The following is a 44,677-nucleotide window of genomic DNA, read 5'->3' on the forward strand; positions in this document are numbered from 1 at the left end:
CCTTGATGATGTCACCAAAGCAGCACAAGCATCCAACGCTAATGCACCAGGGGGATTTTTAATTACTCCTGACCAAGAAACATTGGTGCGAGGGGTAGGGCGGATTGAATCTATCGAACAACTTAAGAAATCAGTAATTAAAGCCAAAAATGGCACCCCTATACTGTTGGAACAAGTGGCGGATGTACAAATCGGTGCAGCACTCAAACGCGGCGATGGCAGTTTTGCGGGTAAAAAAGCGGTAATTTTGACAGTCAACAAACAGCCAACAGCAGATACGCCAAAAGTAACGAAGGCGGCTGAAAAAGCAATGGAGGAAATTCAAGCAGGTCTGCCCAAAGATGTCAAAATTACAACTACTTTCCGTCAGGAAGATTTTATCGAAGCCTCGCTTAAGAATGTTGAAGAAGCTTTGCGTGATGGCACGATCATCGTTTGTGTCATCTTGATTTTATTTTTGATGAACTGGCGCACGGTGATTATTAGTTTGAGCGCAATTCCTGTGTCTTTGTTGTTAGGAATGATGATCCTGAATTGGACAGGACAAGGCATCAATACAATGACTTTGGGCGGATTGGTTGTGGCGATTGGTTCGGTGGTGGATGACGCAATTGTCGATATGGAGAATGTCTACCGCCGTTTGCGAGAAAACCAGATAGCAGGCAATCCTGTACCACCACTGCAAGTTGTTTTTAATGGCTCAGTGGAGGTGCGGGTAAGCGTACTGTTCTCGACAATCATTATTGCAGTCGTCTTTGCACCAATTTTTGCTCTTTCCGGTGTAGAAGGTCGGATTTTTACACCGATGGCTGTAGCTTATTTGCTGTCAATTGGCGCTTCTACCTTAGTAGCACTGACATTGACTCCAGCACTGTGCGCCCTTTTGCTAGTAAATCGGCGTTTACCAAGTACAGAAACTTGGGTTGAACGATTTTCCCATCGTTTGTATCGTCCACTTTTGAAATTTTCTATTCGTCGCCCCAAGATTATTTTGACAGGTGCGATCGCTGCCTTTGTGGCTTCAACGATGATTCTACTCTCGTTAGGGCAAGTTTTTTTACCAGAATTCCAAGACCGCTCTTTAGTAATCGCCGCAGTTTTAATGCCTGGTCAATCTCTGGATGCGACTAATCAAGTAGGGTTAGCGATCGAAGAAGCCCTGAAAAAAAATCCTGGGGTTGAAACGGCTCAATTGCGCTCTGGACGGGCTGTGGGGGATACTGAGGTGGCTGGTGTAAACGGAGCGGAAATAGATGTCCAACTCAGCGAGGAGGGGGCAAAAGACCGAGAAGAAACAATTGAAACGATTCGTAAAGAGTTTGAAAAAATTCCCGGAGTCGTTCCCAATATCGGCGGGTTCATTTCGCACCGGATGGATGAGGTACTCTCAGGTGTACGAAGTGCGATCGCTGTGAAAATTTTTGGCCCCGATTTAGAACAACTCCGCACCCTTGGTCAACAAGTACAATCAGCTATGGGCAGTGTTTCGGGTCTAGTAGATTTGCAACTAGAACCGCAAGTACCAATTAAACAGGTACAAATTCAATTCGACCGCAATGCAGCAGCCCGCTATGGTATAACTATTGGCGAATTGTCAGAGATAGTAGAAACTGCACTCAATGGGCGAGTCGTTTCCCAAGTATTGGAGCAACAACAAACCTTTGATATGGTGGTTTGGTTGCAAGAAAAATACCGTAACAATATTGAAATTATCGGTAATTTGCTCGTTGATACACCCAATGGACAGAAAATTCCTTTAGCTCAAGTCGCAAAAATTGACTACGGTACAGGCCCCAATACTATTAACCGCGAGAATGTCTCCCGTTATATTGTTATCTCCAGCAATGTAGCTGGACGCGATTTAGGTTCTGTGATTAAAGATATCCGAGACAAAGTTAAGCAAGAGGTACAATTACCTCCCGGATATTACATTGAATACGGCGGTCAATTTGAAGCACAAGAAGGAGCGACAAAAACTTTACTTTCGGCTGGTGGATTAGCTTTTGTTGCGATCGCAGTTTTGATTTACTTTGCTGTCAAGTCGATTCCTGCCACCATCATGATCTTGATAAACTTGCCCTTAGCCTTAGTGGGTGGAGTCATTTCCATAGCCTTGACTGGTGGTATTCTCTCTGTAGCTTCAATGGTAGGATTTATTACCTTATTCGGCGTTGCTACACGTAATGGACTATTACTGGTTGAGAACTACAATTCTAGGATGGCAGAAGGACAGCCTCTGCGGCAGGCTTTGATGGAAGGGTCGGTAGAAAGGCTGGCTGCTATCTTAATGACGGCATTGTCATCAGCTTTGGGTATGGCACCCTTGGTAATTGGTAGTGGAGCTGGAAAAGAAATCCTCCAGCCATTAGCTGTTGTAGTGTTAGGTGGATTGTTTACCTCAACCGCTTTAACCTTGTTAGTGCTTCCGGCTTTGTATATACAGTTTGGTAGATTTGTGGTGCCAAGAAAGGCTGAACCAATTATTCAGCCAGAAATTGCACGAGAAGCCAGAGCCTAATAATACAGCTTGGCGGAATTTGCAATGGGCTACGCCTCACTACGCTAACGGAATTAGGAATTCCTAATTCTTAAAGGTTTCATTGATTTGAAATAGGTGGTTTACTTACAACGTGCTGTATTAGTTTTTAATTTACAAAACATCAAGGAGTTTGAATTAATGAAATTTCTGAAAACCAGTTTAGTAATTGTTAGCAGTGTAGGATTAATTTTTTTGGGTGCTTGTAATGGTGGGAATCAAGCTGCTAACTCGGAAAGTGCTACCAAAACAGCAACTACAAAAACAGCTGCCAAAACTGAACCCGTTGCTAAAACTGGGGAAGCGCATAATGAAAACGACGGTCATGCTCATGATGAAAAAGGCGATCAATCTAATAATGGAGAGCATAAGGGTCAAGTTATAGAGTCGGGCAAATATCATTTAGAGTTCAAACCAGATATAGAAAAAGATTCTACTCATTTAGATATAAGCGTACACGGCGAGCAGGACAAAGCAATTACTGATGCCAAGCTCACGGCTCAAGTTCAGCTACCAGATGGCAGTAACAAAACCCTACAAGTTCCTTATAATACCGAGGAAAAGCAATATTCAGCAAAACTGCTTGCGGCTGCAACGGGAGAGTATAAAGTTGTTATTCAAACTGATGTGAAAGGTGAAAAATTTAATGGTCGCTTTACCTTTAAGCGATAATCCGAGCAATTCAATAATTAGCGATAATAGCGATACCAGTATAGGAAAAGCAATATGACAATATGGAAAGAATTAACAATTTATGTTAGCGAGTTAGATTGTTGGGAACATCAACCCCTTCATCAAGTTCTGCTCGGAATCGCTCGCAAACAAGGATTAACAGGGGTAACGGTAGTGCGGGCAATTTCTGGATATGGTAAACATGGGGTTTTTCGGACTCTAAATAAGCTAGATCCGTCTACTGAGTCCTCTGCACTACCACTTCTTGTTACAGTTATTGATAGTGAAACTGCAATAACCGAATTTTTTTCCTTGGTCAAAGATATGCTTAAAGATAAGTTTGTCACTTGTCAAAGCATAGAAGTTCTTTCGCCATTGGTAACGCTTTAAGGATAGCATTAATGTCTCATAATCACAGTCACGGACACAGCCACGAACCGACTAATTACAACCGTGCCTTCATTATTAGCGTTGCTCTCAACACTGGATTTGTTGTCATTGAAGTAGTTTATGGGTTAGCTGCCAATTCCCTTGCCCTACTTGCCGATGCTGGTCACAATTTGAGTGATGTTCTAGGTTTGTTACTTGCCTGGGGAGCAAGCTTCCTCGGTCGTCGCCAACCAACACCACGCCGCACTTACGGGTTACGTCGCTCCTCTATTTTGGCAGCTCTATTAAACGCTATCCTCGTACTTGTAGCTTCTGGCGCAGTTGCCTGGGAAGCCATACAGCGTTTTGCTCAAGCTAGTCCAGTATCAGGTAGTACAATTATCGGCGTGGCTGCGGTAGGTATTGCCATCAATATGGGAAGTGCCTTAATGTTCTTATCTGGTCGTGAAAGAGACTTGAATATTAGAGGAGCCTTTATCCATTTAGTTGCTGACGCGGCGGTGTCTTTGGGTGCAGTCCTGGCTGGTATTGCAATTGTTACCACTGGTTGGCTATGGTTTGACCCAGTTGTAAGTTTGATGATCGTTGTCGTGATTATTGTGAGTACTTGGCAATTGTTCCAAGAATCTTTGAACTTAGTCACAGATGCAGTACCAGCAGGTATTGAACCACTTGCAGTCCGTACATTCTTAGCTGAACTTCCCGGTGTATCTAGTGTTCATGACTTGCACATTTGGGCAATGAGTACCACAGAAACAGCTCTCACTGCTCACTTAATTATGCCTACTAGAAATCCTAATGATGCTTTTTTAGTTCAGGTAAATCAACAACTTCACGACCATTTTGGTATCGAACACACTACAATTCAGATAGAAACAGGCGATCCAAGTTTTCCATGTCCTCTTGCTCAAGAAAACGTGGTTTAAATCAATTGAGTTGAGTATATGGATAGAGAATTTGGTGGCGATCGCATTTAGAGCAATTACTGTGACCGAATACCTAATCATCTTAGCTTTGTGAGAATAAATCCCCAAACTAATAGTTATTTAAGTAAATTTGCTGACTTTAATATATACCAAAATCACTAAACTTAGAAAAAAATCTATAAAATACTGATTTTTCATCTTAATTTCATCCTATTTTTGTAAAGTAGAATTTAGAGATTTAAAGTTTAAATCTTATAGCTCTTTAAAACACCACAGTTGTCTCACTAAATTATGGGTGCAACTAAAATTTAGATGCTTATAAATTAAGATGAAATCAAAGTCATCATCTCAAAAGATGAGCTTTATTCCTCGCTCTATCCTGCGGACGATAGGAAAATTTCAACAGACGTTAGATCCAAATGCTGAAGCAAAGGTTATTGAAGAGTTTCGCGCTTCTCGACTTCAAACAATTTCCTCTGTCCGTTTTTTGTTAATTTTGATTATAGTTCCATTACTTATAAATCAGCTTTCTCGAAACTTTGTAATCACTCCCCTCGTTGAGAAGTTCTGGAATTCACAAGAGTTAAATATTTTCTTAAATTCTTCTCAAGAAGAAAAAGCTTTAGTTGAACTTAAAAAATTCGAGCAACGTGTTTATTTTAAAGCTCGATTAGGTAAAATCACCACATTCTCTGACGAGGTTGTTCAAAATCAGCTTAAGAAAAAAGCTATTGCTTTAGTAGAAGAAAATAAAATTGAAAGTATTAATGCAGTAACAAATGTCTTGACAGATATACTTACAGCTATCACATTAATAATCTTAATCTTAACAGGTAAGCAGCAGCTATCCATTCTTATGTCTTTTGCTGGCGATATAACTTATAGTCTAAGCGACTCTGCTAAGGCTTTTTTAATTATTCTATCTACAGATATATTTGTCGGTTTTCACTCTCCTTATGGTTGGCAAATAATTATAGAAAGTACTTTCAAGCATTATGGTTTACCAGAAAACAAAAGCCTTACTTCTTTATTTATTGCTACTGTTCCAGTAATCATGGATACAGTTTTCAAATATTGGATATTTCGCTACCTCAATCGCAGTTCTCCTTCAGCCGTGGCTACTTACCGTAACATGAATGAATAATTTTTATTAAAGATATTTTCACATCAACAAACAATACTAAACTTATGCCGATTTGTAACATGACAACAACAACGTCAAATATTAAATTTAGCACAGATATAGTTCGTAATTATCTGCAAGATATTGTTCGTGTACCATTGTTAACTCATGAGGAAGAAATTGTATATAGCAAACAGGTACAGCAGATGATTACGTTACACAAAAAAAATGAAACTTTGAAGAAATACCTCAATCACGAACCATCTCAAAAACAATTAGCTCAATATGTACAACTTAGTGAAATGGAAGTGAAGGAAATTTTTCAGAAAGGTACACAGGCAAAGCAAAAGATGATAGCAGCAAATCTTCGTTTAGTGGTTTCTATTGCCAAAAAATATCAAGGACGAAATTTGGAGTTTATGGATTTAATTCAGGAAGGTTCACTAGGTTTAGAGCGTGGTGTAGAGAAATTTGACCCCACTCGTGGCTATAAGTTTTCTACCTATGCTTATTGGTGGATTAGCCAGGGAATGACACGAGCAATATCTCAGCAATCACGAACTATTAGACTGCCAATTCATCTTACTGAAAAGTTGAACAAACTAAAAAAAGTGCAAAGGGAATTATCTCAAAAACTAAAGCGCAGTCCTAGTATGTCTGAAATTGCAGAAAAGATGAAATTAAATCCTGCTCAAATCCGCGAACTGCTGATGATATCTCGTCAACCTGTTTCATTAGATAAACAAGTGGGCGATAACGAAGATACAGAATTGCAAGAACTTTTAACAGAAGTTCCAGAAGCCTCGCCTGAAATCCAAGTAACTCAAAATTTAATGCGTCAAGATATCTATCTCTCACTGAAAGAATTAACTCCACAGCAGCAACAAGTCCTAATTTTGCATTATGGCTTGGAAGATAATTGCGAACTCACCTTGACGCAGGTAGCTCAACATCTCAACATTAGTGAAAGCAGAGTTCGTTACTTAGAAAAACAAGCACTGAGTTACCTCCGTCGTTGCCAAACAAATCTACGAGAGTATATTTTAACTTAAATGTATGACAAAACATCAGTATGAACATCTTGCTTCTTCAACTGTTTGTCAACATCGTTAGAAGCTGAAACAAAGTTAGAGAGAGTTTTGAGACTATAAAAAAGTATACATTTCCGAAAGGATTATAGCTTCATCAAAGGTCACTTATTTGTTTTTTTTAAGAAATCTCTATAACTAGCTAAAATTTCACCCAAATTTCATCTCACTTTGTCAAGCTATTAAGAGGTAACATCTTTCACTGAAGATAATTCTGATGATTGATGAATTTAGTAAAGTGATTATAAGAGCGCAATGAATAGAACACTGACATACACTGCTATTTTTGCCTTGACTATGGCAGTTTTAGTTCCAGCTACTTATGCAAATCCTACACCACAATCTAGTAACTTTCCTCATGTTATTAGCTTGGTGGAATTTCCCCAGGGTATTCGCCACTGGAGAATTCTCAGACATACTTTAAAAATAGCAGTTCCCGAAAACAGCAAGGCTATTTCTCAGCTAATTATCGAAGCTCCAGCTAACCTTGTTCTCAGAGAAAATATTGATGTGTCCGAGGAATCCGGTAAAAAAATCGCTGCAAAAGTTTCTATTCAAGGCAAAAAAGCTACGCTAGAGTTTGCCGAATCAGTCGCTCCTGGAACTACTATCATTGTAGAAATGAATAATGTTAAAAAAACAGCAGTGACTACTGGTAATAAGTTCTACAAAATATCTACCATTTTCGCTGGTACGAATGCAGAGTTACCAATTGGTGTCGCTCAATTGCGTGTAATTTAATGAACAAATTACTAAAATACATCTGCTGATTATGAAAGTTTTGCTTGTTGAAGATGAGCCAGATTTGGGTGCATCGATTCAGCGAAAGTTGAGTAAAGAAAGATATATTGTTGACTGGGTTTTGGATGGAAATGAAGCCTGGACTTATCTAGAACATGATTGGACTCAATATACACTGGCAATTTTTGATTGGTTGTTACCGGGAATGTCAGGTTTGGAACTGTGCAAGCGATTACGAGGTCGGGGTAATGCTTTGCCCGTGCTGATGCTAACTGCTAAAGATAGCATGGCAGATAAGGTAGCTGGACTAGATGCAGGGGCTGATGATTATTTGATCAAGCCGTTTGGTATGGCAGAACTACTGGCACGGTTGCGTGCCTTGCAACGGCGAGCTTCTTTTGGAGGCACATCGCTTACGTCTCAGTTCCAGCCTTTACAATTGCAAGTTGGTGGTCTTATCTTAGACTGCGGTAATTGTACAGTTTCTCGACAGTACCCGAATGGTGAAAATAAGGTAATTTATTTAACAAAAAAAGAATTCCAATTATTAGAATACTTGATGAAACGTCCTAATACAGTTATTACCCGCGACCAAATTTTAAATCATCTGTACGCCTTTAGTGCAGAACGCGTTAGTAATGTAGTAGCAGCTCAAATCCGACTTTTGCGACGCAAATTATCGGAATATGGTTGTGATGGGCTAATCGAAACTGTCCCTAGTATGGGCTATCGTTTCAATCCTGGCAATGCAGATTCGACTATTTCGTAAGACTCGCTGGCAATTGGCTACCTGGTATGCGGTAGCTATGGCTTTGATTCTATCCTTATGCGGTTTTGTGGTTTACAAGGTAATCATTGATGCTTATGTGGCTTCTATCAACCGGGAACTGGAATCGGTAGCAGGTACACTACATGATGTAATTGAACCAACTTTGAAACAACCTGGTATTACAGAGCTAGTTTTCCAGCAGGTTTTACCAAATATTTGTTTAGCTGAGTCCAGTTGTCCTACCCAAAATATCCTGAGTCACAGTCAAAGCACCCATAATGAACACGGCATTTTTAGTACTGTATACAAAGAGAAGCAATATTACATCCGTTTTGTCGATGGTTCAGGACGGTTAATTGCAGTGGCAGGTTTCCAACCTGATGAATTGCCACCGACTGTGCAAACCCAAGTGTGGCAAACAGTTAAAGACTTGCAAGGTAATCGTTACAGTCAAAAGTCTCTACTGCTGCACACTCAAGATAATCAAGATTGGGGCTATATTCAGGTAGGGCGCAATCTCAATGACCTTGATAGTCGTCTCGCTGCTTTGAAATTAATTTTGGCGGTGGGATTGCCAATTACGGTATTGTTAGTTGGCGGTTCTAGTTGGTGGCTGGCAGGGTTAGCAATGCAGCCAATTGACTCTTCGTATAAACAAATGCAACAGTTTACGTCTGATGCCTCTCATGAGTTGCGTACTCCTCTTGCAGCGATTAATGCAACGGTAGAAACTTTATTTGATATGGATTATCTGCCGGAGGAAGTGCAAGATATTTTGATATCTATTCAACGTCAGAATCATCGATTAGCTGAACTAGTTCAGGATATGCTGTTACTGTCTCGATTGGAACAGCAAATGTTAGCGACACAACAAATACATTGCTGTCTGAATATTTTGATTAATGACCTGATAGAAGAATTTTCAGCGTTAGCGGCTGCGGCTTCTTTGCAGCTAACATCTTTGGTGTTATGCCAAGAGCTTTTATACGTGATGGGAGATGAAGATCAACTGTTGCGTGTGCTTTCTAATCTAATTGCGAATGCTATTCAATACACCCCTGCTGGCGGTTATGTAACTGTTATCCTCAAACGCAGCAACGGTCATGCTGTAATTGAAGTTCAAGATACAGGTATTGGTATTGCATCGCACGAGCAAAAGCGGATTTTTGACCGTTTTTATCGAGTGAATAGCGATCGCTCGCGTCGTACTGGTGGATCTGGATTGGGATTAGCGATCGCTCAAGCAATTGTTCAGGCTCATGGAGGTAGTATACAGTTGCAAAGCCAACTTGGTAAGGGTAGCACTTTCATCGTTCACTTACCCTTGACAGACGAAGCGATCGCTCGCGTCGTACTGGTGGATCTGGATTTGGGTTAGCGATCGCGTAAGCAACTGAGAATTGAATACTCTCCTAGAGGATATAGTAGAATGAACTCCTCTTTTCTATGCTCTGGGTGCATACATGATAATTAACACACTCAGTAGCGCCAAACAAGCTCCTAGCATATCGTAGTGATCTGGAGCTACCCCATCTACTTTCCAACCCCAAAGCATTGCCAGCACAATAAATACCCCTCCATAGGCAGCATACACTCTACCAAAGTTAGCAGGCTGGAGAGTAGCAAGCATACCGTATAAAGCTAACCCAATACCTCCGGCAATTCCCCACCAGAAAGGCTTTCCATCCTTTAACCATTGCCAGATAAGATAGCCACCGCCTATCTCAAACAAGCCAGCCCATATGAAGTTAAGTAAGGACTTTAGTATTTCTTTCACTCAAGAATATCCTAGCTATTATAAAGATTCTTTACGAACTTCAAATCTTATTAGATTTGTGTTCTAGCAAAAGTATAAAAAAACACGGTAGTTATAAGTGGTAAGACAAGATTTTTACTTTTGAAATCTTGAGGAGATTAATATTCATGCCAGATTTTTTTAAATAATGAGAAAAATATGAAAAAATAAATCATGAAAAGAATATGAGAATATTTTATAGCAAAGTAAATGACTCCTCCAGAAAACAGACCTAGCTTACCAGAGGTTCACCGTAGTATTAGAGTCCCCAACAGCAACAGCTTTTGGCGCAAGATGCTGGCTTATGCAGGGCCAGGGTATTTGGTTTCAGTTGGATACATAGACCCTGGAAACTGGGCAACAGATATCGCTGGGGGGTCAAAGTTTGGTTATACTCTGTTGACAGTGATCCTGCTGTCGAACCTGATGGCGATATTACTGCAATCGCTATGTGTGCGTTTGGGAGTTGCTACGGGGCGAGATTTGGCACAGGCTTGTCGGGACTATTACGGTCGAAGGGTAAGCTTTTGTTTGTGGATACTGTGTGAGATTGCGATCGCCGCTTGTGACTTAGCTGAACTACTGGGAAGTGCGATCGCCCTGCAACTTTTATTCGGTATTCCCTTGCTATGGGGTGTGTGCATCACTGCGCTGGATGTCTTGGTATTGCTATTCCTGCAAAGTAAAGGCTTTCGCTATACAGAAGCCCTGGTAATAATGTTGGTAACAACTGTAGGCTTTTGTTTCACAGCAGAAATTCTGTTCTCTCGACCTGATATGGGGGGGATTTTATTGGGATATCTGCCCAAACCAGAGATTTTAAGTAACCCAGAAATGCTCTACATTGCTATTGGCATTTTAGGGGCAACAGTGATGCCTCACAACTTATATTTACACTCATCTATTGTGCAAACCCGTGATTGGCAACCTACTACTGAAAAAAGATGGGAAGCAATTAAGTTTGGCACAATTGATTCAACTTTTGCTCTATCGTTGGCACTGTTTATCAACTCAGCGATTTTAATTGTGTCTGCCGCCACATTTCATTTTTCTGGTAATCAGAATGTGGCAGAAATTCAAGATGCTTACAAATTGCTTTCACCATTGTTAGGTGTTAGTGCTGCTAGTGCCATCTTTGGGATTGCCTTACTTGCTTCCGGTCAAAGTTCAACACTGACTGCAACTCTGGCTGGGCAGATTGTCATGGAAGGCTTTTTAAAATTTCGCCTTCCATCCTGGTTACGGCGTTTAGTTACCCGTCTGCTTGCCATCATTCCAGCGTTGATTACAATTATTATCTTTGGGGAAAATAGCACAAGCCGCCTCATAGTTCTAAGTCAAGTTATCCTTAGCTTACAGTTACCGTTTGCAGTGATTCCTTTGGTGATGTTTACAAGTAACCGTCGCTTAATGGGTGAGTTTGTAAATCCCTTATGGCTCAAATCTTTATCCTGGGGAGTTGCTATTGTCATCGTCATGCTCAATGTTTGGTTGCTATTACAAAGTATTTTGGGTTAGGCACTTGCTCTGAAAAAAGATACCAGCTGTCCCACCCAGATCCGCGACATACAACAAGCAATTAAGAACACGAGTGGTATAGGAATGAAAGCGGTCTCTCCTTAGCTGGGTTTGAAGCTTTAAACCGCTTAGGATGGATCTAGTCGAGAACAATCCCGTGCGTCTGTCTTGATATGTTTTACACGGAGAAAATCAAGCTATGAACTACATTTACTCTTCTGTTGCCATCCTGGGAATAATAACTAGCGTACTGAGTGGAATACCTGTTGCTGTCCTAGCTGCACAGTCACCACCAACGCGCATCCAACAGATGAATTATCAGGAATACTATAACCAGGGTGTGCAAAAGCTTGAGCAAGGCAACTTCAACGGCGCGATAGAAGATTTTAGTCGGGTAGTACAGTTAAATCCCAAATACTACGAAGGTTTTTGCTTAAGAGGTTTGGCAAAGTCTCAATTAGGAGATTTTAAAGCAGCCGTTATTGACTTCGATCAAGCACTGCGATTAAATCCCAATCATACAGATGCTTACAACAGCCGGGGGACTGCTCATGCGGAACTAGGAAGCATTCAAGCTGCGATTACCGATTTTAACCAGGTACTAAGAATTGATCCCAAGTCTGTAGATGCTTACTATAATAGGGGCTTTTTGAATTATAGACAGGGAAATCACAAGCTGGCGATTCCTTCGGAGAGCTTCGCTAACGCAGATTTTAACCAAGCACTACAAATCAACCCCAACTTAGCTGATGCCTACGGCAACCGAGGACTTGCTCTTTATGCTTTAGGCGATCGCAAAAATGCCATTAATGATTTAGAGCAAGCTGCAAGTCTATTTCAACGACAAGGAGATACTCTTCGGTATAAGCAAACACAAGCTCTTATTCAGCAGATTCAGAAGTAAGCAATATTAAGGCTCAAAGTTGTAAAAATCATTTTTAATAAGTTGATTTTCAGGTTAGGCAAGCAAAGCTTACCCTTAAATTTAGCTTAACTGGACGGATAAAAACAAAAACTTTCTGTTAACGGGCATTATCAAATTAGCGGTTATAAAAATTCACTTGCTCTTTGATAATGAATCGAATAACCTAGATGTTCAGTTATCTCCAAGAAGCTTATGAACAAAAAACTCATACTTAATTTGCTTGCTACTTCCTCAATTTTTACATCATTGATGTCTACGCTAGGGATAATCAATCCTGCCCATGCTAGTGTTAATCTTACCCAGCGATTACTACATACTAATGACGGTCGTACCTGTATCAGTAATCCCCACGGTTTCAAGAATTTTGTCTGTATTCGAGATTCTGAGAGAGATCCAAAAGCTCCCCTTGCACCCAAATCAACGGTAATCTCAGCGCAGCCATCTGATAGCACAATTGCAGAACTAAATTTTACGGATGAGGAAAGTGAGGCTGCAATTAGATTATTTAAGTGCGACTGTCCATTTTGCATCAATTCTTTGCGACAGTTACATGGTACTGGCAACTTGGTTTACTAAGCTTTATAAGTAATGAATTAACTTGTAGTCACAGTAGTATCCACAGCTAGCCGACCATCTTCCATGCGAACAATACGGTCAGCTATATCTAAAATGCGATTGTCATGTGTCACTACCAAAATAGGGCATCCTTGCTCTTGTGCTAGTTGCTGCATCAGTTCTACTACGTCTCGTCCTGATTTACTATCTAAAGCAGCAGTTGGTTCGTCGGCTAAAATCAGCTTGGGATGACTCACAAGGGCGCGGGCGATCGCTACTTTTTGTTTTTGCCCGCCAGAGAGATTTTCTGGGTAGTAGTTCACCCGATGTTCTAACCCTACTGTTTTAAGCATGGCTTCCGCTCTAGGGCGGAGTTCTTCTGGTGGAATGTCTGGGTGCAGTTCCAAGGATGTTTGCACATTTTGCCAAGCTGTTAAAAATTTAAGCAAATTATGAGATTGGAAGATATAGCCAATATTGCGCCTAATTTCAAAGAGTTGGTCTTTGTTTGCTCCATACAGCTCAAAACCTAGCACTTTAAGGCTTCCCTCTTGTACAGACCGCAAACCACCAATTAAAGTCAGTAAAGTTGTTTTTCCTGACCCAGATGGCCCCATCATGATGACAATTTCTCCAGGATATATTTCCAAGTTAATATCAAATAAAACCTGCTTCTTTAATTCATTTTGTCCAAAATAGTGATTGAGATTATAGACTTTTACAACAGCTTGTTGATACATAGTTTTAATAAATATTTTTGATTTTTTAGTTGGGATTTAGAGTTATCAAGGCTAAAAAATATCAGCAGGATCGGCAGCTTGCAATTTCCGAACTGCAATTGCACCAGAAATAAAGCACATAACAATTGTCAATATTAAAACCATCAAACTTCGTACAATATCCATTGCCATCGGTAAACTGGTGGCTTGTTTGGTTAAATCGTATAGACCTAGTGTGATTGCAAATCCGGGTATATAACCTAAAACTCCCAGAATCAGAGCTTCTTGAAACACCATTAATAACAGGTAGGTATCCTTATATCCCATTGCTTTTAGCGTTGCATATTCAGCCAAGTGGTCGGAGACATTGGTATAAAGAACTTGATAAACAATCACACTTCCGACAATAAATCCCATAATGGTTCCTAGTGTAAAAACAAAACCGATAGCTGTATTTTTTTGCCAGTAGGTTTTCTCAAATTCCACAAATTTATCGTGAGTTAGCACCTGGATATCTTGTGGTAAATTAGTTTTGATTGCCTGAGTAATTCTCTCAATATTTGTATTAGGCTTAAGTTTGATTAAACCAACATTAATTTCTCCAGCTTCACGGGTTTTGAAAATACGCAAAAAATTAACTTCACTGGTAATTAACAGTGCATCAGAACCAAAAGACGAACCAACTGTAAACAAGCCTACGACTTTAATTTTTCTACCACTGATTTCAGGGGTGATGACTTTACCTTGAGCAACTTCTGCAATGAACGGCTGAAATTCAGGTCGAGAAACCCGGTCGAGGATGGCAACATCGTCAAGTTTTAGCTTATCCAGGTTTTGATTTATTTCTGTAATGTGTAGAGTTGTCTTAGTTGGGTCAATTCCCAAAACTAAGATGGCGCGATCGCGCTGACTTTCCGGACTTTTCCAGGTTCCTAAACCTACATACACTGAATTAATAGACTCTACGCCATCAAAACCTAGAGCCTGATACAAACGCCGTCTGGAGAAATTGTTCATACTCATCAACGCACGGGAACGAGGATTAATTAGCACCACATCTGCGTTGAGACTTTGATGCACGCGGGTTGCACTTTCAAACAACGCCGCCTGAAATCCTAGCTGCATGAACATGAGAATAACCGCAAAGGCAATCCCTGCCAAAGCAACTAGGAGTCTAGCTCTTTCCCTGGAGAGTTGCAACCAAGCTAGAAATAATTTGCGGTTCATGGCTCAATCTCCACAGTTACTTGCAGGTTGGTTAAGCCAGTAACTCGCTGACTAGAAGCAGAGTCCAGACCAATTTTTACTTCGACGACTCTGACATCTGTGGCGGCTGCGGGATCGGTACTAAGAACGTCTTTTTTACCTACTTCCCAGCCAATTTGGTCTACCGTACCTTGTAATTTTGCTGGAAACGCATCACTGGTAATCGTGGCACGTTGTCCAAGACGAACTTTACTAATGTCAGTTTCATACACCTCCGCTACTGCATACATTTGGTCGGTTTGACCAAGTTTGAGAATTCCTTCTCCTTGGTTGCTGACCACTTCCCCAGGACGGGCATGAATTTTCAAAATTCGACCGTCTCTTGGCGATCGCACGTATGATAGTTCCAAGTCTGCTTTTGCTTGTCCAACAGCAGCAATCGCCTTATCCACTTCTGCTTGCACCGCTTGCACATCAGTGGGACGGACTTCTGCAATCCGATTGAGGTTAGCTTTGGCTTCGTTTAGTTGTGCTTGCACTGATTCCTGAATCCGCTTGAGCGTTACCCTACCTTCATCCAGTTTTTTCTGGGCAGTCTCGACAGCTAAACGCTTGCTGTCAAGCGTGGATGCTGAAACTGCACCCTCTTGATAAAGTTGCTGGTAGCGTTTATACTCTGTTTCAGCATTACGTAGCTCAGCTTCCATTCGTTCTACCGTTGCTGACTGAGCTTTCACATTACCCTGTAACTCAGCTTCCATTCGCACAATTGTTGCCTTTTGAGCATTAATTTCTCCGGCTTTGGCTCCGGCTTTTACCTGTGCCAAACGAGCTTGAGCAACTTTGACTTGTTCGGTCGCTTCTTTCAAAGCAGCCAAACGGCGATCGCGTGTATCAAGGATGGCAAGGATTTGCCCAACCCGAACTTTGTCCCCCTCTTTGACCAGAATTCGGAGAATCCGAGTTCCTTCTAGAGAACCAGTTGTAGCTGCGTGAACGGCTTCTCCCTTGGGTTCTAAACGTCCCAGGGCTGTTACCTTCCTAGCTATTGCAACAGTTGGCGAGGGAGTTGGTGCAGAGGTGGAAGGCAGTCGGCGATACCGTGAAATTATGTAGATTGTGGTAGAAATAGTAGCAATTCCAACAGCAATTGCTAACAGAAGCACCCATCGTTTAGAGCGTTTGATTTGCGGTGTTTTTGACGGTACATCCATAACTAAAATCTCCAACAAAGTTGATTTTAAGTAACCAGCACTCCTGCTATTTCTATCGTTCCTCTCGATAGCCCAGTAGATGACGGCGAGCTAAATAAAGCACCAACGGCGGCAAAGTTATCCACTGAAATACAGCTAGCCAACTCATGCCAAGAATAGTTACAGCTAACACCGGAACACCATAGGTCTTGGTAATGTTAACTCGGTAAGTTTCTATGACTAAGGTAATGAACCAGCCTATGCAAGTAAAACTTAAAGTTAACTGCCAGCCAGGGTTCAGTATCCAGTAACGGGAACGAGCCAAAGCGCTTACAATCCAACCGCTTATCAGGGTAATCACACCATCACCGAAAGTACAATGAGTCAGGTCTTTGATTTTGTCTGCTAAAGAAGGCGCTCCATAAAATTCGTAGTACGGAGCTTGCCAAACTTCATAAACAAAATTGAGAAGAAAAGCAAACAGAAATAAATTTGTTTCTGGTGCAGCCAAAATACGAATCACCCATTTAGAGAAAGACTTGCTTATCATAATTACTGCTTCATCCTGCTAGAAATTTCCTGCCATCGCCTCTAATCGGCGAATGCATTCCTCAGTCGAGGGATGGGTAGAAAAAAGATTGCTATGTTGCTTAACTTTTCTCAGGGATGTTGGCACAAATTCTACAATCAGTTTTATCTAAAATCTGCACTCCAGGAATTAACTGTTTCAACTCAGTTTTTAAACGTCGTAATTGTTGAATTTGAGGGTCAATTTCCAAAATAGTATCTTTCAGTTTATTTGTGATTTCTTCACTAGAAAAACATTCCTCGTCGCATATCTGGAGAAATTCTCTGATTTCTTGCAGGCTGAGACCAAGTTTCTGAGCGCGTTTGATGAAAGCCAAACGGTCGAGTACTTCAGGTGAAAATAAGCGAAATCCTCCCCTCGTCCGTCCTGAGCATTTCAGCAAACCCAGTTCTTCATAATAGCGAATTGTTTTAATGGGTATACCACTTTCAACTGCTATTTGACCAATAAAAAATAGACCTTGCTTCTGAGTAACCATAGTCCAATCTTGAGGTAAAACTAGAGAATAAGTGGACTAGAAAAATATTCAAAATTTCTGAAAGATGGAGGCTGGAGAAAGATAACATAGAGTAGGATTAAAACTTTACTCGCTGGTAAAAAATTTGCTTCACCTTGTCGGCTGTTGCAACATAGGCAATAACGATTGCTCCCAACCAAAAAACAAAGGAAAGAGTCAAAGGTTGAAAACCAAATGGTTTGGCTAAGGGTGTGAAGGGAAAGATGAGGGTAATGCCCACAACTAGCAGTGTAGCAATCAATAAATATTTACCTGGTTGACTTTTGAAAAAAGGCTTACGAGAGCGGATTACTAATACAATTAGCGAAGCAGAAATTACCGATTCCATAAACCAACCTGTTCTAAATTCATCGGGTGTAGCACGCAGAATGAACAGCAGTGTCCCAAAGGTAAGGAAGTCAAACACCGAACTAATCAAGCCAAAAACGAGCATGAAATTCCGAATAAACTGAATATCCCAGCGCCGTGGTTTGCTAACCATATCTCGGTCTACGGTGTCAGTAGCAATGGTCATCTCCGGAAAATCTGTTAGCAAATTGGTCAGTAAAATTTGCTTGGGTAATAGTGGCAGAAATGGTAAAAATAGAGAGGCTCCTGCCATGCTAAACATATTGCCAAAATTAGCGCTGGTTGCCATAAAAACATACTTGAGTGTGTTTGCAAAGGTTATTCGTCCTTCCTGTACACCCTGCACCAATACATCCAAGTCTTTTTCTAGCAACACAATATCGGCTGCCTCTTTTGCTACATCTACTGCACTATTTACTGAGATTCCAACATCGGCGACATGCAAGGCTGAAGCATCGTTGATTCCATCTCCCAGGTAACCAACCACGTTACCAGCTTTTTTTAAAGCCAAAATAATACGTTCTTTTTGGTTTGGCTCAACCTCAGCAAACACATTAACCTCATTGACTCTTTTTAACAGTGCTTCATCACTAATCTGATGCAGGTCTGAGCCAGTAAGTATCGTTGGATTTGCAAATCCCATCTGTTGACCAATGTTGGCAGCAACTTTTTGGTTGTCACCCGTAATAATTTTTAAGGAAACACCTGTGTACTCCAAATTGCGGATAGTGTCGATAATGCCAGGTTTAGGCGGATCGGCAAGGAGCAGGAAGCCCAGAAAAGTCATCTCAGTTTCTTGATCTTTAGTAATGCAGGAAGCAGAGCCAATATCCCGTAAGGCAATTCCTAGAGTGCGAAAACCTTGCCTACTAAAATCTTCATAGTGCTGCTGGAGTAATTCTTGCACTGTATTAATGTCGGCGATCGCCCCATCTGTCATTTGTGCTTTTGAACATACCGCCAGTACATCTTTCAGTGCGCCTTTGGTGACTAGCAAATGGTTGCTATCTTTCGCAACCAAGATACTCAATCGCTTGCGGATGAAATCATAGGGAATCTCATCTAATTTTTGATAACCCAATAGTTCAAATTGGCGATGACTACGGATAGCTTCATCAATCGGGTTCACATAACCAGTTTCATAGAAAGCATTAAGGTAAGCATAAAAAAGTACCGCTTCGTTCTCATTCCCAGTAGTATCAAGGGCAGCGTGGATGTGGACGACTCCTTCAGTTAAAGTGCCAGTTTTATCGGAACACAGGACATTCATGCTGCCAAAGTTTTCAATAGAGGCAAGGCGTTTGACAATGACCTTCTGCCTAGCCATGCGTTTAGCACCGTGAGCGAGGTTAACACTGATAATTGCTGGCAGTAACTGCGGGGTCAACCCAACTGCTAAAGCTAATGCAAAGAGAAAAGCTTCTAAAACTGGGCGTGCTAGGTAGACGTTAATTGCAAAAATGGCAATCACCAGTATCAAGGTGACTTCTAAGAGAAAGTAGCCAAATCGCCGAATACCATGTTCAAAGTCAGTCTCTGGTGGTCTGAGTTGCAATCGCTCCGAGACTTTACCAAATTCCGTATGTTTGCCTGTGTGTACTACTAGTGCTTCCCCTTGTCCACTAACTATATGAGTACCCATAAAAAGCACATTAGTTCGCTGACTAAGAGGTGTCTCTGATGGCAACACACCAGTTATTTTAGCAACTGGGTAGGTTTCTCCGGTTAACGCTGCCTCATCAACAAAGAGGTCTTTGGATTTTAAAATTATGCAATCCCCTGGAATCGTTCCTCCTGCGGTGAGAACAAAAACATCTCCAGGAACAATTTCTTCTGGAGAAACAGTCTGGGTATTGTTATTTCGCCGCACCACTACTTTAGCTTGGACAATTGCCAGCAGCTTCTCAACAGCATCAGCAGCTCCCCACTCCTGCCAGAAACCCAGTAGTCCACTGACAAAAACAATTGCCAAGATAATCAAACCGTCTGTATGGTCATGGACGAAGAACGACAAACCAGCAGCAAATATCAAGATGAGAATGACTGGACTTTGGAATTGAGCCACGAGAAGCATAAAAGCATCTAATTTCCGTTTGGGCTTCAAGAGATTGAAGCCATAGCGCGTCAGTCGCAGCTTGGCTTCTTTATCTGTTAATCCCTGCTGTGTGGTTTGTAGTTCTTCAAGCAATTTGGCATTAGGGATACTCCAAAACGGTAGTGAGGGCTGGTTCATAGAATTAGCCTTTAAGGCAAATAAGTATTAGTAAAATACTGATGAACTATGCGGTGGGTATTTAAAGAGGTATATAGAGTTGTGTGGCAAAAAGTCTTTGAGGTAATAAAAACGTTACTTTCTTAACTATTGCAACGGTTGGCAAGGCAGTTGATGCAAAGGTGGCAGTAGCAGTACAGTGAAATTGTTGAGACTTTGGTAAAAATAGTAGCAATTCTAATATTAATTGCTAATAAAAGTACCCAGTAACGAGGTTTCTTGATGAACTCAATTAGACAATCGCCGTCTACTTTTCTCTTGCCAGCCAACTGCCAGACCCAGCCCAAGTAGAAAGACTCCGGCAATCAGGTAGGGTGACTCTGCTTGCCATCCAAATAAGACACCGCCAAACAGAGGACCACCGACCTGACCCAGGCTACTCGCCGAATTTTGTAATCCCAATACTGCGCCTTGGTGCACGCCACCCTGGTCGGCAATCAGCGCTGTGAGATTGGGAGAAACGAGTGCCATGCCGAATGACAATAAGCCAATTGCACCCAGAACCAAAGGCATTGTTCGCGTAATTAACAGCAGGGTAATCCCAATTCCCATCCAGCTGAAGCCCAGGGCAACCTGGAAAATTGCACTGATGTACTTAGACAGGTAGCTAACGGCGATCACTTGAAATACCGACATGACCAGCCCACACACCATAAAGGCAATGCCAATTTCAACTGGTCCGTACTTCAGTGTTTCCTGAGCATAAAGTGCAAACGTTGCCTCAAAGATTGCCAGACCAAATTGACCTGCAATTGTCAGTGCGAGAAGTCGCCGTAGTGGACGGTTACTTAAACCCTGAGCACTAGTTAATTGTGGACGACGTGAAGCTGGAGCTAACTGGGGATGCAAAGACTCTGGCAACCAGCGCAGCGCTATCAACAGGGCAATCCCCGCTAACACGGCGGCAGTAAAAAAAGGTAGAGAAAACCCATCGATTCTAAAATGCTGATAGCTGATGGCAAAGTGGAGTTCTCGACGAGTAGCAAGACCGCCCAATGTTGGACCAGCAACTACACCCAGGCTCACTGCCGTACCGAGCCATGCCATGCCCTGATTGCGATCGCGCTCAGTGGTGATATCAGCAACATAGGCAGTTGCCACTGGCAGCATGGCTGACGTTAACAATCCCCCGATCGCTCGCACTGCGTAAAGCATCCACAAGGAATTCACGATCCCAAATAGCACTTGCGTGATGGCAGCACCTGCCAGACCAAGTAACACTAACGGTCTTCTGCCAACTCGATCTGACCAGCTTCCCCAAAAGGGTGCAAAAATTAACTGCATCAGGGCATAGATACTTGTCAGCAAGCTGATGTGAATTGCCATTATCTGACGATTAGTACTGCCTGTAATATGCAGTCGTTCAGCATAAAAGGGCAGTACAGGCAGTGTTATGCCAAAACCAATCATGACAATAAACAGACAGACAAGAATCAGGAGCAGATTTTTATGCATTGTGAATTCTGGCAGAGTAATGTGAAAAACGCCTAATTTCAAGAGATGCACTGGATGAAATGTTCTACTCCTGAATCAAGGTTCAATTAGAGTTGCAGACTAATGGCAACCGCCACGACCGCTATGCTTGTGCCTCCGTTCACTGCGGTGATCGCCGCCATGTTCTCCGTACCTGTGCCGTTGCCGTTGGAACCAGAATACGGCGATCGCGAGCAGTGCTAGTCCTAATAACAATCCAAACATGGCATTCTTTTCTCTGAAGATATTGACAATTATGAATCTGGATAGAGTCAAGGCTTAACCGATTAGTTGAGCGACTCGCAAAGCAGATGCGATCGCTCCTTCATGCAAGCCATCCCCAAGGTAGGCTCCCGCATGGTAGGTGTTGTTCTCTCCGTTAGTGGCAACCACTTCATCTCGGTATCGAAAAGATTCAGTGGTATATAGCGGGGTGTGGTGTTCCTGAATGTGGATAATGCGATCTTTGGCAATTAACTCTTCCAGTTGGAACGATAGAAAATGATGTTGTGGTGACGAGGAGATGCCGCAAAGCTGATTCAAGCAACCGTTATATCCCCATTGGGTGTTTGTCTGGAAGAAATCAAATTCCGAGGGATGCCGGATGCCGTGGTTGTCATACATGGAAGTATCTTTATGAACTGTAGTAGTTGCATAATTGGCTTTCCAAGTTGAGAAGCGTTTAATTTCCGCATCGGTTGGGTCAGCTAACAGCGCCATCACTTGGTCGGGTGGCGTGGCAAACACGACTTTATCAAACTCCTGGATTTCGCCGTTCAATCTCTCAATTTTCACGGCATCTGGGCTTCTGAAAATATTGGCAATCTCCACATTCAGCAAGACTTCACCTTTAAAGCGTTCCAGAATTTTTTCAATGTAAGAATATACACCGCCTTCAACCCTAAGCCAGTTGACCGCGAGGTAGTCGCGTAACATCGGAATTGCCAATTCTGCGGGAAAATGGTCGATGAGGTCAAACGGCATCGAGTAGCTATACATTATCAGCAACTTGAGCCAGAGGCTGCCAGTACTGTGGTCTTTCAGATAGAGAGATAGTGGCTGGTCGTAAAAATCCTGCATATCAGCAAATCGCGTTTTCAGCCATAATCCAGCAGAACGGGCATAAACAGTATCGAATCGAAGATATTCGATCAGACGTTGGATGCCTGCGAAGTTTTTCTTGATCGCGACCTCCGATAAAAAGCGATCGCCAGTTCTGGGGAACAAGGCTGAACCAATATCAACGGGTACTAGTTCCACTCCTAGCTCTTGCATGAGCGCGACGAAGTTATAAAATTTAGTGGGAAATTCGAGTGGACCACTTTCCAAAATTTCGTTGCACTCAGATCGGTTCGGCTTCACGTTTTTGTTCAGTGTCCGAATATGTCCCCCTAACATTGGTTGCCGTTCAAACACGGTGACATGATGCCCTTGTTTATCGAGCAGGTAAGCTGTGGCCATACCACTGGCTCCGCCCCCAATAACCGCAATTCTCATAGCTAACTCCTAAGTTGATGAATTGAATATTGCATGACCGTCTGTTTAGCCGTTGCCTAAAATCACATCGCCAGATAAGCGTTGATACAGCAATGCTCCTGTCCAAATGGTCGGAGCGAAACCTGGATAGCCGGATGAGGCGTTGCAGAAATAGAAATTGTTGAGTGAAGTTTCGTGATTCAGTCGCCCTAAACCCATGTTGCGCGGAGTCAAACTGGAGCCGTAGGAATTCCCGTTAGGACACCAGCAGAAGCGTTCATTGGTAGTAGGACTGCCTGTGATATGAAAGACCATGTACTCTCTAAAATTCGGTACATAGTGTTTTTCCACGACATCCAGAATGGAATCTAGGATTTCTTGCTTTTTCTGGTTATAGGCTTTGCGGTCTGTCTCCCGCAATTGCTTGAAGTAGTCATAATTGGCAACGGTGAGAAATTCGACAATCTGGCAATCCTCTGGGCAATCCCGTCTCGCTTGGGTCAATAAAGTGGGCGTTGTAATAGCAAAGCTGGGATTGGAAAAGTCATTGTGTTCATACATCTGAGCAAAGGCTTCATTCAGATCCTGATGCCCTGTATGCGAGAGATTCCATTTACCAAATCCATAGTCGCGCAGGTCGAGATTTTTGACGACGCAATAAGCCATGAAGTTGGATGCCGAATATTCATAGTTGAGTTTCCGGCGCAATTTTTGGGAAAACTTTTCCTCCCCAATCATTTTGGCGGCTTTTTTGGGGTCAATGTTGCAAATCACGGTATCACCTGTAAATTCATGAGTTTGATGGGTGATGAGATTCATTGCCTCAACTCCCGTGACCGTTTTGTCGATGACTCTAAAATTCGTGATTTCATGGTTGAGTAGCACCTGCCCCCCGTGTGATTCAATCACCTTGACAAATGAATTAATTACACGCTCAAAATGCTGCGTTGGGTAAAATGCGCCTGCTTGATAGCCTCGAAATAATGCAACCCAGGCATAGAACGATAGTTGGTTGGGAGGCAGCAAAAAATCAGGCCATTGCAGGGCTAATAAGGTTTGGGCGGCTTGGGGTAGCTGAAACTTGTCAAATACATCTTGAAGTGTGCTGTTGAGATGCTGGACAGCACAGAACACCTCATTTGGATGTTTCAGTAGTTCAGTCGGTTTGATCGGAGGAGCGAGTATTTGCAAGCCTGCACCAGTCTTTTCCACTTCGTTGACGAATTGGCGAATACGATCCGCGCTTCTCCTTGCGGAGAGGCTTCGCCAACGCGGCAGCGCTTCGCTATCGCTATGTTCAGGAAACAGTGCCGACAATCGTCGAATCAGTTCCTCTGGTTGTGAGGGAATATCCAACGCATACCCCGGCATTCGCATATGGTCAAAGCCATCTGGGTCATACCGCTCAAAAGTCACCTCCTGATCTAACCCCAGTCTTTTTAGTACCTGATTCACCGTTTGCCCTTCACCGCAGTCCCAAACATAGTGCAGTTGGGCATTAAACGTATATTTTTTAGCCATTGTAAACGTGTGTCCAAAGCCTCCTGGATGCTCATGGGCTTCGAGGATTTGCACAGACTTGCCAGAGTTTGCCATCAAAGCGCCAAAGACTAATGCTGATAAACCACTGCCGACAATGAGATAATCCGGTTTCATAGGATGATTCCTCGGATGATTGAATGAAAAAATGCTGTTTTTTTCAACTAGACCTAAACTTTGAAAGGCATTTAGAACTGCTGGTTTTTAGCATGGCTGAAATTTAGGCGTTGCTGATTCGATGTATGATGCAGGATTTTGTGGGATCTAAAACCCTTTCTAAAGACTTATCTTTGAGCTAATAAAGACCTCATTGAACATCTCCTAGCAGGAAATTTAGAGAGAGAAATGTCCTATTGCTATATGAATGAGTCCAAGAGAATGGCAAACCATTAAGCAAGCAGCAAACATTAGAAATGTGCCAATAATTTTGCTGACTACATTTTGGGCATTTTTATCTTTTTGGATATCTGGATTATCTGAAGTATCAAAAACTTGTTTGTGCATAAATACGCCTCCTGAAATCAAACAAAGAAAATCTCTACTAATAAGACCATTTCCAGTTGCTAATTTCAGGTATATCCTCACTATGCTGCTGAATATAGTGCTTGTGTTCTATCAGCTTGTCTTGCAACATTTGCTTGACATAAGCAGCTTTATATCCGAGTTGTGGCACACGGTCAATCACGTCCATGACCAGATGGAAGCGGTCTAAATCGTTCAGCACAACCATGTCAAAGGGAGTGGTTGTAGTTCCCTCCTCTTTGTAACCTCGAACATGGAGATTTTTATGGTTCGTTCGACGATAGGTAAGACGATGAATTAGCCAAGGATAGCCGTGATAAGCAAAGATAATAGGCTTGTCGCTAGTGAAGATTGTGTCAAAATCTTTATCAGATAAACCGTGCGGATGCTCGATTTGTGGCTGTAGTTTCATCAAGTCAACCACATTTACTACCCGTATTTTTAACTCAGGGAAGTGCTGACGCATAATATCAACTGCTGCCAAGGTCTCTAAGGTAGGAATATCCCCCGCGCAAGCCATAACTACGTCTGGTTCGGTACTTTGGTCATTGCTGGCCCACTCCCAGATGCCGATACCTTTAGTACAATGCTTGATAGCAGCGTCGATATCAAGGTACTGTAATGCAGGCTGTTTACCAGCGACAATCACGTTGACATAATTACGACTTTTCAGGCAGTGGTCTGTCACCGATAATAAGGTGTTAGTATCAGGGGGCAAATACACCCGAATTACTTCAGCTTTCTTGTTAACTACATGGTCGATAAAACCGGGGTCTTGGTGTGAAAAACCATTATGGTCTTGTCGCCACACGTGGGAGGTAAGGAGGTAATTAAGTGAGGCAATTTGTCTGCGCCAAGGGATGTGATGAGTTGTTTTCAGCCACTTGGCGTGCTGATTAAACATGGAGTCAATGATGTGGATAAACGCCTCGTAGCAGGAAAAGAAACCGTGACGGCCTGTAAGCAGATAGCCTTCTAACCAACCTTGGCAAGTAGTTTCACTCAGAATTTCCATCACCCGCCCGTTGGGTGATAGGTGTTCGTCTTCAGGGAGTATTTCAGCAACCCAAGCCCTATCTGTGGCTTCCAATGCTGCACCTAAACGATTGGACTCGGTTTCGTCGGGTCCAAAAATGCGAAAATTCCGGCTTTGTAAGTTCTCTCGCATTACATCTCGGAGAAACTTGCCCATCACCTTGGTAGCTTCAGCAATATTAGTCCCCGGTTTGGATACATCAACGGCATAATCTTGGAACTCAGGTATTTTGAGGTCGCGCAGCAAGATACCACCGTTGGCATGGGGATTATCGCCCATACGTTGGTGTCCTTGAGGTGCGAGTTCCGCTAATTCCGGATGCAGCTTGCCATTTTCGTCGAATAGTTCTTGAGGCTTGTAACTTTGCATCCACTCTTCAAGAAGTTTCAGGTGTTCCGGTTTGCTAGCTAATTCCCCAAAAGGAACTTGATGCGATCGCCAGTAATCTTCAGTCTTTTTCCCATCAACTTCCTTTGGCCCCGTCCAACCTTTGGGAGATTTTAAAATAATCATGGGCCATTGGGGACGCTGTTGAAAACCGTTTTTCCGTGCGTCTTCTTGAATTTCGTGAATTTCCTGGATAACGATATCGAGTGTTGCTGCCATCTGTTGATGCATAGTTTCCGGTTCGGAACCTTCAACAAAATAAGGCTTGTAGCCATAACCGACAAACAAACTTTCCAACTCTCTGTGGCTTATCCGCGCCAGTACGGTCGGATTGGCAATTTTATAGCCATTAAGGTGGAGGATTGGCAGTACTACACCATCATGCACTGGGTTAAGAAACTTGTTGGAATGCCAGCTAGAAGCTAAGGCCGCGGTTTCTGCTTCGCCATCACCTACAACACAAGCAACTATCAAGTCATGATTGTCAAAAGCAGCACCATAGGCGTGGGAAAGGGCATAACCCAATTCACCGCCTTCGTGGATTGAACCGGGAGTTTCTGGTGCAACATGGCTGGGGATACCACCAGGAAAGGAAAACTGTTTGAAAAGTTTTTTCATGCCCTCAGCATCTTGAGAAATGTTGGGGTAATATTCGCTGTAAGTCCCTTCCAAGTATGTATTTGCTACCAGTCCGGGGCCACCGTGACCGGGGCCTGCAATATAAATCATGTTTAGGTCATATTTTTTGATAACTCGATTGAGGTGAACGTAGACAAAGTTTAGACCAGGAGTTGTTCCCCAGTGACCCAAGAGTCGCGGTTTGACTTGTTCTAGCTTCAGTGGTTCTTTCAGCAGGGGATTATCGAGTAAATATATTTGCCCAACAGAAAGGTAGTTAGCTGCACACCAGTAGGCATTTATTTTACGCAATTCTTCTGCGCTTAGGGGTTTTGACTGTATGGAAATTGTTGTTGTCATAGTTCTGAATCTTTATAAAAAGGAGGTAAAAATTAAGTTTTTACTTCGGAAGCGTTATCCTTTTTGTCTTTGATGATTAGCAATTGGGACATTTCGAGATTGCAAACTTTCCTAAAACTTTGCGCTACAAGTCCCAAACTATGCCTAACTTAACTGCACTCGTCGCAGCAACATTGCATTAATAGATACAACCACAGTAGAAACACTCATGAACACTGCTGCTAAAGCTGGAGGAAGCAAGATACCTAAAGGATAGGCAACACCAGCTGCTAGGGGAATACCAATAACGTTGTAACCCGTTGCCCAAAGAAGGTTCTGAAGCATTTTATCGTAGGTCGCTTTTGATAGTTTTAAGGCATAGGCAGCGTCTAAAGGATTACTCTTAATCAGTACTAAATCAGCAGACTCAATTGCTACATTAGTGCCTGCTCCAATAGCGAGTCCTAAATCTGACTCAAACAAAGCAGGTGCATCATTTATACCGTCGCCAACAAATGCTGTAGGCTGTGATGCTTTTAATTTGCGGACAATCGCAGCTTTGTCCTGCGGTAGGACGCGGGCATAGTAACGGTCGATACCCAAATCCTCTGCAACAGTTTTTGCGACTGCTTCAGCATCTCCAGTAATCATAACTACCTGAACCTGCATTTCTTGGAGTCGCTGTACTGCGGTACGTGCCTGTTCTCGTACTTTGTCTGCCAGTCCAAACAGAGCAATCAAACGCTCATCATCTAACAGGGCGATCGCACTCTCGCCACGAGACTCAATATTTTCTAAACCCGTTTGCAACTTGGCAGAAAAAGCCAGATTCAACTCCTGCGCCCATTCCGGTCGCCCAACTCGATAGCGTTTGCCATTGACACTACCTTCAACCCCTTTGCCTGCAACAGCTTGGAAATCTCTCGCTTTTGGCAAAGACAATTGACGGATTTCGGCTTCTTGCACCACTGCTTGAGCCAAAGGGTGTTCTGACAAAGCTTCTAGGGCAGCAGCAATAGAGAGTGCTTCTAGCTCATCCATACCTTCGGTATAAATCCGCTGTACCCCAAACCGACCTTCAGTGAGGGTTCCGGTTTTGTCAAAAGCGATCGCTTTAATTTTCCGGGCACGCTCAAAGGCTTCTCGCCGTCGCACCAAAATTCCATGCTTTGCAGATAAGCCAGTGGCGTTAACAATTACTAGTGGAATTGCCAAACCGAGAGCATGGGGACAGGCAATTACAAGCACTGTAACGGCTCGTTCAATAGCGAACACTAATCCAGCATTCAACCCAAACCAGACAACAAACGTCAGTGTTCCTACTCCAATAGCAATCAAGGTTAGCCAGTAGGCAATCTGATCCGCCAGCGCCTGAAAGCGGCTGCGCGACGATTGGGCTTCTTCCACCAAGCGCATAATCTGGTTCAGAGTTGTCTGCTCTCCCGTGCGTGTTACCTTGACGGTTAAGGCTCCTTCTGCATTGACAGCACCTGCAACCACCTCATCCCCAAATTGCTTCGTAACCGGACGCGACTCTCCGGTGAGAAATGCTTCATTGACGCTAGAAGCTCCTTCCTCTACCTCCCCGTCAATAGGAATCTGTTCTCCAGGGCGGATGAGAATCAGGTCGCCTTGTTGCAACTCTCCTACGGGTACATCCTCAATCCGCCCCTGCACCAGGCGATGAGCAATATCTGGTACAAGGTTTGCCAGGTGTTCCAAAGCACGACTGGCTCCCTGCACCGATGCCATTTCAATCCAGTGACCCAGCAACATAATATCCACCAGAGTGACCAGTTCCCAATAGAACGACTGTCCCCCTAATCTCAAAAAAGTGATTGCCAGACTGTAAACGAAAGCAACGGTAATCGCCAGAGCTATCAGGGTCATCATCCCAACTTTGCTCCGAAGTTCGTACCAAGCTCCTTTGAGGAAGACCCAACCGCCGTAAAAGTAAATTATGATACTTAGGAAAGACCCCACCCAGTTTGAACCTGGAAACTGCACTGCTTCATAGCCAAACCAACCCTGAAAAGCTGGATCGTAGTAAAGAACGGGTAGCGTCAGCACAAGACAGATAAAGAAGCGTCGCTTAAATATCTCCGGGTTATGTCCAGCGTGTTTATCGTGCCTCTCATGTTTACTGGGGGAAGTGGAAGCTCTGTGTGAATCGTGTCCATGATGCCCTTGTTCGTGTTGCATAAGTTAATCCTCAATTGAACTGCTTATCCAATGGTCGCGTTGTGTACCCCGCAGTCTCTAGAGCTTTCTGAATAGTTAGGACAGAACAAGGAGCATAATGAAGTACGTAATTACTGACACTCCCCAGAAATAACTCACTCAAACCGGAATGACCCCGCCGCCCGATGACAATTAAGTCAGCCTCCCAAGTACGAGCGACATCACAAATAGTTCGACCAGGATTGCCTAGTTTTTGAGAATATTCTGCGTTCACTCCAGCGGCTATTGCTTCGGCAGCGTGCGCCCTTACCATCTTCAAACCCTTCTGGGAAAATTCCTCCCACATTTTTTGGCAGTGTTGAGCAGCTTCGCTGTTTGTTCCCGCGTAATAATAGGTGTTTAAAAGTCCAGAGGTATCTGGACAATCCTCTTCATCTGGAGATAAAATGTGTAACACCATAAGGCTTGCTGCGTTAGCTTTTGCTTGGGCAAGTGCTTCTTCAAAAACACGCTTGCTAAATTTAGAACAATCTATTGCAACCAGAATCTTACGAAACATAAAAATCTCCTGAGTTTTAGAAAAACCTTCAGGGTAAATAAGCATTCGTGACATACTGCTGTACCATGCGATGAGTATTAAAAAATGAGGCATTTAGTGCGATCGCATATCGCATTACATCCACCCACCGCTCGCGTTCCTGATAAAACATCGGAGCAATTACGTTTTTCAACTTCTGATATAAGTCCTCTGCATCCTGTCGGTTGAGAATGTCTGAACCAGAAAACTCAGGTTCTCTAGAACCAATAGACCAGCCAGTCACTCCTTCGATATGCCCCTCAATCCACCAACCATCGAGTATGCTGAAACTAGGAACGCCGTTATGTGCTGCCTTCATACCCGATGTTCCAGAAGCTTCTAAAGGTCGCTGTGGCGTATTGAGCCAGAGATCCACGCCAGACACAATCAGTCTGGATAGCTCCATGTCATAATTTTCTAAAAAAACTACAGGTATCTGCTTCTGTAATTGGTGGGAAATTTCAAATATCCGTCGAATTAACTCTTTGCCAGAATAATCTTTAGGGTGCGCCTTACCAGCAAAGATAAACTGTAAAGAACCGACTTTTTGGCTAATCTCTAGCAGTTGATTGATGTCTGAGAAGACTAAATCTGCTCGTTTGTAAGGTGTTGCCCTGCGAGCAAACCCAATTGTCAGGGTATCCGCAGATAACGAAAGATGAGTTTGTTCCTGAATGTGAGCTAAAAGATGTGCTTTAGCCGCCAAATGGGCTGACCAAATCTCCTTTTGGGGAATACTGATGGCGTGCCGTAGCATCGATGGGTCGTTACTCCAGCCAGGAATATATTGGTTGTAGAGGGTTCTAAAGCTGTCACAAGTCCATGTCCATGAGTGAACACCATTTGTAATGTGATGGATGGGGTAGCCAGGGAACATTTCTTGCGAAACTTCTTCGTGCCGCTTGGCAACACCGTTGACATAGTGGCTCAAGTTTAGTCCTAGCATAGTCATGTTGAGGCGATCGCGTCCCCCCAACATTTGCAGTACATCAAACGGCACTATTTGCCCCAAACTATACTGCACTAAACCGTAGTCAAACTGGTCGTGCCCTGCTGGAACAGGGGTATGAGTAGTAAAGACGCATTGATTTCTGATACTGCTAAAATTCCATGCTTCTGTATTTATCCCGTTTCGTTCTTTTAGCAATTCCAAAACCAGCAAACTGGCGTGTCCTTCGTTCATATGGAATCTTTCAATTTCTCTGTAACCGAGGACGTTGAGCATTCTGACACCACCAATTCCCAGCAGAATTTCCTGGGCTAGCCGATATCGCTCATCTCCGCCATAGAGAACATCAGTTAAAGTACGGTCATAATTAGTATTTTGCTCAACATTAGTATCTAGCAAAATTAAAGGGACGTTGTAGTCACTTAAGCCAACAATGTCATATTGCCAAGCTCGAACTTGTACAGTTCTCTGTTCAATTTCGACCTGAACAGTTTCAGACAAAAGGTGCAGGAAATGTTCGGGACTCCACAAAATAGGAAATTCCTGCTGTCCTCCCCACTCATCCAACTTTTGGTGAAAGTAACCTTTGCGATAGAGTAGACTTACCCCAACCGCAGGTATTCGCAAATCGGCAAAGGATTTCAAAGTGTCACCAGCCAGTATACCTAAACCGCCACTGTAAGTTGGCATAGCAGAACCAACAGCCACCTCCATCGAGAAATAGGCAACCCGCCGATTTTCTTTGGCTTCGTCGTAACTAGTGGTAGTTAATGTGGTGATATATAACTCTGGATGCTGAAAAAATTTGTTTCGACAGAATTCGGAGCAGAAGTGAATTTTTTGCTCCTGGTAAAAGGCAGTGATTTCTCTGCCTGGTTGAACAGTCATGCCACAAACTGGGTCTTTTAAAATAGGGTTCATAGGTTTTCTTTTATTTTGATAGTTATTAACCCTTGTGATGCCCAATCCTTAGTTTTTTCGAGTCTAAAGCCACATTGTTATCAACTTAATATTCCTAGAATTTCTCCCTACCCTACTGGCATAGGTGATAGCATCAACCGTAGGGTAGGATAAAAATTTTTGCAGTTAGTTATGGAAATTAAATCTTGTCAACAAACTCTTCTTTGGCTTCAAGTTTTGTTAAAGCTGCCTGTAGTTTTGCTTCATCTTCTTTTGATAGTGAAGTTCGTAAAACTTTACCATCAAATTTGCTCAAATCGTCTAACACTTTGTCTGGAGTAGACTTTTTCACAAGTATAAATAAAGCAGATGTTCCCGGCTCTATTGTGTTACCAAGTTCTCGAATAAAGTTATCGTCAATGCCAATATCAGTAAGCGCTCCCGAAATTGCGCCAGCAGCCGCACCAAAGAGAGCCAACATTGGGTGGAAGAATATCAAACCAAGAAGCAGTCCCCAAAAACCTCCAGTTAATGCACCAGAAGTTACAAGTTCTTGGGTTTGTTTAATCTTGACTTTGCCTTCTTTATTTCTAACAACAATAGCGGCATCTTCTAGGTCAATAAGATACTCTAGTTCCAGTTTTCTTAGATCAATCAGAACCTCATCTGCTTTAAACTCATCTTTGAAGCCAATAACAATTAAATCGCTCATAGTTTTCTCCTGTGTAAATTGGGTTTTAATTGTTCAATTTGGTATGTTGCAAAAAATTAGAAAAATACTAGCACCGCTACTCTGCGAGAAGCCGCGCTATGCACGTCTACTCTGAAGTCACGCCTTCTGAAGTCAAAAGTTAAAAAATCTTTTACTTCGTAACTGCAAGATTTTTCATGCATATTGGACTTCTTACCTAGCTGCAAAGCTGTTGTAGAGGCGAGCTATCAAAGCAGCATATAAAGCTGTTCCTATAGACCAAAATAGAAGACCAGCAATAAAGCTTCCCCAGGTAACTGTTCGGGCAATATTGCTCAAGTCCGCATGGAGAATGTAGCTGAAAAAAGCCATTGCTGCTTTTGGTGCTAAGGCAATAAATAGAATACAGATTGAGTAAACTGCGCCTGTGATTATAGCTGTAGCAAGAGAGAGCGATCGCGTTCTTAATTTAGTAAAAGAGTTCCTGCTAAGATGATGATTTTCCCGATCATGAGTGTGCGATACCATAATCAACCTCCTATTAATTTGATGGTTTGAAAATTTGAATCGGTTATGATTAACTGCGTCTTCATGGCTAGTTAAGTAATAGCAGTGTTCTAAGTTGGCTGATGGGATTGCAAAGACTTTCAGGTGTCTATAGGTTCACATTTCATGATGCTTTTTGGAGCGATCGCTTCTGCTTCCCCAACGAGGGAAAAAAGCGGGTGTATTGTCAGCATAGCGTCGGTACTCATCACCAAATTCCGCAAGTGCATCACGCTCCTCTTGGTGTGCTAGCCGTGTATACATCCACACCAGCACTGGGAACATTAACAACGTTAAGATTGTGGGCCACTGAAGCAAGAATCCAAACATGATGAGGATAAAAGCCACATACTGGGGATGACGAATCGTTGTATAAGGTCCAGAGGTAGCTAGTGTGTGGCTGCGCTGGGCTTTGTAAAGGACTTCCCAGGCAGAGCTAAGATAGATGAGTCCACCAAAAATAAATACGTTACTTAAAATGTGAATTGGGTTTAAGTGGGGATCACCTTTCCAACCTAGTAATGTCCACCAGATATGTCCGACATCATGGGAGAAAATATCCAGTTTGGGAAAGCGAGTTTGTAGCCAACCTGATAGTAAGTAAAGGGTCAATGGAAACCCATACATTTCTGTAAATAACGCGATAATAAAGGCGGAAAAAGCACCAAATGAACGCCAATCACGAGGACTTTTTGGCTTTGTGAAGCTGAAGGCAAAAATGATGAATATCAGTGAATTAATAATTACTAAAGACCAAAGACCATAGGCAGGTATATCTTTCATAATTCAATTTCCTTTCTTGTGGTGAAGTACTAGTTCTTTTGTGCCAATTGCCTTTATTGAGATTGGTTATTGCCTCCACCGCCTCCCCCATGTCCGCCGTGTCCCCCATGCATAAATAAGTGCATAATTATACAAAGTCCCAGAAGTAAGAATAGCGGTGGAAGACCAAGTATATGCGCCCAATGTTCTGCTATGAGAAAGAAGGCAATGATGGCGAGAAAGACAAACAATGCAATTTTTACAACTGATGTTCTTGTGCTAGATTGATGATTATGTTGGTGGGTCATGTTTTCTTAATTTGTAGTAATTTAAATTCCCTAATTGGCTATCTCTACAGCGAAATCAGCTTTTTAGATGGTGGCAACATTAGGGGTAGATTATTTTCTACTGGCTTTTTTCTAAAAAACGTAATTGAGATAGGAAGAGACATCAAAATAAAGACCAGTGGCAGGGTGTAAAGAAAGATAGAAACTATAGGTGAGCGAGAAACAGCTACCAGTAAAAAAGCACTAACAGTGAAGATAATAAATAGTGCCTGGTTGACAGACAGGTTATCAAACTGGAAGGAATAATGTTTATGTTGATGAATCATAAAAAACCTCCTTTTCTAGGACTATGTGCTAGATAACTTAAATCCTTTTAACAGCGACGAATTGACAATTACTGACAAAGAACTCAAAGCCATTGCAGCTGCGGCAATAATCGGATTTAAGTAACCGAAAGCTGCAATGGGAAGCCCTATGGTGTTGTAAATAAAAGCCCAGAACAGATTTTGTTTAATCTTGATCATGGTGGCGCGAGACAAGCGGATAGCTTTTACTACATCGCGTACATCGTTTTTCACCAAAATGATGCCCCCTGTTTCTTTGGCAACATCTGCACCAGAACCGATTGCGATACCAATATCAGCAGTTGCCAGTGCGGGTGCATCATTTACCCCATCACCCACCATTGCGACTGCTTCACCGCGCTGCTGAATTTCTTTGATAACTTGAGCTTTATCACCTGGCAAAACTTCAGCTATTACCCTATCGATTCCTACTTGACGGGCGATCGCTTCAGCAGTACGTTGGTTATCTCCGGTAAGCAAAACGACTTTGACTTTTTCCCGACGTAGCGCCGCGACTGCTTCCTTAGCTTCAGGTTTGAGCGTATCTGCTACTGCAACTATCCCCATTAAAAGACCATTGCAGCCAACCAGCATGGCAGTTTTGCCATCTAATTCCAATTGAGTCAGTAAGCGTTCGATTTCTGGACTAACGGTATAACCTTGTTGTTGGAACAAGCGGCGATTTCCCAGTAAAATGCGATCGCTATTCACTTCTCCTCGAATACCATGTCCGGGAATTGCTTCAAAATTTTTGACTTTGGGAATGTCTAGCATCTGATTTTTGGCAGCCTGTACAATCGCCTCGCCCAAGGGATGCTCCGAACCCGCTTCTACGGCAGCTGCTAGCCGGAGAATTTCATCTTCTGGACGGTTTGTCAAAGCAACAACATCTGTAACGCTGGGTTCTCCGCGTGTTAATGTTCCTGTTTTATCAAAAATCACTGTGGAGAGTTTCTCAGCCCGTTCCAAAACTTCACCACCTCGGATCAAGATCCCGTTTTCTGCACCTTTACCCACACCCACCATTAAGGCAGCTGGCGTAGCAACTCCCAAGGCACAAGGACAGGAAATGATCAGTACCGCAATAAATGCCAGCAACGCTTGGGGAAAATTACCAGCCAGCAACCAGCCAATAAAGGCAATAATTGCTATCAACACCACAGCAGGGACAAAATAACCAGTCACTTTATCAGCAAGTCTTTGAACTTGGGCGCTGCTACCTTGAGCTTCTTCTACAAACTTGATAATTTGCGCCAGTGCCGTTTCTGCACCCACGCGGGTAGCCTGAAAGCGGAAAAGTCCTGTTTTGTTTAAAGTACCGCCAATTACTTCTGCTCCCGGTGCCTTTTCTACTGGTATCGATTCCCCCGTTAGCATCGACTCATCTACAGAAGAAGAGCCTTCCAGGACAACTCCATCTGTGGGCACTTTCTCACCTGGACGCACGACAACGGTTTCATCAACCATAACGGTTTCTGCTGGAATTTCCATCTCCATTCCGTCCCGGATTACTCTTGCTGTAGCAGGTTTTAGATCCAAGAGTTTGCGGACAGCAGCCGATGAATTTTTTTTGATAATTTCTTCCATATACTTGCCCAACAAAACAAAGGCAATGATGATGGCGGAAACCTCAAAATAAACACTGCGCTCCTCTACTTTCACAGGTAAGATACTAGGGAAAAATACTACTACTACGCTGTAAACATAAGCCACAGTGGTTCCCAGAGCAATCAGGAAATCCATATTAATGTGGCGAGTGCGGATAGCATTCCACGAACCTACATAAAATGACCACCCACCAATAAACTGTACTGGCGTAGTCAAAAGAAATAACCATACGCCCCAAGTGAACCAGGGTAAGATAGGAATTGGTACCCAGGTCACAAGAGTCACTCCAGCTGCTAGTCCCAGAAAAGCCGCAGCCCTGAGAATTGCCAAAAGCAGCACCCCCGTCAACGCCAGGGTGACGCGCTTCCGCATAGATTTGAGTTCTGTTTCAGGATCTAAAAACGTATTTAGGCAAGTTTGACTACAAAAGTAGTAGGTGCGCCCGCTTCGTTCTGTCTTGAGTGATGTGGCTTTAGGTACTACCATACCGCAGATGGGGTCTTTCGCCATCTCTCCCGGATTTGGTGCTACGGCGCTTGCGTGTGCATGACTGTGATGTGTATGTTGGTGGGATTTAGCCATTTTTACAATCAGCTCCCGTGTTTGGTTTTATGTTTTACAGGCACCTCACTCTGGTTGCGATGACTCAAAGGTACGCTGGCAGCTAGGGCTGCAAAAATAGTAAGTCTGTCCGTCTCGCTCGGACTTCAACGCTGTAGCCTTTTCTACAGTCATACCGCAGATTGGATCTACTGCCATTTTTTCTTGATTTCTTTTCCTAGTTGGGTTACGTACCCATTCCAAAAATTTTCCGACCATAATTCAACTCCTGTCAGAAATTCAAACTTTTATCCATATTCAATGCCGCGCTAACATAGTCGCCCATAGTCTTGTAACTGGAGTTTTCTATCCAATTTTCGGAAGTAAGGTTGCGACCTTTCGCACAAGCCTCACAAACCCAGATGGGTATAGAAGCTGATAACAGTGCCTCTACAACGGCTTTCATAGGCGGCATATTTAGCCCTTGAATTTTGTCGTAAATATTTTTGTTGGCTATAGTTACGCCTTCACCTTGAAGCCATACCACCACTTCATGACCTTGATCGACAGCAACTTTAGCTACTAGCATTCCCAGCGTGGCGCGAGTTGGGTCATCTGTACCAAAACTTACAGAAACAATCACTTTCATCGACACCTTCCTTGCTGCTATTTTGTGATGCAGCATCATTGAGCTGTTCTTCCAATATGGAGGTAGGGATCTGGATGTTTTGATGACTGCCACGATTGAGGCTGTATGCTATTTACGAGAACTAATGCAGCGATCGCCCCATTAGTCATAGCCAAGATACCTAAAATTATCCTTTTCTGACTCATGGTTCGCCTCCTTTGAACTTACGCATAAACCAGGTAAGTTTCAACGATTGGTCATTGTCCAGAAACCTGTTTTTTCGTATCGTATCTGTGTGTAAGTCTTGCTCATCTAGCAAAAGGAAGAAACCTATAGATTCCAGGCTTGATACCATTGCCGCATCTGCCCAATCTCAGCAGTTTGGGTTTTAATGATGGACTGAGCCAAATTGCGAATTTCTGGTTTAGTGGCGCTGTTAGCAACCATCTGCGCCATCATCACCGCCATTTGGTGATGAGGAATCATTTGGCTGATAAATTCCAGGTCAAAATTTTGAGCATTTTTCAAGGCTCCCAAATCTACGTCCATGCCTCTCATGCCAGGGTGCATTGACATTTGCATCATGCCTTGGTTCATACCTTGGCCCCTGTTCTGCCCCATACCCATCATTGTGCCGTTATTCATTGCAACAGCAGGCACATCTTTGCCGTACCATGCCTTATACCAAGTTCGCATTTGTTTAATTTCGCGGTTTTGGTCAGTTTTAATGGCAAGAGCCAGTTTCTTAATTTCTGGATGTTTAGCAAGGGTTAAAGCCAGATCCGCCATTTCTACTGCTTTTTGATGATGGGGAATCATCATTTCGATGAAATGCTGGTCAACTTCAGTCATCATCCCTCGTTGGGAAGGCGTAGTTTTACTAGCTGGGTGATGAGTATTATGTTGTGAATTTGGAGCTTGAGCTTGCGTTTTATTTGTGATTAATAATCCTGCAAGCGTACTACTGGTTAATAGACCTATTAAACTATAAATCAGAGTTCTGTTATTCATAAATTCACCTCTTTAAAGAATGAATAACTTGATTTATATTGATGATATTAATTGTAATTTGTGAAGAACTTGTGAGGAAAAAGTAAGTCTGTCAAAAATAATTAATTGAAGCGAATATAATACAAGATTTTACCTCCTAGCTATTGGTAGAAAGTGATGATGAAAATCAATTATTATCAGCTAATTTTTTATAGCTAATATTTTTTAGTCTGATGTCATCTTTAATTTTAGTTTTGTTTTATTCCTCCTAATTAATCTAAATAATTCTCGATTCTAATTTTCAAGTCTCCACTCAGATAGAGAGTCGAGATATAGTAACAAAAGTTTACCTGAAAGGCTGGGCTTGTTTTGAGTTATTAATCAAATCGGAGCTTATAACTTTAGCTTTTCATCCAGAAATGAAATCAAGATGAAATACCATTTTCTCTAAATATTTCTTTACACTACAGAGGAAGCATTGAGTTGGCTACTCCCAGAGTCGAAGCCGTGCAGCTTTCAGCCTGCTATTCTTGTAAGAAAAGTAGTATTTATTTTAACCAGATTCCGTGGGTTTAAGCCCCCGGCTTCTACAAGCCGCAAGTTTTGTTGTGGAGTCTAAATCCCCATTACAAAACTATACTTCCGACTTCCGACTTCTTTAACGACTTGCATCTGCAAACAGGGCAAGGGAGTTGGTGATAATATCATTAACTATAGGAATCCGATTTGATTCCTGAACTGATTTGCGTAGGCAGGCAATAGGCAATAGGCTAGAAGGTTCTTCGATGTGTACTGAGTTTTTTCAAAAATCAAATATGAGTCCTATATCTCAATAATGACAAAATCAGCGTTGCTCTCAACGCTGACGAGGCACATTTGTAATTGTCCCTACTTATACTTGTGACTATCAATATGAGCCATAACTGCCCTGCAAGTGCTGCCTAAATACTCAGATTACTGATTAAAACTAAACCGACCATTGACCTTTTCTGTGCCAACATCCGCAATAACTTTCACTTGATATTGACCTGCCGCACCTCCATCCAGTTTAGCAGTATAGTGTTTACCATCAGCATCATATGTTAGGGGAACTGTCTTTTGTTTTCCATCTGGTGACTGAACATCAGCAGTAACTTTGGCATTTGGAACAGCTTCGTGTTTTTCGCCTGTTTGCAGATAAAAATCTAAGTGAGTTGCATTCCCTTCTTTCTCAGGCACAAACTCTAAGTGATACTTTCCTGCTTCGACGACTTGAGCATTTTTACCATGTGAGTCGCCATGAGCAGATGTTTCAGTTTTGGCGGCTGGTTCGGTTTTATTAGTGTTTTCTGTAGAAGGACTAGAAGGATTACTACTGGACTCAGAAGCTTGATTACTACAAGCTCCCAAAAAAAGTAATCCTACACTGGCGAAAACAACAAAGCCTAATTTGAATGATTGCATTGATTTACTCCTCATTGATTATTAGAAAAATTTCGCTTAATCCCATAAGTAGTGCATGAATATCTCTATATTTCCAGGTGGACATCTGGGAAGAATTAATAAATTAAGTGTCATACAACTGAACCTTGAGTAACATCAATTTCTTGTACTTGTGTAGTCTTTTTGGGAACCAAAAATTTCCCAAATAGCGAATATAAAGCCGGCAAAACTAAGAGTGTTAAAGCAGTGGAAGTAACCAGGCCACCTAACACTACCACAGCCAAAGGTTGTAAAATTTCCTTACCTGCACCAGAACCAATTACTAGGGGAACCATACCTAGTGCTGACGAAAGTGCTGTCAGGAGAATCGCAACTAATCGTTCCATTGAACCATCAACAATCACTTGTTTGAGTGGTATTCCCTCAGCGAGGCGATTGTTATAGTTATCTACTAACAGCAATCCGTTACGAGTAGCTACACCAAATAAAGTAATGAAACCAACCATTGAAGCGACGGATATGATCCCACCACCTATAGCAACAGAAATTACACCGCCAATTAACGCTAGTGGCAAGTTAATCATAATCATTGCTGTGGCAGGAATTGACTTGACGGCAAAGTAAATCAGCACAGAAATTACTGCGAGTGCGATCGCACCTGCAATTATCAATGTCTGCGTTGCTTGTTCCTGTGCCTGAAACTGACCGCCAAATTGGACGTAGTAGCCTCCAGGCAGTTGAATTTGTTTGACGCGATCGCGTACATCTTTAATTACAGAACCCAAATCCTTTCCAGAAACGTTGGCAGAAACCACAATCAGCCGGGAAACATTTTCACGATTAATGGTACTTGGCCCCGTGCCATAATCAACTTTAGCAACCTGGGATAAGGGAATTTTCTGCCCGTTGGGTGTATCTACCAACAAGTTACCAATCACGTCCAAATTGTTACGATAGCGCTCTTGCAACCACACGACGAGATTAAACGTTTGTTGCTTCTCCAGCACTTGGGAAACTGCTTTACCGTTCAGTCCAGTCTCTATAGTTTCTGCCAGTTCCCCCACAGTTAGCCCATAACGAGCTGCTGCATCGCGGTCAAATTGAATTTGAATTTGTTTAACTGGGACTTGGGGTTCTAGTTGCAAATCCACAATGCCGGGAATACCACTCATAGCGGATTGTACCTGTTTACCAATGGTACGGAGTTGTTCAAGTTCGGGGCCGTAGATTTTGACAGCGATCGCACTTCTGACTCCTGATAAAATTTCATCCATACGGTGTGAGATAAACCCGCCAATATTAGTTGCAACACCAGGAAGTTTTTCAAACTCTTTACGGAGTACTTCAACAGTCTTCTCTCGATCCTTTCCTCCTTCTTCACTAATTTGCACATCCAACTCACCAAAGTTTACCCCTGCCACATCCGGGTCTCCTTGAGCAAACCCAGAGCGAAACGCAATGGCATCGAAACGCTGATCCTTTTTGAGGGCATCCATCACCGCTAAAGCTGCTTGGTCAGTTGCATTCAGGGATTCACCGGGTAAAAGAATTATTGCATTGACCAAAGAGCGGTCTTGGAACTCTGGCAGGAAGACTTTTCCTAATCCAGGTAGAATTATCATAGATGCGACAAAACCCGCAAGTGCAACTCCTAAAACTACCTGGGGGCGACGAATTGAAAACTTCAAGGCTGGACGATAAAATTGATGTACTTTGCGCTCTAGCCAAGTTTCCGTACTAGGTAAACGGCGATTTGCTAATAATAAAGCACATAGCGCTGGAGTTAGTGTTAATGCAACTAAGGTAGAAGCGAGAATTGATAGCAAATACGCCATTCCCATTGGTGTGAAAATGCGACCTTCTACCCCAGACAAAACAAAAATCGGTGCAAAGACTACTGCAATAATTACTGTAGAAAATAGAACACTAACACGTACCTCTACTGAACCATCAAACACGACTTGTAAAGGATTTTTCGGGTTGTCTGCTATTTGGTTCTCCCTCAATCGGCGGTAAACGTTTTCCATATCAACGATGGCATCATCAACCACAGAACCAATAGCAACCACCAGTCCACCCAAGGTCATGGTGTTAATGCCCTGTCCAGTCCAGCTCAGAATAATCATCCCCAACAGTAACGACACAGGCAGCGCACTAAGGCTAATAATAACCGTGCGCCAGTTCATCAAGAAGATAATCAGAATAACTGAAACAATAATTACGCCATCCCGCAGGGCTTCCTCAACGTTTTTGACCGAAGCTTCAATGAATAAATTCTGGTCAAAGGTCTTAGTAAACTTGACATCCTTCGGTAGCCCTGGTTTAATCTCTTCCATTGCTGCTTCCACAGCTTTGACAACGGTGGGAGTGTCTGCCACAGGCTGCTTGGAGACAGTTAAAATCACCGCTCGTTTGCCTTGAAATAGTCCATCTCCACGTCGCAGTGCTGGACCAATTTTGACCTCTGCTACCTGTTCTAGTAATACGGGTGTACCTTTCGTCGCCTTAATTACTGAACGCTTGAGCTTGTCAATCGACTCTATTCGCCCAATTCCCCGAATTAGCGTTTCTTGATCGGGAGTAATTAAAAATCCCCCCGGCACGTTGACGTTGGCATTCTGCACTGCTTGGGTGACTTCTGGCAAGGAGACATTGTAGGCTTTAAGCTTATCTGGGTCAACCAAAACTTGATACTGTCGCTCATCCCCACCGTAGAGAAATACGTTACTCACCCCTGGTACAGCCAGCAAGCGATTTCTTACATCCCAATTGACAATACGCCACACCTCCATCATGTCAGTGCTTTCAGCAGAAAAAGCGTATTTGACAGCCCATCCCAAGGGCGAGTTAACAGGCAGAATTTCTGGCTGCTCAACCCCTTGTGGCAGTTGCGCCCCTTGTAATCGCTCTGTCACCAGTTGACGCGCACGGTATATATCAGTGTCCCAGCTAAAGACGGCTTTAATTGCAGAAATTCCGACAGCGGAAGCGGAGCGAAGCGATTCTAGTCCAGGCGTTCCGTTAATCGCGCTCTCAATCGGGCGAGTCACCAAAGACTCGATTTCTTCTGGTGCTAAACCGGAAGCTTGAACTTGAATTTCTACTTGGGGAGGAGCAAAGGCAGGAAATACGTCAAGCGGCATTTGTGTGATGACGCGCAATCCCCACAGACTAATTAATATCGAGGCAATAACGATTAGCCACCTTTGCGCGATCGACCACTTAACAATAGTATTGAGCATTATTTTTCAGATCCTAGCTGGGATATCTGCTTGGTTATAGTGATGTTTACGATGAGGTACTGTATTTAATGTCTCAGATGAAAATGAAATTAAGATGAAATCTGTAAGATCGAGTCAAAAGTACCTTGAGGAGAGATGTCAGCCAAAAACCTATTTCATGCTGCTGTCAAAGGAGCATTACTGAAGGGAAAGTGGGTAATTACAGCCTAGCCGCTCATAAATGAGATTGACTTAGCAGCAGAAAAGATTTTAGGGACTGAGAAAACAGGTTAAAAAATCGCGATCGCATTACAAATTATAAGTTTTTATTCTGTCTTCTTAGAAGTGCTAGAGCGTGTTTCTCTAGCTGTCGCACTCGTTCTCGACAAATACCCATGCGTTGACCAACCTGTACTAGCGTGAGTTCGTGTTCGCCTGCTAAACCAAAGCGTAAGGTTAACACTTCCTGCTGCTCTTGAGGCAACTTTGACAATAGGTTTTGAATATCTTGCTGAAGAAATTCTTGAACAGTGTGGTCTTCAGGAGACAGTCCATTGTCCTCCAGCATATCCAGCAATTGAGTATCCTGCTGCTCTCCAATTCTCATATCTAGGGAAATAGGTTGACGAGCAAACAGTAAATACTCTCGAATCTGACTAGGTTTCAAATTGAGTGCTTCAGCAATTTCAGTCGCAGTGGGAATATGACCTAGCTTTTGAGATAGTTCTCGTTGAACACGCTTTATTTTGTTTAGCTTTTCAGCAATGTGAATGGGTAAACGAATTGTACGGGATTGTTGAGCGATCGCCCGCGTAATTCCCTGACGAATCCACCAGTAAGCGTAGGTCGAGAACTTGTATCCAAGGTTCGGGTCAAATTTCTCAACCCCTCGTTCTAATCCCAAAGTACCTTCCTGAATTAAATCCAGAAACTCTAGGTTGCGTTTCTGATATTTCTTTGCAATTGATACCACCAACCGGAGATTAGCAGTAATCATCTTTTGCTTGGCAAGTTGTCCCTGATTGAGCTGTTTGAGCAGTACTTCTTCACTCAAGTGCATCTTAACAGCCCACTCTTGCAAAGTAGGTTGACGCTGTAATTTCTTAGATAGTTCTTCCTTGACAACAAGCATTGCCATCATGTGCTGAACTTGCTTGGCGAAAAAAACCTCTTGCTCATGGGTCAATAGAGGTATACGTCCAATTTCATGTAGATAGGTACGCACCATATCAACTGGAGGTGAAAATTTGTTATTCTTAACATTATTTATTTCAGATATCGAGTTAAGCATAATTCGGTTAACCTCTGTCAAAGAATTACTATGTAGTCCTGAGAGAAACAATAAATTAAATAATTTTATCGAGGAGATTTTTCTAGTTCTTTATGTTTGAGCATTGGAGTTGATGATTTTCTTGTATTAATATTTAAAATTTAAGAAATCAAAAATTAAAAATATCTAAAAAAAAGTAAATAAAAATATTTTAGTAACCTATTTACGGTTATACTCATCAGTTAAAATAGGTAATACCCACATTCCGCACTTCAAGTTGAAGTATAAATAGATTACAGTCAAGTAAAAAGCAAAAAATCAGGATAATTAAGAAAACAAAACTAAATTAATCTACGGCGTGAAGAGAAATAATCAAATCTTTTATATTTGACTTATAAAATGGCACTAAAAATTTGAGGAATAATCTTACTATTCCTGCGGATATTGATAAATTATTATTCACTCTCTAGATGTTCTTGAGATTAATAA

General features: G+C 42.6%; 41 protein-coding genes (1 of these 41 only partly in view). 12 read left to right on the forward strand and 29 right to left on the reverse strand.

Annotation, left to right across the window (positions count from 1 at the left end; genetic code table 11):
- The 9 genes from VF06_RS09560 to rppB form a co-directional block, all read left to right on the forward strand.
- Positions 1–2,518: the 3' portion of an efflux RND transporter permease subunit gene (locus VF06_RS09560; protein WP_099068793.1), read on the forward strand. Its footprint begins 602 nt before the window's first position; the window shows 2,518 of its 3,120 coding nt (coding positions 603–3,120); the start codon falls outside the window, past its left edge; its stop codon occupies positions 2,516–2,518.
- 159 nt (positions 2,519–2,677) lie between these two features.
- Positions 2,678–3,208, forward strand: a complete 531-nt coding sequence (locus VF06_RS09565; protein ID WP_099068840.1) for a hypothetical protein — start codon at positions 2,678–2,680, stop codon at positions 3,206–3,208.
- Between the two features lie 54 nt (positions 3,209–3,262).
- Positions 3,263–3,598 carry a DUF190 domain-containing protein gene (locus VF06_RS09570; protein ID WP_099068794.1) on the forward strand — a complete coding sequence of 112 codons (336 nt, stop codon included), beginning with the start codon at positions 3,263–3,265 and terminating at the stop codon, positions 3,596–3,598.
- 11 nt (positions 3,599–3,609) lie between these two features.
- On the forward strand, positions 3,610–4,524 hold the full coding sequence (locus VF06_RS09575) for a cation diffusion facilitator family transporter (RefSeq protein ID WP_099068795.1): 915 nt from the start codon (positions 3,610–3,612) through the stop codon (positions 4,522–4,524).
- A 328-nt stretch (positions 4,525–4,852) separates the two neighbouring features.
- Positions 4,853–5,668 (forward strand): CemA family protein, encoded by an 816-nt coding sequence (locus VF06_RS09580; RefSeq protein WP_244917955.1) that lies wholly within the window; start codon positions 4,853–4,855, stop codon positions 5,666–5,668.
- Positions 5,669–5,712: 44 nt separating this feature from the next.
- The gene (locus VF06_RS09585; RefSeq protein ID WP_099068797.1) at positions 5,713–6,699 is read left to right on the forward strand and encodes an RpoD/SigA family RNA polymerase sigma factor; all 987 of its coding nucleotides are present in this window, start codon (positions 5,713–5,715) and stop codon (positions 6,697–6,699) included.
- A gap of 291 nt (positions 6,700–6,990) precedes the next feature.
- Positions 6,991–7,476 carry a DUF2808 domain-containing protein gene (locus tag VF06_RS09590; RefSeq protein WP_099068798.1) on the forward strand — a complete coding sequence of 162 codons (486 nt, stop codon included), beginning with the start codon at positions 6,991–6,993 and terminating at the stop codon, positions 7,474–7,476.
- A 31-nt stretch (positions 7,477–7,507) separates the two neighbouring features.
- Positions 7,508–8,245, forward strand: coding sequence for a two-component system response regulator RppA (gene rppA / locus VF06_RS09595; RefSeq protein WP_099068799.1), 738 nt, complete (start codon positions 7,508–7,510; stop codon positions 8,243–8,245).
- Positions 8,223–9,623, forward strand: coding sequence for a two-component system sensor histidine kinase RppB (gene rppB / locus VF06_RS09600; RefSeq protein ID WP_099068800.1), 1,401 nt, complete (start codon positions 8,223–8,225; stop codon positions 9,621–9,623). Before rppA ends, rppB begins: the two co-directional genes overlap by 23 nt.
- A 66-nt stretch (positions 9,624–9,689) precedes the next feature.
- Here rppB and VF06_RS09605 read toward each other — a convergent pair whose 3' ends face one another.
- Positions 9,690–10,022, reverse strand: a complete 333-nt coding sequence (locus VF06_RS09605) for a YnfA family protein (RefSeq protein WP_017656204.1) — start codon at positions 10,020–10,022, stop codon at positions 9,690–9,692.
- 228 nt (positions 10,023–10,250) lie between these two features.
- On the opposite strand from VF06_RS09605, the gene VF06_RS09610 reads away from it, so the two are divergent.
- From VF06_RS09610 to VF06_RS09620, 3 genes are all read left to right on the forward strand, one after another.
- Entirely contained in the window at positions 10,251–11,558 is a 1,308-nt protein-coding gene (locus VF06_RS09610) for an Nramp family divalent metal transporter (protein WP_099068801.1), read from the forward strand.
- A 199-nt stretch (positions 11,559–11,757) separates the two neighbouring features.
- Positions 11,758–12,462 (forward strand): tetratricopeptide repeat protein, encoded by a 705-nt coding sequence (locus tag VF06_RS09615; RefSeq protein WP_099068802.1) that lies wholly within the window; start codon positions 11,758–11,760, stop codon positions 12,460–12,462.
- 213 nt (positions 12,463–12,675) lie between these two features.
- Positions 12,676–13,059, forward strand: a complete 384-nt coding sequence (locus tag VF06_RS09620) for a hypothetical protein (protein ID WP_099068803.1) — start codon at positions 12,676–12,678, stop codon at positions 13,057–13,059.
- A 17-nt stretch (positions 13,060–13,076) separates the two neighbouring features.
- Here the strand turns inward: VF06_RS09620 and VF06_RS09625 are convergent, their stop codons facing one another.
- The 28 genes from VF06_RS09625 to VF06_RS09740 form a co-directional block, all read right to left on the reverse strand.
- Positions 13,077–13,778 (reverse strand): DevA family ABC transporter ATP-binding protein, encoded by a 702-nt coding sequence (locus tag VF06_RS09625; RefSeq protein WP_099068804.1) that lies wholly within the window; start codon positions 13,776–13,778, stop codon positions 13,077–13,079.
- Positions 13,779–13,829: 51 nt separating this feature from the next.
- The gene (gene devC, locus VF06_RS09630) at positions 13,830–14,984 is read right to left on the reverse strand and encodes an ABC transporter permease DevC (RefSeq protein ID WP_099068805.1); all 1,155 of its coding nucleotides are present in this window, start codon (positions 14,982–14,984) and stop codon (positions 13,830–13,832) included.
- Positions 14,981–16,177 carry an ABC exporter membrane fusion protein gene (locus tag VF06_RS09635; protein WP_099068806.1) on the reverse strand — a complete coding sequence of 399 codons (1,197 nt, stop codon included), beginning with the start codon at positions 16,175–16,177 and terminating at the stop codon, positions 14,981–14,983. The genes devC and VF06_RS09635 overlap by 4 nt, the downstream gene beginning before the upstream one ends.
- A 52-nt stretch (positions 16,178–16,229) precedes the next feature.
- Positions 16,230–16,706 carry a hypothetical protein gene (locus VF06_RS09640; RefSeq protein ID WP_099068807.1) on the reverse strand — a complete coding sequence of 159 codons (477 nt, stop codon included), beginning with the start codon at positions 16,704–16,706 and terminating at the stop codon, positions 16,230–16,232.
- 100 nt (positions 16,707–16,806) lie between these two features.
- Positions 16,807–17,223 (reverse strand): MerR family transcriptional regulator, encoded by a 417-nt coding sequence (locus tag VF06_RS09645; RefSeq protein ID WP_099068808.1) that lies wholly within the window; start codon positions 17,221–17,223, stop codon positions 16,807–16,809.
- A gap of 97 nt (positions 17,224–17,320) precedes the next feature.
- On the reverse strand, positions 17,321–19,843 hold the full coding sequence (mgtA, locus tag VF06_RS09650) for a magnesium-translocating P-type ATPase (RefSeq protein WP_099068809.1): 2,523 nt from the start codon (positions 19,841–19,843) through the stop codon (positions 17,321–17,323).
- Positions 19,844–20,110: 267 nt separating this feature from the next.
- Positions 20,111–21,379 (reverse strand): MFS transporter, encoded by a 1,269-nt coding sequence (locus VF06_RS09655; RefSeq protein WP_218963784.1) that lies wholly within the window; start codon positions 21,377–21,379, stop codon positions 20,111–20,113.
- A gap of 57 nt (positions 21,380–21,436) precedes the next feature.
- Complete coding sequence (locus VF06_RS40515) at positions 21,437–21,580, reverse strand: hypothetical protein (RefSeq protein ID WP_180267229.1); 144 nt, start codon at positions 21,578–21,580, stop codon at positions 21,437–21,439.
- 54 nt (positions 21,581–21,634) lie between these two features.
- A complete protein-coding gene (locus VF06_RS09660) occupies positions 21,635–22,852 on the reverse strand; it encodes an FAD-dependent oxidoreductase (RefSeq protein ID WP_099068810.1) in 1,218 nt (405 codons plus the stop codon).
- A 45-nt stretch (positions 22,853–22,897) separates the two neighbouring features.
- On the reverse strand, positions 22,898–24,487 hold the full coding sequence (locus VF06_RS09665; RefSeq protein ID WP_099068811.1) for a phytoene desaturase family protein: 1,590 nt from the start codon (positions 24,485–24,487) through the stop codon (positions 22,898–22,900).
- Positions 24,488–24,703: 216 nt separating this feature from the next.
- Positions 24,704–24,874 (reverse strand): hypothetical protein, encoded by a 171-nt coding sequence (locus VF06_RS40520; RefSeq protein ID WP_180267230.1) that lies wholly within the window; start codon positions 24,872–24,874, stop codon positions 24,704–24,706.
- A gap of 37 nt (positions 24,875–24,911) precedes the next feature.
- Positions 24,912–27,293 (reverse strand): phosphoketolase family protein, encoded by a 2,382-nt coding sequence (locus VF06_RS09670; RefSeq protein WP_099068812.1) that lies wholly within the window; start codon positions 27,291–27,293, stop codon positions 24,912–24,914.
- 144 nt (positions 27,294–27,437) lie between these two features.
- Positions 27,438–29,474, reverse strand: coding sequence for a heavy metal translocating P-type ATPase (locus VF06_RS09675; RefSeq protein ID WP_099068813.1), 2,037 nt, complete (start codon positions 29,472–29,474; stop codon positions 27,438–27,440).
- A 10-nt stretch (positions 29,475–29,484) separates the two neighbouring features.
- Positions 29,485–30,012: a universal stress protein gene (locus VF06_RS09680; protein WP_099068842.1), complete on the reverse strand. Its 528-nt coding sequence runs from the start codon at positions 30,010–30,012 to the stop codon at positions 29,485–29,487.
- Positions 30,013–30,040: 28 nt separating this feature from the next.
- Positions 30,041–31,900 carry an alpha-glucan family phosphorylase gene (gene glgP, locus VF06_RS09685; RefSeq protein ID WP_099068814.1) on the reverse strand — a complete coding sequence of 620 codons (1,860 nt, stop codon included), beginning with the start codon at positions 31,898–31,900 and terminating at the stop codon, positions 30,041–30,043.
- Positions 31,901–32,078: 178 nt separating this feature from the next.
- Entirely contained in the window at positions 32,079–32,591 is a 513-nt protein-coding gene (locus VF06_RS09690; protein ID WP_099068815.1) for a DUF1269 domain-containing protein, read from the reverse strand.
- A 192-nt stretch (positions 32,592–32,783) separates the two neighbouring features.
- On the reverse strand, positions 32,784–33,098 hold the full coding sequence (locus VF06_RS09695; RefSeq protein WP_099068816.1) for a DUF5676 family membrane protein: 315 nt from the start codon (positions 33,096–33,098) through the stop codon (positions 32,784–32,786).
- Between the two features lie 135 nt (positions 33,099–33,233).
- Positions 33,234–33,899 carry a methyltransferase family protein gene (locus VF06_RS09700; RefSeq protein ID WP_099068817.1) on the reverse strand — a complete coding sequence of 222 codons (666 nt, stop codon included), beginning with the start codon at positions 33,897–33,899 and terminating at the stop codon, positions 33,234–33,236.
- Between the two features lie 53 nt (positions 33,900–33,952).
- On the reverse strand, positions 33,953–34,186 hold the full coding sequence (locus VF06_RS09705) for a DUF2933 domain-containing protein (protein ID WP_099068818.1): 234 nt from the start codon (positions 34,184–34,186) through the stop codon (positions 33,953–33,955).
- Between the two features lie 44 nt (positions 34,187–34,230).
- The gene (locus tag VF06_RS39075) at positions 34,231–34,491 is read right to left on the reverse strand and encodes a hypothetical protein (protein WP_143861655.1); all 261 of its coding nucleotides are present in this window, start codon (positions 34,489–34,491) and stop codon (positions 34,231–34,233) included.
- 21 nt (positions 34,492–34,512) lie between these two features.
- Positions 34,513–36,699 carry a heavy metal translocating P-type ATPase gene (locus VF06_RS09710; RefSeq protein ID WP_099084428.1) on the reverse strand — a complete coding sequence of 729 codons (2,187 nt, stop codon included), beginning with the start codon at positions 36,697–36,699 and terminating at the stop codon, positions 34,513–34,515.
- Positions 36,700–36,744: 45 nt separating this feature from the next.
- Positions 36,745–36,936 (reverse strand): YHS domain-containing protein, encoded by a 192-nt coding sequence (locus VF06_RS41985; RefSeq protein ID WP_099084427.1) that lies wholly within the window; start codon positions 36,934–36,936, stop codon positions 36,745–36,747.
- Positions 36,937–36,949: 13 nt separating this feature from the next.
- Positions 36,950–37,345 carry a DsrE family protein gene (locus VF06_RS09715; protein ID WP_257208119.1) on the reverse strand — a complete coding sequence of 132 codons (396 nt, stop codon included), beginning with the start codon at positions 37,343–37,345 and terminating at the stop codon, positions 36,950–36,952.
- Positions 37,342–37,491, reverse strand: a complete 150-nt coding sequence (locus VF06_RS40525) for a hypothetical protein (RefSeq protein ID WP_180267231.1) — start codon at positions 37,489–37,491, stop codon at positions 37,342–37,344. The genes VF06_RS09715 and VF06_RS40525 overlap by 4 nt, the downstream gene beginning before the upstream one ends.
- Before the next feature lie 124 nt (positions 37,492–37,615).
- Complete coding sequence (locus tag VF06_RS09720; protein WP_099068819.1) at positions 37,616–38,296, reverse strand: DUF305 domain-containing protein; 681 nt, start codon at positions 38,294–38,296, stop codon at positions 37,616–37,618.
- 933 nt (positions 38,297–39,229) lie between these two features.
- Positions 39,230–39,718 (reverse strand): hypothetical protein, encoded by a 489-nt coding sequence (locus VF06_RS09725; RefSeq protein WP_099068820.1) that lies wholly within the window; start codon positions 39,716–39,718, stop codon positions 39,230–39,232.
- A gap of 110 nt (positions 39,719–39,828) precedes the next feature.
- Entirely contained in the window at positions 39,829–42,939 is a 3,111-nt protein-coding gene (locus VF06_RS09730) for an efflux RND transporter permease subunit (protein ID WP_099068821.1), read from the reverse strand.
- Positions 42,940–43,234: 295 nt separating this feature from the next.
- A complete protein-coding gene (locus tag VF06_RS09740) occupies positions 43,235–44,209 on the reverse strand; it encodes an RpoD/SigA family RNA polymerase sigma factor (RefSeq protein ID WP_099068822.1) in 975 nt (324 codons plus the stop codon).
- Positions 44,210–44,677: the final 468 nt, after the last annotated feature.

The organism is Nostoc linckia z4, from assembly GCF_002608075.1.
Taxonomy (GTDB): Bacteria; Cyanobacteriota; Cyanobacteriia; order Cyanobacteriales; family Nostocaceae; genus Nostoc; species Nostoc linckia.

Coding starts and splice junctions, on each gene's coding strand:
- VF06_RS09565 (WP_099068840.1), top strand. CDS start 2,678: ATGAAATTTCTGAAAACCAGTTTAGTAATTGTTAGCAGTGTAGGATTA.
- VF06_RS09570 (WP_099068794.1), top strand. CDS start 3,263: ATGACAATATGGAAAGAATTAACAATTTATGTTAGCGAGTTAGATTGT.
- VF06_RS09575 (WP_099068795.1), top strand. CDS start 3,610: ATGTCTCATAATCACAGTCACGGACACAGCCACGAACCGACTAATTAC.
- VF06_RS09580 (WP_244917955.1), top strand. CDS start 4,853: ATGAAATCAAAGTCATCATCTCAAAAGATGAGCTTTATTCCTCGCTCT.
- VF06_RS09585 (WP_099068797.1), top strand. CDS start 5,713: ATGCCGATTTGTAACATGACAACAACAACGTCAAATATTAAATTTAGC.
- VF06_RS09590 (WP_099068798.1), top strand. CDS start 6,991: ATGAATAGAACACTGACATACACTGCTATTTTTGCCTTGACTATGGCA.
- rppA (WP_099068799.1), top strand. CDS start 7,508: ATGAAAGTTTTGCTTGTTGAAGATGAGCCAGATTTGGGTGCATCGATT.
- rppB (WP_099068800.1), top strand. CDS start 8,223: ATGCAGATTCGACTATTTCGTAAGACTCGCTGGCAATTGGCTACCTGG.
- VF06_RS09610 (WP_099068801.1), top strand. CDS start 10,251: ATGACTCCTCCAGAAAACAGACCTAGCTTACCAGAGGTTCACCGTAGT.
- VF06_RS09615 (WP_099068802.1), top strand. CDS start 11,758: ATGAACTACATTTACTCTTCTGTTGCCATCCTGGGAATAATAACTAGC.
- VF06_RS09620 (WP_099068803.1), top strand. CDS start 12,676: ATGAACAAAAAACTCATACTTAATTTGCTTGCTACTTCCTCAATTTTT.
- VF06_RS09625 (WP_099068804.1), bottom strand. CDS start 13,778: ATGTATCAACAAGCTGTTGTAAAAGTCTATAATCTCAATCACTATTTT.
- devC (WP_099068805.1), bottom strand. CDS start 14,984: ATGAACCGCAAATTATTTCTAGCTTGGTTGCAACTCTCCAGGGAAAGA.
- VF06_RS09635 (WP_099068806.1), bottom strand. CDS start 16,177: ATGGATGTACCGTCAAAAACACCGCAAATCAAACGCTCTAAACGATGG.
- VF06_RS09640 (WP_099068807.1), bottom strand. CDS start 16,706: ATGATAAGCAAGTCTTTCTCTAAATGGGTGATTCGTATTTTGGCTGCA.
- VF06_RS09645 (WP_099068808.1), bottom strand. CDS start 17,223: ATGGTTACTCAGAAGCAAGGTCTATTTTTTATTGGTCAAATAGCAGTT.
- mgtA (WP_099068809.1), bottom strand. CDS start 19,843: ATGAACCAGCCCTCACTACCGTTTTGGAGTATCCCTAATGCCAAATTG.
- VF06_RS40515 (WP_180267229.1), bottom strand. CDS start 21,580: ATGTTTGGATTGTTATTAGGACTAGCACTGCTCGCGATCGCCGTATTC.
- VF06_RS09660 (WP_099068810.1), bottom strand. CDS start 22,852: ATGAGAATTGCGGTTATTGGGGGCGGAGCCAGTGGTATGGCCACAGCT.
- VF06_RS09665 (WP_099068811.1), bottom strand. CDS start 24,487: ATGAAACCGGATTATCTCATTGTCGGCAGTGGTTTATCAGCATTAGTC.
- VF06_RS40520 (WP_180267230.1), bottom strand. CDS start 24,874: ATGCACAAACAAGTTTTTGATACTTCAGATAATCCAGATATCCAAAAA.
- VF06_RS09670 (WP_099068812.1), bottom strand. CDS start 27,293: ATGACAACAACAATTTCCATACAGTCAAAACCCCTAAGCGCAGAAGAA.
- VF06_RS09675 (WP_099068813.1), bottom strand. CDS start 29,474: ATGCAACACGAACAAGGGCATCATGGACACGATTCACACAGAGCTTCC.
- VF06_RS09680 (WP_099068842.1), bottom strand. CDS start 30,012: ATGTTTCGTAAGATTCTGGTTGCAATAGATTGTTCTAAATTTAGCAAG.
- glgP (WP_099068814.1), bottom strand. CDS start 31,900: ATGAACCCTATTTTAAAAGACCCAGTTTGTGGCATGACTGTTCAACCA.
- VF06_RS09690 (WP_099068815.1), bottom strand. CDS start 32,591: ATGAGCGATTTAATTGTTATTGGCTTCAAAGATGAGTTTAAAGCAGAT.
- VF06_RS09695 (WP_099068816.1), bottom strand. CDS start 33,098: ATGGTATCGCACACTCATGATCGGGAAAATCATCATCTTAGCAGGAAC.
- VF06_RS09700 (WP_099068817.1), bottom strand. CDS start 33,899: ATGAAAGATATACCTGCCTATGGTCTTTGGTCTTTAGTAATTATTAAT.
- VF06_RS09705 (WP_099068818.1), bottom strand. CDS start 34,186: ATGACCCACCAACATAATCATCAATCTAGCACAAGAACATCAGTTGTA.
- VF06_RS39075 (WP_143861655.1), bottom strand. CDS start 34,491: ATGATTCATCAACATAAACATTATTCCTTCCAGTTTGATAACCTGTCT.
- VF06_RS09710 (WP_099084428.1), bottom strand. CDS start 36,699: ATGGCTAAATCCCACCAACATACACATCACAGTCATGCACACGCAAGC.
- VF06_RS41985 (WP_099084427.1), bottom strand. CDS start 36,936: ATGGTCGGAAAATTTTTGGAATGGGTACGTAACCCAACTAGGAAAAGA.
- VF06_RS09715 (WP_257208119.1), bottom strand. CDS start 37,345: ATGATGCTGCATCACAAAATAGCAGCAAGGAAGGTGTCGATGAAAGTG.
- VF06_RS40525 (WP_180267231.1), bottom strand. CDS start 37,491: ATGAGTCAGAAAAGGATAATTTTAGGTATCTTGGCTATGACTAATGGG.
- VF06_RS09720 (WP_099068819.1), bottom strand. CDS start 38,296: ATGAATAACAGAACTCTGATTTATAGTTTAATAGGTCTATTAACCAGT.
- VF06_RS09725 (WP_099068820.1), bottom strand. CDS start 39,718: ATGCAATCATTCAAATTAGGCTTTGTTGTTTTCGCCAGTGTAGGATTA.
- VF06_RS09730 (WP_099068821.1), bottom strand. CDS start 42,939: ATGCTCAATACTATTGTTAAGTGGTCGATCGCGCAAAGGTGGCTAATC.
- VF06_RS09740 (WP_099068822.1), bottom strand. CDS start 44,209: ATGCTTAACTCGATATCTGAAATAAATAATGTTAAGAATAACAAATTT.